The 57,671-nt window shown below is 45.1% G+C and carries 54 protein-coding genes and 1 pseudogene (1 of these 55 running past the window's edge); 22 read left to right on the top strand and 33 right to left on the bottom strand.

Annotated features, from left to right (window positions below; all coding sequences use genetic code 11):
* Positions 1-425, top strand: the final stretch of a protein-coding gene (gene lldD / locus AB4138_RS09135; RefSeq protein ID WP_372305732.1) for an FMN-dependent L-lactate dehydrogenase LldD. Its footprint begins 715 nt before the window's first position; the window shows 425 of its 1,140 coding nt (coding positions 716-1,140); its start codon lies beyond the left edge, outside the window; the stop codon is at positions 423-425.
* Between the two features lie 159 nt (positions 426-584).
* Complete coding sequence (locus tag AB4138_RS09130; protein WP_372305729.1) at positions 585-3,440, top strand: FAD-binding and (Fe-S)-binding domain-containing protein; 2,856 nt, start codon at positions 585-587, stop codon at positions 3,438-3,440.
* A 134-nt stretch (positions 3,441-3,574) separates the two neighbouring features.
* Here the strand turns inward: AB4138_RS09130 and AB4138_RS09125 are convergent, their stop codons facing one another.
* The 7 genes from AB4138_RS09125 to AB4138_RS09095 form a co-directional block, all read right to left on the bottom strand.
* The gene (locus tag AB4138_RS09125) at positions 3,575-3,817 is read right to left on the bottom strand and encodes a hypothetical protein (protein WP_102299817.1); all 243 of its coding nucleotides are present in this window, start codon (positions 3,815-3,817) and stop codon (positions 3,575-3,577) included.
* 152 nt (positions 3,818-3,969) lie between these two features.
* Positions 3,970-5,706 carry an ABC transporter permease subunit gene (locus AB4138_RS09120; protein WP_372305727.1) on the bottom strand — a complete coding sequence of 579 codons (1,737 nt, stop codon included), beginning with the start codon at positions 5,704-5,706 and terminating at the stop codon, positions 3,970-3,972.
* Between the two features lie 4 nt (positions 5,707-5,710).
* Entirely contained in the window at positions 5,711-7,240 is a 1,530-nt protein-coding gene (locus tag AB4138_RS09115; protein ID WP_372305724.1) for an ABC transporter substrate-binding protein, read from the bottom strand.
* Between the two features lie 48 nt (positions 7,241-7,288).
* The gene (locus tag AB4138_RS09110; RefSeq protein ID WP_017065049.1) at positions 7,289-8,140 is read right to left on the bottom strand and encodes an ABC transporter ATP-binding protein; all 852 of its coding nucleotides are present in this window, start codon (positions 8,138-8,140) and stop codon (positions 7,289-7,291) included.
* Entirely contained in the window at positions 8,137-8,895 is a 759-nt protein-coding gene (locus tag AB4138_RS09105) for an ATP-binding cassette domain-containing protein (protein WP_102321379.1), read from the bottom strand. Before AB4138_RS09105 ends, AB4138_RS09110 begins: the two co-directional genes overlap by 4 nt.
* 234 nt (positions 8,896-9,129) lie before the next feature.
* On the bottom strand, positions 9,130-10,467 hold the full coding sequence (locus AB4138_RS09100) for an MATE family efflux transporter (RefSeq protein WP_372305721.1): 1,338 nt from the start codon (positions 10,465-10,467) through the stop codon (positions 9,130-9,132).
* Positions 10,468-10,676: 209 nt separating this feature from the next.
* Positions 10,677-11,546, bottom strand: a complete 870-nt coding sequence (locus tag AB4138_RS09095) for a GyrI-like domain-containing protein (protein WP_017061552.1) — start codon at positions 11,544-11,546, stop codon at positions 10,677-10,679.
* Between the two features lie 115 nt (positions 11,547-11,661).
* Between AB4138_RS09095 and AB4138_RS09090 the strand changes: the two genes are divergently transcribed.
* The 4 genes from AB4138_RS09090 (at position 11,662) to AB4138_RS09075 (ending at position 15,194) form a co-directional block, all read left to right on the top strand.
* A complete protein-coding gene (locus AB4138_RS09090) occupies positions 11,662-12,810 on the top strand; it encodes a PLP-dependent aminotransferase family protein (RefSeq protein ID WP_017100901.1) in 1,149 nt (382 codons plus the stop codon).
* 314 nt (positions 12,811-13,124) lie between these two features.
* Positions 13,125-14,114 (top strand): rhodanese-related sulfurtransferase, encoded by a 990-nt coding sequence (locus AB4138_RS09085; protein ID WP_017065056.1) that lies wholly within the window; start codon positions 13,125-13,127, stop codon positions 14,112-14,114.
* Between the two features lie 201 nt (positions 14,115-14,315).
* Complete coding sequence (locus AB4138_RS09080; RefSeq protein WP_009846137.1) at positions 14,316-14,573, top strand: YdcH family protein; 258 nt, start codon at positions 14,316-14,318, stop codon at positions 14,571-14,573.
* A gap of 96 nt (positions 14,574-14,669) precedes the next feature.
* Positions 14,670-15,194, top strand: coding sequence for a GNAT family N-acetyltransferase (locus AB4138_RS09075; protein WP_372305718.1), 525 nt, complete (start codon positions 14,670-14,672; stop codon positions 15,192-15,194).
* Here AB4138_RS09075 and manA read toward each other — a convergent pair.
* The 6 genes from manA to AB4138_RS09045 all read right to left on the bottom strand — a co-directional run bounded on the left by manA (position 15,191) and on the right by AB4138_RS09045 (position 22,428).
* Positions 15,191-16,396 carry a mannose-6-phosphate isomerase, class I gene (manA, locus tag AB4138_RS09070; protein ID WP_372305716.1) on the bottom strand — a complete coding sequence of 402 codons (1,206 nt, stop codon included), beginning with the start codon at positions 16,394-16,396 and terminating at the stop codon, positions 15,191-15,193. The genes AB4138_RS09075 and manA overlap by 4 nt on opposite strands.
* Positions 16,397-16,687: 291 nt before the next feature.
* Entirely contained in the window at positions 16,688-18,028 is a 1,341-nt protein-coding gene (locus tag AB4138_RS09065) for an MFS transporter (protein ID WP_372305713.1), read from the bottom strand.
* Between the two features lie 8 nt (positions 18,029-18,036).
* The gene (gene uhpB, locus AB4138_RS09060) at positions 18,037-19,533 is read right to left on the bottom strand and encodes a signal transduction histidine-protein kinase/phosphatase UhpB (protein ID WP_017065060.1); all 1,497 of its coding nucleotides are present in this window, start codon (positions 19,531-19,533) and stop codon (positions 18,037-18,039) included.
* Entirely contained in the window at positions 19,533-20,141 is a 609-nt protein-coding gene (gene uhpA / locus AB4138_RS09055; RefSeq protein WP_017061545.1) for a transcriptional regulator UhpA, read from the bottom strand. Before uhpA ends, uhpB begins: the two co-directional genes overlap by 1 nt.
* 147 nt (positions 20,142-20,288) lie before the next feature.
* Positions 20,289-21,683, bottom strand: coding sequence for a hexose-6-phosphate:phosphate antiporter (gene uhpT, locus AB4138_RS09050; protein WP_017061544.1), 1,395 nt, complete (start codon positions 21,681-21,683; stop codon positions 20,289-20,291).
* Positions 21,684-22,089: 406 nt separating this feature from the next.
* Positions 22,090-22,428, bottom strand: coding sequence for a DUF1840 domain-containing protein (locus tag AB4138_RS09045; RefSeq protein ID WP_017069673.1), 339 nt, complete (start codon positions 22,426-22,428; stop codon positions 22,090-22,092).
* Between the two features lie 315 nt (positions 22,429-22,743).
* On the opposite strand from AB4138_RS09045, the gene AB4138_RS09040 reads away from it, so the two are divergent.
* Positions 22,744-23,934: a GGDEF domain-containing protein gene (locus AB4138_RS09040; RefSeq protein ID WP_372305770.1), complete on the top strand. Its 1,191-nt coding sequence runs from the start codon at positions 22,744-22,746 to the stop codon at positions 23,932-23,934.
* 25 nt (positions 23,935-23,959) lie between these two features.
* Here AB4138_RS09040 and AB4138_RS09035 read toward each other — a convergent pair whose 3' ends face one another.
* Positions 23,960-24,244, bottom strand: a complete 285-nt coding sequence (locus AB4138_RS09035; RefSeq protein ID WP_017061541.1) for a hypothetical protein — start codon at positions 24,242-24,244, stop codon at positions 23,960-23,962.
* Positions 24,245-24,401: 157 nt separating this feature from the next.
* On the opposite strand from AB4138_RS09035, the gene AB4138_RS09030 reads away from it, so the two are divergent.
* Positions 24,402-25,274, top strand: a complete 873-nt coding sequence (locus tag AB4138_RS09030) for a pirin family protein (protein ID WP_372305710.1) — start codon at positions 24,402-24,404, stop codon at positions 25,272-25,274.
* A 232-nt stretch (positions 25,275-25,506) separates the two neighbouring features.
* On the opposite strand, the gene AB4138_RS09025 is transcribed toward AB4138_RS09030, so the two are convergent.
* Positions 25,507-25,788, bottom strand: coding sequence for a pyrimidine/purine nucleoside phosphorylase (locus tag AB4138_RS09025; RefSeq protein WP_372126547.1), 282 nt, complete (start codon positions 25,786-25,788; stop codon positions 25,507-25,509).
* Between the two features lie 307 nt (positions 25,789-26,095).
* Here AB4138_RS09025 and AB4138_RS09020 point away from each other — a divergent pair, with 307 nt between their 5' ends.
* Positions 26,096-26,560 carry a DUF2850 domain-containing protein gene (locus tag AB4138_RS09020; protein ID WP_372131368.1) on the top strand — a complete coding sequence of 155 codons (465 nt, stop codon included), beginning with the start codon at positions 26,096-26,098 and terminating at the stop codon, positions 26,558-26,560.
* Positions 26,561-26,958: 398 nt separating this feature from the next.
* Positions 26,959-29,499, top strand: coding sequence for a glycosyl hydrolase family 18 protein (locus AB4138_RS09015; RefSeq protein WP_372305708.1), 2,541 nt, complete (start codon positions 26,959-26,961; stop codon positions 29,497-29,499).
* Positions 29,500-29,620: 121 nt separating this feature from the next.
* Here the strand turns inward: AB4138_RS09015 and AB4138_RS09010 are convergent, their stop codons facing one another.
* Together AB4138_RS09010 and AB4138_RS09005 are read right to left on the bottom strand one after the other, a co-directional pair.
* Positions 29,621-30,469 (bottom strand): alpha/beta hydrolase, encoded by an 849-nt coding sequence (locus tag AB4138_RS09010; RefSeq protein WP_136974025.1) that lies wholly within the window; start codon positions 30,467-30,469, stop codon positions 29,621-29,623.
* Between the two features lie 176 nt (positions 30,470-30,645).
* The gene (locus tag AB4138_RS09005) at positions 30,646-31,239 is read right to left on the bottom strand and encodes a TetR/AcrR family transcriptional regulator (protein ID WP_017072389.1); all 594 of its coding nucleotides are present in this window, start codon (positions 31,237-31,239) and stop codon (positions 30,646-30,648) included.
* 161 nt (positions 31,240-31,400) lie between these two features.
* Here AB4138_RS09005 and AB4138_RS09000 point away from each other — a divergent pair, with 161 nt between their 5' ends.
* Both AB4138_RS09000 and AB4138_RS08995 read left to right on the top strand, forming a co-directional pair.
* Positions 31,401-32,357, top strand: coding sequence for an AEC family transporter (locus AB4138_RS09000; protein ID WP_048610304.1), 957 nt, complete (start codon positions 31,401-31,403; stop codon positions 32,355-32,357).
* 122 nt (positions 32,358-32,479) lie between these two features.
* On the top strand, positions 32,480-33,520 hold the full coding sequence (locus AB4138_RS08995; protein WP_372305705.1) for an acyltransferase: 1,041 nt from the start codon (positions 32,480-32,482) through the stop codon (positions 33,518-33,520).
* 125 nt (positions 33,521-33,645) lie between these two features.
* On the opposite strand, the gene AB4138_RS08990 is transcribed toward AB4138_RS08995, so the two are convergent.
* Both AB4138_RS08990 and AB4138_RS08985 read right to left on the bottom strand, forming a co-directional pair.
* Complete coding sequence (locus AB4138_RS08990) at positions 33,646-34,524, bottom strand: 6-carboxytetrahydropterin synthase (RefSeq protein ID WP_104216219.1); 879 nt, start codon at positions 34,522-34,524, stop codon at positions 33,646-33,648.
* A 232-nt stretch (positions 34,525-34,756) separates the two neighbouring features.
* Positions 34,757-35,210: pseudogene (locus tag AB4138_RS08985) on the bottom strand (AraC family transcriptional regulator).
* A gap of 110 nt (positions 35,211-35,320) precedes the next feature.
* On the opposite strand from AB4138_RS08985, the gene AB4138_RS08980 reads away from it, so the two are divergent.
* Positions 35,321-35,797 (top strand): YHS domain-containing (seleno)protein, encoded by a 477-nt coding sequence (locus AB4138_RS08980; protein ID WP_017067245.1) that lies wholly within the window; start codon positions 35,321-35,323, stop codon positions 35,795-35,797.
* On the opposite strand, the gene AB4138_RS08975 is transcribed toward AB4138_RS08980, so the two are convergent.
* On the bottom strand, positions 35,794-35,916 hold the full coding sequence (locus AB4138_RS08975) for a hypothetical protein (protein ID WP_017061529.1): 123 nt from the start codon (positions 35,914-35,916) through the stop codon (positions 35,794-35,796). The two genes, AB4138_RS08980 and AB4138_RS08975, sit on opposite strands and share 4 nt — an antisense overlap.
* Before the next feature lie 49 nt (positions 35,917-35,965).
* Here AB4138_RS08975 and AB4138_RS08970 point away from each other — a divergent pair, with 49 nt between their 5' ends.
* Complete coding sequence (locus AB4138_RS08970) at positions 35,966-36,601, top strand: START domain-containing protein (RefSeq protein WP_372305702.1); 636 nt, start codon at positions 35,966-35,968, stop codon at positions 36,599-36,601.
* Between the two features lie 33 nt (positions 36,602-36,634).
* Here AB4138_RS08970 and AB4138_RS08965 read toward each other — a convergent pair whose 3' ends face one another.
* From AB4138_RS08965 to AB4138_RS08950, 4 genes are all read right to left on the bottom strand, one after another.
* Positions 36,635-37,165, bottom strand: a complete 531-nt coding sequence (locus tag AB4138_RS08965; protein WP_372057720.1) for a DNA mismatch repair protein — start codon at positions 37,163-37,165, stop codon at positions 36,635-36,637.
* Positions 37,166-37,173: 8 nt separating this feature from the next.
* The gene (locus AB4138_RS08960; RefSeq protein ID WP_017061526.1) at positions 37,174-37,560 is read right to left on the bottom strand and encodes an MAPEG family protein; all 387 of its coding nucleotides are present in this window, start codon (positions 37,558-37,560) and stop codon (positions 37,174-37,176) included.
* Positions 37,561-38,186: 626 nt separating this feature from the next.
* A complete protein-coding gene (locus tag AB4138_RS08955; protein WP_102393339.1) occupies positions 38,187-38,654 on the bottom strand; it encodes a YjiG family protein in 468 nt (155 codons plus the stop codon).
* The gene (locus tag AB4138_RS08950; RefSeq protein ID WP_017061525.1) at positions 38,654-39,391 is read right to left on the bottom strand and encodes a nucleoside recognition domain-containing protein; all 738 of its coding nucleotides are present in this window, start codon (positions 39,389-39,391) and stop codon (positions 38,654-38,656) included. The genes AB4138_RS08955 and AB4138_RS08950 overlap by 1 nt, the downstream gene beginning before the upstream one ends.
* Before the next feature lie 525 nt (positions 39,392-39,916).
* Between AB4138_RS08950 and AB4138_RS08945 the strand changes: the two genes are divergently transcribed.
* Positions 39,917-40,093 carry a hypothetical protein gene (locus AB4138_RS08945; protein WP_017061524.1) on the top strand — a complete coding sequence of 59 codons (177 nt, stop codon included), beginning with the start codon at positions 39,917-39,919 and terminating at the stop codon, positions 40,091-40,093.
* A 261-nt stretch (positions 40,094-40,354) separates the two neighbouring features.
* A complete protein-coding gene (gene nhaD / locus AB4138_RS08940) occupies positions 40,355-41,794 on the top strand; it encodes a sodium:proton antiporter NhaD (RefSeq protein ID WP_017061523.1) in 1,440 nt (479 codons plus the stop codon).
* 14 nt (positions 41,795-41,808) lie between these two features.
* On the opposite strand, the gene AB4138_RS08935 is transcribed toward nhaD, so the two are convergent.
* The 3 genes from AB4138_RS08935 to AB4138_RS08925 all read right to left on the bottom strand — a co-directional run bounded on the left by AB4138_RS08935 (position 41,809) and on the right by AB4138_RS08925 (position 44,251).
* Positions 41,809-42,195, bottom strand: coding sequence for a hypothetical protein (locus tag AB4138_RS08935; RefSeq protein WP_017061522.1), 387 nt, complete (start codon positions 42,193-42,195; stop codon positions 41,809-41,811).
* Positions 42,196-42,366: 171 nt separating this feature from the next.
* The gene (locus tag AB4138_RS08930; protein WP_017061521.1) at positions 42,367-42,849 is read right to left on the bottom strand and encodes a methylated-DNA--[protein]-cysteine S-methyltransferase; all 483 of its coding nucleotides are present in this window, start codon (positions 42,847-42,849) and stop codon (positions 42,367-42,369) included.
* Between the two features lie 25 nt (positions 42,850-42,874).
* Positions 42,875-44,251: an AlkA N-terminal domain-containing protein gene (locus AB4138_RS08925; RefSeq protein ID WP_017061520.1), complete on the bottom strand. Its 1,377-nt coding sequence runs from the start codon at positions 44,249-44,251 to the stop codon at positions 42,875-42,877.
* Positions 44,252-44,487: 236 nt separating this feature from the next.
* On the opposite strand from AB4138_RS08925, the gene AB4138_RS08920 reads away from it, so the two are divergent.
* On the top strand, positions 44,488-44,691 hold the full coding sequence (locus AB4138_RS08920) for a hypothetical protein (RefSeq protein ID WP_017061519.1): 204 nt from the start codon (positions 44,488-44,490) through the stop codon (positions 44,689-44,691).
* 183 nt (positions 44,692-44,874) lie between these two features.
* Here the strand turns inward: AB4138_RS08920 and AB4138_RS08915 are convergent, their stop codons facing one another.
* Positions 44,875-45,765 (bottom strand): LysR family transcriptional regulator, encoded by an 891-nt coding sequence (locus AB4138_RS08915; RefSeq protein WP_017061518.1) that lies wholly within the window; start codon positions 45,763-45,765, stop codon positions 44,875-44,877.
* A 154-nt stretch (positions 45,766-45,919) separates the two neighbouring features.
* On the opposite strand from AB4138_RS08915, the gene AB4138_RS08910 reads away from it, so the two are divergent.
* Both AB4138_RS08910 and nagB read left to right on the top strand, forming a co-directional pair.
* A complete protein-coding gene (locus AB4138_RS08910) occupies positions 45,920-46,273 on the top strand; it encodes a DUF413 domain-containing protein (protein WP_017061517.1) in 354 nt (117 codons plus the stop codon).
* A 606-nt stretch (positions 46,274-46,879) separates the two neighbouring features.
* Positions 46,880-47,680: a glucosamine-6-phosphate deaminase gene (gene nagB / locus AB4138_RS08905; protein ID WP_017057618.1), complete on the top strand. Its 801-nt coding sequence runs from the start codon at positions 46,880-46,882 to the stop codon at positions 47,678-47,680.
* Positions 47,681-47,941: 261 nt separating this feature from the next.
* Here the strand turns inward: nagB and AB4138_RS08900 are convergent, their stop codons facing one another.
* From AB4138_RS08900 to AB4138_RS08890, 3 genes are all read right to left on the bottom strand, one after another.
* The gene (locus AB4138_RS08900) at positions 47,942-48,478 is read right to left on the bottom strand and encodes an MltR family transcriptional regulator (RefSeq protein WP_198592367.1); all 537 of its coding nucleotides are present in this window, start codon (positions 48,476-48,478) and stop codon (positions 47,942-47,944) included.
* Between the two features lie 50 nt (positions 48,479-48,528).
* Positions 48,529-49,677 (bottom strand): mannitol-1-phosphate 5-dehydrogenase, encoded by a 1,149-nt coding sequence (locus AB4138_RS08895; protein WP_372305699.1) that lies wholly within the window; start codon positions 49,675-49,677, stop codon positions 48,529-48,531.
* Between the two features lie 183 nt (positions 49,678-49,860).
* A complete protein-coding gene (locus tag AB4138_RS08890) occupies positions 49,861-51,753 on the bottom strand; it encodes a PTS mannitol transporter subunit IICBA (RefSeq protein WP_136974018.1) in 1,893 nt (630 codons plus the stop codon).
* 570 nt (positions 51,754-52,323) lie between these two features.
* Between AB4138_RS08890 and AB4138_RS08885 the strand changes: the two genes are divergently transcribed.
* Both AB4138_RS08885 and AB4138_RS08880 read left to right on the top strand, forming a co-directional pair.
* The gene (locus AB4138_RS08885; protein ID WP_372154586.1) at positions 52,324-53,190 is read left to right on the top strand and encodes a glycerol kinase; all 867 of its coding nucleotides are present in this window, start codon (positions 52,324-52,326) and stop codon (positions 53,188-53,190) included.
* 291 nt (positions 53,191-53,481) lie between these two features.
* On the top strand, positions 53,482-54,138 hold the full coding sequence (locus AB4138_RS08880; protein WP_017061511.1) for an NAD(P)H-dependent oxidoreductase: 657 nt from the start codon (positions 53,482-53,484) through the stop codon (positions 54,136-54,138).
* A gap of 437 nt (positions 54,139-54,575) precedes the next feature.
* Here the strand turns inward: AB4138_RS08880 and gltS are convergent, their stop codons facing one another.
* Together gltS and AB4138_RS08870 are read right to left on the bottom strand one after the other, a co-directional pair.
* The gene (gene gltS, locus AB4138_RS08875; protein WP_017060972.1) at positions 54,576-55,802 is read right to left on the bottom strand and encodes a sodium/glutamate symporter; all 1,227 of its coding nucleotides are present in this window, start codon (positions 55,800-55,802) and stop codon (positions 54,576-54,578) included.
* 316 nt (positions 55,803-56,118) lie between these two features.
* Positions 56,119-56,475: a YibL family ribosome-associated protein gene (locus AB4138_RS08870; RefSeq protein WP_017060971.1), complete on the bottom strand. Its 357-nt coding sequence runs from the start codon at positions 56,473-56,475 to the stop codon at positions 56,119-56,121.
* A gap of 326 nt (positions 56,476-56,801) precedes the next feature.
* Between AB4138_RS08870 and AB4138_RS08865 the strand changes: the two genes are divergently transcribed.
* Positions 56,802-57,599: a DUF4344 domain-containing metallopeptidase gene (locus tag AB4138_RS08865; protein WP_104216092.1), complete on the top strand. Its 798-nt coding sequence runs from the start codon at positions 56,802-56,804 to the stop codon at positions 57,597-57,599.
* Positions 57,600-57,671 lie beyond the last annotated feature (72 nt).

The following is a 57,671-nucleotide window of genomic DNA, read 5'->3' as shown; positions in this document are numbered from 1 at the left end:
GGATCCGTGATTTCTGGGACGGCCCTATGGTCATCAAAGGCATTCTTGATGAAGAAGATGCAAAAGACGCCGTGAGATTTGGCGCAGACGGTATCGTCGTTTCAAACCACGGCGGTCGTCAGCTTGATGGTGTTCTATCAAGCGCTAAAGCATTACCTGCAATTGCAGATGCAGTAAAAGGCGACACTAAGATTCTGGTCGACTCTGGCATTCGTACTGGCTTAGATGTAGTGCGCATGATGGCGATGGGCGCAGATTGCACCTTACTTGGCCGCTCATTCGTCTACGCGTTAGCGGCTCAAGGACAAGCAGGCGTTGAGAACCTACTCGACATGTACGACAAAGAGATGCGCGTTGCGATGACTCTAACTGGCGCCAAGACAATCAAAGACTTAACCCGTGAATCTTTGGTGGGGCTAGATTAAGTCCGTTGATTCACTGTAATGCTTTGGTCTACTTAGACCGAAGTTCAATCGGTGTCACAGCAATTCCACTGCCGTTGTGACACCGTTTAAGCACTGGAAAATAAAATAAAAAAACAAAAAAGCAAATCAGTGCCAAATAAGAAGCACAAGGAAGCAAAGATGGAGACAAACACATCCCATGAGCGAGTAATCGACGCCAAAGCTTATCAGCAGCTTGAATCGATACTGGCTCAAAGAATAGAAACAGAACGCATTGTCACGCAAGAGGCAAAGCGCTTGGCTTACGGCACCGATGCGAGTTTCTATCGCTTGGTACCGAAAATGGTTCTAAGGCTGAAAAACTTAGATGAAGTGATATTCACCATTCAAAGCTGTCGCGAACTGGGCATTCATTTTACCTTTCGCGCTGCGGGTACCAGCCTATCAGGACAAGCGGTTTCAGACTCGGTACTCATCACTCTAACCGACGACTGGCGCGGCTATGAGATTGTCGATAACGGCAATCAGATCATTCTTCAGCCCGGTGTGATTGGTGCTGATGCCAACAAATACCTCGCCCCTTTCCAACGTAAAATCGGCCCAGATCCAGCTTCAATCAATACCTGTAAAATCGGTGGCATCGCGGCGAATAACGCCAGCGGCATGTGTTGTGGTACTGCGCAAAACTCCTATCGCACCGTTGAGAGCATGAAAATCGTATTGAGTGATGGCTCCCTGCTTGATACGGCTGACAACGCAAGTATTGAGGCATTCAAGGAATCACATAAAGACCTGTTTGAAGGCATTGTCGAATTACATCAACAGACAGCGTCAAACCAAGAACTTGCAGACAGAATCCGCCACAAGTACCGCCTCAAAAACACCACTGGCTACGCTCTGAATGCCTTGGTCGATTACCACGATCCAATTGAGATCATCAAACACCTGATGATTGGCTCAGAAGGCACGCTAGGCTTCATCGCAGAGATCACCTACAACACCGTTATCGAACACCCGAACAAAGCTTCGGCTCTGTTGGTGTTTGCTGACATCGAACAAGCAAGTAAAGCCGTTACTACGCTATCAAAAACACCAGTTGCTGCCGTTGAATTGATGGATGGCAGAGCACTGCGTTCAGTGGCTGATAAACCGGGTATGCCTGCGTTTATGCCAAACCTAGATTTAGAAGCGGCGGCTATTTTGGTGGAATCACACGCCAGCTCCCAGCAGGACTTAGATTTACAATGTAAATCAATTTTGGATGCATTGGCTGATTACACGATTGTTGAATCGGTCCCTTTTACGTCCGATCCAAAGACTGTTGCAACCCTGTGGGGCATTCGAAAAGGCATGTTCCCAGCAGTTGGGGCCGTTCGTGAAGTTGGCACAACCGTTATCATCGAAGACGTGGCTTTCCCTGTTGAAAACCTGGCTAACGGTATTCGAGAGCTGCAAGAGTTGTTCGATAAATACGACTACAGCGAAGCGATCATTTTCGGCCATGCACTCGAAGGCAACCTTCATTTTGTGTTTACCCAAGGCTTCGACAGCCAAGAAGAGATCGACCGTTACGGCGGTTTCATGGATGACGTTGCCGAGCTAGTTGCAGTGAAGTATCAAGGTTCACTGAAAGCGGAACACGGCACGGGCCGAAACATGGCACCTTATGTGGAATTGGAATGGGGCAAAGATGGCTATGCCTTGATGCAACAGATCAAAGCGCTGTTTGACCCAGAAAGGCTGCTTAACCCCGGCGTTATCATCAACGACAATCCAAACTCCCACATCACAGACCTGAAGCCGATGCCTGCTGCCGATGATCTAGTCGACCGCTGTATTGAGTGTGGCTTCTGTGAACCTGTTTGCCCTTCTCGCACACTGACCTTGTCACCTCGCCAACGTATTGTGTTGTACCGAGAACTGCAACGCCGCCGAGAAGCAGGTGAAGAGATAGAAGCCAGTGAACTAGAGAAAACCTTCGAATACCAAGGCATTGATACCTGCGCGGCAACAGGCCTGTGTGCTGAGCGCTGTCCGGTAGGCATTAATACGGGTGACTTAGTGAAGAAGCTTCGTGTTGCCAAGTATGAGAAGTTCACACCAATCGCTAAGTGGACAGCGGATCATTTCTCGACCACCACGAAGCTGACCAAAGCAGGCCTCAAAACCAATCAAGTAGCGAGTAAGGTCTTGGGGGCAAACACGGTCGGTAAGCTTACCAATGGCCTGCGCTCAGTGACCAAAGGCGCGACACCGATTTGGATGCCAGAGATGCCGCAATCCAACAGTCATACACTGACCTCCTCCCCAATGACCGCAGAAAACTCAAGCAATCATAAAAAGGTGGTTTACCTGCCTTCGTGTGCCAGTCGAACCATGGGACAGCAAAGTGATGCGGGCGATCAACGTCCTCTAACTGAAGTGACCATGTCTTTGCTTAACAAAGCCGGATTTGAGGTTATTCTTCCGAAGAAGCTAGACGACCAATGTTGTGGCATGCCTTACGACAGCAAAGGGATGACCGATTTAGCCCAATCTAAAGCGCAACAACTCGAAGAAGTGTTATGGCAAGCCAGTCGTCAGGGTGAATACCCGGTACTGATGGACACCAGTCCGTGCGCCAAACGCAGTATTGAGCAGTTCACCAAGCCATTAGAGGTGCTAGAGCCGACAGGGTTTGTGAATCAATACTTGCTAGAGCACCTGACGCTTGAGCCACTGAAAGAAACCGTAATACTGCATGTCACTTGTAGCTCTCGCCGAATGGGCTTAGAAAGTGCGATGCTAAACCTCGCTAAAGCCTGTACCGAAGAAGTGATTGTTCCAGAGCATATTCAATGTTGTGGCTGGGCGGGTGACAAAGGCTTCACTACGCCAGAACTAAATGAAGCGGCAGTCCACCCACTTAAAGAACAAGTACCGAGCAACTGTACTCGTGGTTTCAGTAACAGCCGAACCTGTGAGATCGGTTTGTCGCACCACAGTGGCATTCCGTATCAATCAATCTTGTACTTGGTGGACGAAGTGGCGCAGTAGCTTCACTCATACTGCGAGCAATGTGCTCTAGTTTAAAACGAAAAATGGCAGCCCAATCAGGCTGCCATTTCTTTATTCGGCTGAAATATATTATTGAAATAAATGCTATTAAGCGAGAGCTACAGAGCCTTATGTTATTGAGCTAAGCGCATCAACTCTTCTGGCGAGTAGTGTTCTGCCTCTGCACCTTTGGCGATTAGGTCAATCACTTGGAACTCGCTCATATCCCCAAACTCTTTGGTCAAGTAATCACGAAACGCTTTCTCATTCGGCCATTTGCCTCGCACGATATAGCCCTCTTCTTTGTCAAAATCTTCCGTTTCAAAGAATGAAAAGTCAGTCATACCAATATTGTGGCAATACAAAACGAGATACATGTTGAATCCTTTACACTTAACTAGGGCCTGTTTAACTTTCGAGCCGATCAAAAAGCGTCTCTAAAAAGCAGGGCTAAGGTTACAACATAAATGCTAAATCGAATACCCAATCGGATCGTCAATTTAGAAACCTCAGCGACCGGATCTTTACGTTAGTCATCAAACATCAAGTTAATGGCTGCACCCAACAAGATCAGCCCAACAATTGGCCCCATGACTGCTAATGGCGCGCGCTCAATGTATGGAAGGTTCTCTGCGATCATCAAACCCCATTCAGGTGTTGGTGGCTTTGCCCCTAATCCGATGAAGCTCAGCGAGGTCAGACTTAGAGTGATAACCGGTAGCCTCAACATCGCGTGTCTTAACAACGGTGGCAACACATACGGAAGCAAGTAGAAACGGAAGATTCTAAGCTTACTGGTGCCCCATAGTGGCGCGAGGTGTGTATAAGGTTGAGCGTTGGCTTCTACGATCAAGCTTGAGCAGTGTGCAGCTAGCGGCGCCCACGACACCAATACAATCGCGATTAATGCGCTGTTCGGATTCATCCCCGTTAAGCCTGCAACAAGCAAGCCTGCAATGATGTATGGGATACCCTTAGTGATCTCGATAAGGCCTTGGCTAAAGCGGGTGTTGAAACCCATGATGATGCCCGTCACCAAGCTCAAGAACGTTGCCAATATGCCGGCTTGGAAGGTCGCAATCATACCAGAACCAATTCTCGCCAGTAGGTCTCGACCAATGCCATCTGCGCCCAAAGGTGCTTGCCAACTCGGTGATGCCAAGCGTGCGAATTGGCTAGTGTATGGGTCTCGGAATGCAGCCCATACAACGATAGCAATTAGGAAAGAGAAGATCGCAAAAGCAGTGACACGCTTTGCGCGGTTCTGGGTAAAACGAAACGAAGAGTGGCTACTGATGAGCTTGCCGCTTTTCAGGCTGTGGCCAAGAATCAATTGCTGAACAAACAAGCTCATGCTGCTCACGGCAATTGAAAATAGCAGCAACACCAATAAGCCGCCTTGCAGCGTTGGTAAGTCTTGCGCCTTGGCTGCACCAAGAATCATGCGCCCGATACCAGGGATCGAGAAGATAAGCTCAACCGCGACTGCGCCACCAGTTAAGCCAATCACGATCATCGCGATTTGCGGGATCAGACTGCTCAGCGCTCTTTTCAGCGCAAAGCGAATAATTTGATTGGAATGAACGTTGGCACTGAGCCAAGTGATCACCCAAGGTTCATTGAGAACGCGTTGTAAACTGTCTCTGAGTAGACGACTAAACAGGCCACTGGCAGGCAATGCAAGCGCTAAACTCGGTAGCCAGATATCTTGCCAACCTTGCCAACCATACGGTGGTAGCCAACCTAACCAGATAGAGAACACCAATATTAATACCGAGGCCACCACATACTCTGGTAACGATATTAATACGGTGCTTAAACTGCTGTAACTCTGCCCTAGTTTGCCCTTCTTCCAACTGCGTAAGGTAGCAAGTAAGCCTGCACCACACAGTACGAAAGTCATCACAAGTGCGCTAGACATCAAGAACAGAGACGTAGATGCTGTTTTTTGAATGCTTAATGCAACCGAGGAACCATCAATCCATGATTCACCTAGATCACCTGAAAAAGCACTTCCTACCCAGTCGAGCAGGCGCTCAATAGCTGAACGGTCAAGCTGAAGATCAGCGCGTACCGCCGCTAAAGCTTCAGGCGTAAGCAGGTGTTGTTGCCCCGCCCTAGCCCGCAGAATAGATTGGCTTGGATCGATGCCTGCAATGTCAGGCATCAAACCAACAAGAATCACCACCACAATCAGTGAGGCGATTCTTGATAGCCAAGGCGTCAAGATAAATAGAGTTCGACGCAGAGTCTCAGCAGATAACATTTATTTAGTTAGCCTGTGTTGCCGGGTTAACTTGTGTCGTTTTTTTGACCTGTGTAGTTTGGTCAACCAAGCGACGTTCACTTGGGTCACGAACGACATTGCTTACACGCTCACTTTCACCTTGAATCACACGTTCGTGAAGCAGCGGGATAACCGCGAAATCGTTAAGGATTTTTTGTTCAGCTTCGATGATCGCTTGGTGACGCAGCGCACCTAGCGGTTGTAGGTCAGCGTGATTCAGTGCTTTATCTACCTCTTGAGAACAGAACTGGCCAAGGTTGAATGAACCCTTACAACCAAAGTCGCTCATCATGTAAGCCACTGGGTCACCCGAATCTAGAACCGTTGCACGAGAAAGGATAAACGCGTCAAACTTACCAGATAGCGCATCGTTCTCGATCTGAGCATATTCACGAATATCCAGCTCAACCTTGAAACCAGCCGCTTCAAGTTGTTGCTTCAGTAGCGCTGCCACTTCTGGAAGCTCTGCACGGTCGGTAAAGGTACCAATAACAATGCTTTCGCCGTTCGCTTTTAGCGTTTTGTCAACTGCCTGACCTTCAGGTCGAATTGGTTCAGCCCAAGCAAGTGCAGGACCTAATAGGCCTTGTGCGATGTCCGCGTGGTTTTCATAAACAGTATTCACGATCTGCTCACGGTCTACTGCAGCTGCCGCTACCTTACGCAGTTCAATATCGCTAAATACGCCTGACTTGTTGTTCAGGTAAAGCGTATTAGTACGAGGCATTGCCACTTCGTAAAGTAGGTTCGGATCAATGGTCGCGATTTGTGAAACGGGTACCGCTTCAACGACGTCAGCCGTGCCGGTTCTCAGTGCTGCAGCACGAGCAAAACCATTAGGAACGTATTCTGCAATTACAGATTCTACTTGCGCTTTTTCGCCCCAGTAGCCGTCAAAACGTTTCAGTTTCGCGCTGGTTGTGCCGTTGATTTCAGTCAGCTCAAACGGGCCAGTACCTGCGCCAATTGGACTAACACGACCATCTTCTTGATAAGCATTTGCTGCTAGGATCGCTAATTGAGGGCTTGATAAACGGCTTGGTAGAAGAGGGTCATCAAAGCTGGTTTTAATCTCTACACGGTAGTTGTCCATCGCTTTCACTTCTAGCTCTACGCCATCTAGGATGCGCGGCTTAGGTGCTGCTTCAAGCGCTTTTTGTAGAGAGTTCACTACAGAGTTTGCCGTTAATGTCGAACCGTCATGGAATTTAACGCCTTGGCGAATCGTGAACTGCCAAGTCAGAGGATCAAGATGTTTCCAATCCGTTGCTAGCATAGGTTCTGCTTCTGAGGTTGGGCTCAGGTTAACCAGAGTTTCTGCTGTGCTCCAACGAGATAACTTAAAAGCGTCATCAGAAAGTGGCGATAAACCCGTTCTTGGTGGTTGCATCATCGCAACTCGAATTTCAGATTTTACTGCGGCATCGCTAGACCCTGGTTGAGAGTCAAAACAGCCCGTCAAAGGCAGAGCCAACGCAAGCGTGCAAGCCAGTTTGATTGAATTAAAACGCATAATTATTTTTTCTCTGTAGCTGTATTTTTTTAATAAATAAGGTTGTGTTTAACAAGTAGATTTCGAAAGAGGCTGAGACTCGATCAGCATCTGAGTCGCAGGATGAGCAGGTTTACTCATCACTTGATCGGTCGGTCCGTGCTCCACCATTTCACCATGGTCGAGTACCAGTATTTCTTCACAAAGGGCTTTTGCGGCACCTAAATCGTGAGTAACCAAAATAAGGCGCATATCGCGCTTCTTTTTTAATGAATTAACCAAGTCCAACAACCTTTGGCGATTCACTGGGTCAAGGCTGGCAGTAGGTTCATCGGCCACCAGCACTGCGGGTCTAACGACAAGAGCCCGAGCAATAGCCACACGTTGAGCTTGACCTGTAGAAAGCTGATTAGGTTTCAGTAAGAGCAAACTGGCAGGCAATCCAACGTCTGAAAGCGCCTCTTCAATGATGGCTTCATGATTACCCGAAACATCTAAGTTACTTAGAGGTTCGGCTAAGATCTGTCGAACGGTATAGTAAGGGTTGAGGCTAGTGTGGGGCTCTTGAGGCACCAATTGAATCAAGCGACACACCGTTGCTTGCGCTTTGCTATCGCGAATTGGGAGCGAATAACCGAACAAGTTTATTTGACCAACGGTTGGCGCTTTAAGGCCAAATAGCAGTTCAATTAACGTTGATTTACCGGCACCAGAACGCCCAACAATTGCTAGGCTTTTGTCTTCAACATTAAGGTCTATGTTCTGTAGCGCTTTGAACGCTTTACCACCCAACCAACTTGGTACGGAGTAGTAGTGAACACTCACATTATCGAACTTAATCTCTATCGGTGTTTGTGTTTCTGAATCAGTCACTGGCATTAATGGCGAGGCTTCTGAGTTTAGTGATAAGGTCGAGCTCATTCGATTAAGTCTCTCAATGAACAGCAGAAAGCGTGAGAGCTCGACTCAAGTGCATGTTTCGGTGCACCGTAAGCCACCACACCACCATCATCGATGACTAACAGCTTGTCACACGCCAACGCGCTATGCAGGTCATGGGTGATGAGTAAACCACCAATTTGACGCTGTTTAACATTGTGTCGAATCAGCTTAAGTATCTCTTGCTCTGTCACCGGATCTAACGCACTGGTTGGTTCATCGGCGATGATAATATCGGCGTTACTCAGCAAGCCAATCGCAATACACACACGTTGGCGTTGCCCACCCGAAATTTGGCTCGGGTACAACGGCAAGATGGTTTCTGGATTAGGAAAACCAAGTTGATTCAGCAACTCGGTAATTTGAATTTTTTCTTTTGATTTAAGCTTAGTGCGAGTTCCCGTCAAGGCAAGGCAGAGTTGACCTTCTATTGAAACCAGAGGGTTCAAAGCTTGAAGCGCATCTTGGAAGATAACTGCGGGGCGCTGTGTGGCAGTTCTTTGCAACATAGGCAAACCACATACCGCTTCACCAGACAGAGAAATATGACCTTCAACCTCGACCGTTTCTGGCAGAAAACCCGCAATCGCACGTGAAAGCATCGACTTACCAATGCCTGACGGTCCCATGATCGCCAACAGCTCACCTCGATAAACATCGAAGTGGATATCTTGGAAAAGGGTTCTCGAAGAGGTTTTGATCGTTAGGTGGTCAACAGACAAAAGTGGGGTGTTCACGCAGATACTCACATATAGATGTTATAACATAACAACTCTATCATTTAGCCGACATGATGAAAAGAGAACATTGAACTGCATCGCACTTTATTTGCTGTTTGATTGACCAATTTTCATTAGGGCGTGTTGACCCTTCGAGGTGATTTTTACCGATACAAAAAAGCACTCACTAAATTTATCGTGTAAAAATAGTAAAGCGCTTTCATAAAATATTACAGGTGGTGATTAGGTTACTTAGTTAATGGCACCATGAGCGGTATCTTCGACTGGGTAACACTTCTGCTTAACTTGTGCGATGAACGGATACAGGAACGCAATACGCCCAAGATAGAACAGAGTAAACGCAAGCCACAAACCATGATTGCCCCAAATATCGATGGTGAATGCCTGTACCGCTAAGAATACCAACAAAGTCACGATGCTTGAGTCTCTAACCGGACGCGTGGTTCCCGTTCCGGTAAAGATGCCGTAAACCGTTAAGCCAAAGCCAGCCACTAGCGGGAACACAATCAGCCACGGGGCCATCTCTTGATACAAGGTAACCAGCGCTGGAATATCGGTAAACAAGAAAACAATCATGTCTTTGAATATCAGGGTTAAAAGCGTCAGCGCAGCAATGAAACCTGCCGTCCATTGGAAGTTAAGCCTTAATACTCGATCCAACATTGAAGGATTCTTCTGTCCCACCGCTTTACCCGCAAATACACTTGATGCGTTGGCAATGCCGTCAAACATGTAACTGACTATGAAAGTCACCTGCATCAAGATCGCGTTAGCCGCTAGAACATCGGTACCCAGTTTAGAGCCAGTACGCGCCATCATGTTGAAGAACGCCAAGATACAAATGGTGCGAAGCAATAGATCAGTATTCGAAGAGATGATTGTCGATAGGTCTTTCTTGGTCATCTTCGAGCCTTGCAGGAACTCAGAGACCGAGATATTGCTGGTCTTCATCACCAAGGTCACACCAATCGCAAAGGTGGTAACTTGTGCAATCAAACTTGCGTAAGCCACACCTGCGACACCCAAATCGAAATAAAGTACAAACACCGCATCCAAGACAATGTTCAACACATTACCAAACACTTGTGTATAAAGAACGTCTTTGGCTTTCGCCTGTCCCATTAACCAACCAATAATGGTGTAGTTAAGCAACACGAAAGGCGCGCCATAAACCAAAATACTGAAGTAGATATGCGCGTGCTCGGCTACATTGGCTTCAGGCTCTATCACCCACATTGCGCCTTGCCAGATGAGTGGTTGTATCAAGATAAAGATCAAACCCACTAAACCAGACAGCACAAACGGACGCATCAAGCTACCCGCCAAATCAGTGCGGTTTCCCTTACCCAGTGCCATCGCACTTTGGCCCGTGGTACTGACACGGAAAAAACCAAACAACCAATACATGGTGTTCATAATGATGGTGCCGATCGCTACGCCACCAATCAATTCAGCAATACCAAGTTGGCCAATAACAGCGGTATCCACAGCACCTAACAGAGGTTGTGTCACCGTTGAGATGATGAAAGGGAAAGCGATTTTCAGATAATCTTTGTGGGTAATGGTCATATTCTATCGAGTGATATTAAGAACTATTTGCAATTAGAACGAAATGCTATCGTTTAATCCGTACGTTGTCATCATTTACTTAGAGTAGATTATCAACAAAGCATCTTTATCTTAGGCCAACTGCATAAAATCGTTAGCTGCTATTGGTTGTGCTAATTTGTCTCAACAAAAGATCAAAGTCTGGTTCAACAAAACAGCACAACCATCGATTAGTAAAAGCTCACGGGAAGGTAGAAATCGAGTTCGAACACTTCATCGGTGTTGAGAAAATGATTCTGATGATAATGCACATACGCGGGAGTCGAGCGCTGTTTGAAACCAGATGTGGGTAGCCACTTTTCTAACACCATACTGATCTGTGGTAGCAGTTCTCCATAGCGGCCATTTAGTCGAAACACAGCGTGTAAGCCGCCCGGAATCACCATCTGATTAACTACGCTACGATACTTAATCGGCTCATCAATCGCGATACACGCGACATAACGACACTGATCCATTTCAACCCAAGCAGGATTTGAGTGATGCAAACCAAATTGGCTCGAAAAATCACGCTGTTCGGAATTCGCCCACGCTTTCAATATCAACCACGCATTGCGAATAGAGCGGTTATAACCCGTATGTCGAACATAGGCCGCCATGCGTTCAGGCACTTCAACGATCTTGGGTTCGGGCAATACTCGCTGCGCCACATTCAAATAGCCCGCCGCCACTTCGGGATCTTTCAAATAGGGTTTTTCTGCTACTTGTAAATCGTGTTTACGCCACTCGCCCGGAGACATATTAAAGGTAGCTTTAAATGCTCGACTAAACGAAGACACCGAGCTAAAGCCACATTTATGGGCGATCTCGACCACTGACGAGCTGGTATCAAACATCAATTGGTTGGCTGCATACTCCATTCGAGTGCGTCGGATATATTGATGCAACGACTCCCCGACCACGCTTTTAAAGGTGCGATGAAAGTGCTGTTCTGAATAGGCCGCTATCTCAGATAACTCTTTGGCAGACAAAGGCTGACTGATGTCTTGGTGAATATGGAACAGGACATCATTGATTCGCGATATGTGTTGACGTGACATCGTTTAAATAGCATAAATGGACATGTTTAAGAGCATAAACGGACACGCTAGTTTTTACAATTGCCGTGTAATATCAAGCGATAGAATAAAAACGATAAACGACGAGACACAACACATGGAAATCGCACAGTCATTACAACAGATTCAATCTTCATACATTCGGGAGATCCTCGCAGCCGCAAGTGATCCAAATGTCATCTCATTGGCCGGTGGTTTACCGGACGAGAAAACATTCCCTATCGATTTAATGAAGCCAACGCTAGAAAACCTAGCGAACATGCCTGAAGTTTTCCAATACGGTTCTACTGCCGGTTACGGCCCGTTGCTTGACCACCTAACACAAAGCTACCAATTGCCAGAATCACACACGGCAATGATTTGTACTGGCTCTCAGCAAGGTTTGGATTTGATTGCGCGTGCGTATGTCGACCCAGGTGATGTGGTTGTGATGGAAGCGCCAAGCTACTTAGGTGCGATGCAGGTGTTTGGCCTAGTTCAAGCAAACATTGCGACCGTGTCTCAAACTGAATTTGGCCCGAACCTAGATGAACTGGAAACGTGCTTTGCACAGCAATCACCGAAGATGTTCTATGCCGTGCCTGATTTCCACAACCCAACCGGCGTGTGCTGGGCAACAGAAACTCGTCAAAAAGTCGCTGAGCTGTGTATCAAATACAACGTGGCATTCATTGAAGATGCACCATATCGTGAGCTGCGTTTCACAGGTACAGAACTGCCGTTGGTTTCTTCGTTCTGCCCTGATAACTCTATCGTTCTTCGTTCATTCTCTAAGATTGCATCGCCAGGTCTACGTATTGGCGCGGTAACAGGTAAACGCAGCTACCTTGAACCACTGATCAAAGTGAAGCAAGGCGCTGACTTACACTCAAGTGTACCCATGCAAGCACTGCTTGTTGGTCTTCTAAAACATGAAGACTTTGGCGTACACATGGAGAACATTCGCACCCTGTACAAGTCTCGTTATGAAGTGCTGTTCTCAGAGCTAGAGAAACAACTGCCTGCAGATTGCGTGTTAAAAGCCGTCGATGGCGGGATGTTCATTTGGGTTGAGATCCCAGAGTGCGACACCTTCGAATTGGCTAAAACTCTATTATCGAATGGTGTGGCGGTTGTACCAAGCCCAGTATTTTATCCAAAGGCCGATGAAGCAAAAGCCGCACTGCGCTTAAACTTCACTAACGCCAACCCAGAAGAATTAACAGAAGCGGTGAAACGCTTAGCGGAAGTACTTAACCAAGCGTAATCGCTGATTAAGTCAGACAGATTCAATACCAAGGCCCTGATGTATTTTTACAGCAGGGCCTTTTTGGTTTGGGAATACGTGTTGTAATTCGAACCAGATAAAACGGTTTCATTGCATTTCTTAGTCCAAAAGCCACACTAATAACAATGCTAAATAGCCCTATTTTTGGTTGGTTTTTGTCCTTCCTTGGCTTGGTTATACTGCGGCGGATTTTAATAAGCCAATATGGGCAAACCTGAGTAAATCAAACTCAGTATGTATCATAAAAGGCAACCGCTCTGGATTTACGTTCCAGCTCGCAGAAAGGAAAAACCATGTCTCAATATGTTGTATGTGCTCTGTATAAATTCGTAGCACTTGATGATTACCAAGAAATTCGCCAGCCACTCACTGACGTGTTAGAAGCCAACCAAATCCGCGGTACTTTGTTACTTGCGAGTGAAGGTATCAACGGTACCGTTGCAGGTAAGCGCGAATCGATCGACGCCCTTCTTCAATGGTTCAAACAAGATTCTCGCTTGGCTGATGTTGTTTACAAAGAGTCGTTCAACGAAGAACAACCATTCAATCGCACCAAGGTTAAGCTTAAGAAAGAGATCGTAACCATGGGCGTTGAGGGCATCGACCCACGCCATGTTGTTGGCACTTACGTGAAACCAAACGAGTGGAACGCATTGATCTCTGATCCTGATGTGATTCTGGTTGATACTCGTAACGACTACGAAGTGGACATCGGCACCTTCAAAAATGCCGTAAACCCAAACACAGAAACCTTCCGTGAGTTCCCTCAGTACGTTGAAGACAACCTTGATCCTAAGAAACACAAGAAAGTCGCGATGTTCTGTACTGGCGGTATTCGTTGCGAAAAATCAACAGCCTACATGAAAGAGCAAGGCTTTGATGAGGTTTATCACCTTGAAGGCGGCATTCTTAAGTACCTAGAGGAAGTACCAGAAGAAGAGAGTATGTGGGAAGGCGACTGCTACGTATTTGATGGTCGAGTTGCAGTAAACCACCAGCTAGAAAAGAGCGGTTACGATGTGTGTAACGCGTGTCGCCTGCCAATCACTGACGAAGACAAAGCCTCTAAACACTTCGAGAAAGGCGTAAGCTGCCCTAAGTGTATTGATAAGCACAGCGACGAGCAGAAAGCCCGTTTCCGTGAACGTGAAAAGCAAGTTCAACTGTCGAATGCTCGTGGCGAAACCCACGTAGGCGGCGAAGCTGCTCACCTTATCGAGCAACGCAAAAAAGAGAAGCTTGCACACAAAGAGCAGCAACGCTCTGGTAAGAAAGCAAAGTAAACTTTCTGCTTTAAACTCTTATAGTTCTAAACATATAACTATAAATAGTTAGCTATATACATACAAAAGGGCGCAATTTCGAGGATAATCCCACGAGTTTGCGCCCTTTTTTGATCGCTTTACGGCTTTGTGTTTTGAACCACATTTCTTTCGAAAAATTACTTCTATACTGTTAATAATTCGACTAGAGAGGAAGTGCCAATGCTCAATGAAAACCATGCCTTTATCTTAGATTTCCCAGATCTTAAATTAGACATTGTTCAGCTCAACCACGACGACGAAAAATTCAAAGCAGACATGCAGAAATACCACCAACTCGACTACGACATCCGTCAGCTAGAAATCTCTGGCAGCCCTATCGATGACGACAGCATGCACAACCTCAAAGTAGAACGCATGGAGCTAAAAGACTCGCTACACAAACAGCTCACACGCCATCACGCGCTTAAGATCGTATAGAAAAATCAATCCAAGACTTTATTCTTAGCCATGCATCACGCATGGCTTTTTGGTTTCATCACTTCGCAAATCTAAGCTAATTCGGCTTCTTCAATTATGTTACTGTTTGCTTATTCAAAGGCGTTTGATAAGGAAGCGGTAAAAGTGGCAATGAAAGAAGAGAACATACAACTCCAACTCGCTTCAAATTCTGAATTCGATGAACTGTTTGCGTGTGTTAAACAAGGTATCTTCATACACGTAGATAGCGTTTTCGGCTGGGATGACGACTTTCAACGTCAACGACTTTTAAACGAATACCATCCATCTTGGTTTCATTGGGTATATCGCGAAAATAAAAGAGTGGGGCTCGCCTGCTTTAAACCTTATGACAACGCATACCATATTCATTTGCTGATCATTTTCCCCCAGTACCAAGGTCGTTCGCTTGGCAAGCAAGTCATGACTCTCATACATAAGAGAGCCATGGAAGAGCAACTTAGTCAAGTCACTCTATCGAGTTTTAAAAGTAATGCTCGTGCTATTAACTTTTATCAATCGCTTGGCTATCACGTTGTTGATGAAGGAGATGATGATTTTGTGGGGATGGAGCTCAATCTATACCACAAACACCATCTCTAATTAAACGCCCTAGCCACTCGGCCATTACTGCTCAATTCGTAATGACCAATATAAGCCGGGATAAATACCGATTGCCCTTTCGTAAGGGTTAAGTGCTCACCTCTTTGGCTCACTAGCGTTAAATCATCATCTATTGCCATCAAAATTTCAGCACCGCTTGTGATCACTTCTTCTTGCTTTGGGCGATGAAAAATATTGAAATCAAAGTCACTAACTGGGATATCATAGCGATCACATTGACCTAACTTTGAAGGTGCTAACAACAAGCGTTCGAACGGGATTGGTGTAAACTCTGTGCAGGCAACCAACTCAGCGACATCAATGTGTTTTGGCGTTAAGCCAGCTCGCAGCACATTGTCTGAATTGGCCATAATCTCGAGCCCAGTCCCCTTGATGTATGCGTGCGGAGTGTTTGCATTCAAATACATCGCTTCACCCGGCCGTAGTGTGATCAAGTTAAGCAGCAGAACGCAAAACAAACCGATATCATTCGGGTACTGGTGGCTAAGCTCAGTAACCAAAGCAAACTCAGATTGACCTTGGTGAGCGGCTGCGTAAGCCAGAAGTTGCTCTAATGCTCGGTGTTTACGTTGGTCGTCCAGAGTTAATAAATCACGGAAAAACGCCTCTAAACCTAGAGAATCAAGGTGGTTGCCAAACTCTTCAACTAAACCAGCCAGCTCGCTCGAATTCAACTTTCTGAACAACCCTAATATTTCATCGAATTCTCGAAAGCCATTCATTGCTTGATATTCAGTGATCGCGTAAACCAATTCAGGTTTGTGGTTAGAGTCTTTGTAATTACGATGTCCTGCAGTCAGAGGGATTCCTGCTTGCTCCTCTCTTGCAAAGCCAACCTCTGCTTGGCGCTTGTTTGGGTGAACCTGAACAGACAACGCTTTTTCTGCTGCCAAGATCTTAAACAAGAACGGCAGCTCACCAAACTCCTGCGCAATATCGCTTGATAGATAGACCGGTTTATTCTTGTTAATCAGCTCAGAGAGAGGCACCAAGTGCTGGTCAAGCTTAACCATTGAGCAACCTTTTGGATGCGCTCCCATCCAAACTTCCGCTTGCGGCTCTTGTGACTCATTCTGAAAGCCAAACAGTTCACGTATCGAAGAAATGCTCCCCCATGCATAATTTTGGATGGTGTTTTCCATTGGGAAAAATGAGTGTTCTGAGAGGTGGCTGAGTGACATGGCGTTTTCCGTAGTGAGCCCTTTGAACACAATTCAGAGAGCTGATTTCTAATAACGTAAATAATTAGAAAGACTACAGAGCTCGGCTAGAACCCACATGAGATGAGGTCTTAGACGCAATAGGAAAAATTCTTAGAAACAGGTGAGACCGATGAAAAGCGTGAAAATAGTCACATTTGAATATCACGAGTAGAAAGCGCTGAGAATAAGATAGCGGCTTGTATCGCACTGATTACAGCAGCGATACAAGCATCTGAATACAAACACTAGTGACTATCTTGTTATCGTTCCTTAAAAACCAGAGCGAGCTTCTGCACTTTTCTGAGGTGATTGAGCTTGTAGGAAAGGCAGTAACAGCAAGCCAATAACGGCCGCACAAGTAGAGATGGTAATGAAGAACCCACTCCAACCGTAAGTTTCTAGAACGAGCGCTAATGGGTAACCAGAGAGTGCAGCGCCCATGTAAGCAAACAAGCCAACAAAACCTGTCGCCGCCCCGGCAGAATCTTTATGTGAACATTCCGCCGCCGCCATACCAATAAGCATTTGAGGGCCAAAAACAAAAAAGCCAACGCAGAATAGCCCAGCCGCTTGAAACACAAAGTTGGTTAAAGGCATGAGCCATAAAGCCGAAACAGAAAGGAATATGCCAATCGCAAACAGGATGTTCATCGGGCCACGGTTACCACCAAACAACCTATCTGATCCCCATCCAGCCACAAGTGAGCCAACAAAGCCACCGATCTCAAACAGAGACAAGGCAGCGTTGGCGTTTATCAAACTGTAATCGTGTTCTTCGGTGAGGTATAAATTGCCCCAGTCGTTAACTGCCGTTCTTACGATGTAAACCAACACATAGCTAAAAGCGAGCAACCAAATGTACTTATTGCTGAACACATAGATTTTTAGGATTTCTCGATAGCTTAACCCTTGCCCATGGCTCTCTTGCGCTAATTCTAGATGGTCACTGCGCCACTTCCCTACCGTCGGAAGTCCCATGGTGGTGGGCTTGTCACGTAAGCGCCAGCAGACAATAAGACCGATAAAAACACCAATCACACCCGGCCAGATAAACCCAGCTCGCCAACTGAACTGCAGCGTTAGATAACCCACAAGAATAGGGATAAGCGCTCCACCAACGTTGTGCGCTGTATTCCAGATTGCCCAGCGAAAGCCTCTTTCGGAGCGAGAATACCAAGTCGTCAATAACTTGGAACACGATGGCCAGCCCCAACCTTGGAACCATGCATTCAGTACCCATAGCGAGATAAAAGCCGCTAACGAACTCGAAAAGCCAAACGCGATGTTTATCAGACCAGTCGCGATTAGGCCAAGCCCCATGAAGTAACGAGGGTTCGACCGATCCGATATCGTGCCTGAGATAAATTTCGATAAGCCATAAGAAAGATAAAAGAGCGTGCCAATTAAGCCGATATCGCCTTTGTCCAAACCTAGATCGGTGATCATTGCAGGCGCGGCGTAATTAAAGGTTTTACGAGTGAAGTAAAAACCCGCATAGCCGACATACATTCCTATCATGATGTGAAGGCGCCAATAGCGATAACTCTGATTGACCTCATCATCAGTTAGAGCATCACTCTCTGACGTTGTTGAGCGCAGAAATCCAAACATATTCGTTCTCACACTTTAGGTAATGTAACGCTGATATTGGTACCCGAAGATGAGCCATTAGCGTTGATTGTCATCTTGCCGCCGAGCGCCTGAACACGCTCTTGCATACCGCGAACACCCATTCCTTTGAGAAGATCTTGCGCTGTAAAACCAATGCCATTATCTGATATCTGAAGATAAGCCTGGTCACCTAAAAGCAGTTCAATTCTGATTTCGCTCGCGTTGGCGTATTTAGAGGCATTGTTTAGAGATTCTTGGCACAGCCTGAAGATAGTGACCTTAAGCGTGTCACTCAAACACGAGTAATCACCTTGCCAATTTAACTGAATATCAACGCCGTGATCCGAAAACTCCATCTCTCGAATAAGCTGTTCCACGGAATCTTTTAGGTCCAGATCGTCCAGCATCTTAGGTCTTAATTTTGTAAGTAGACGTTTGGTGGTGTCATAAACATTCAAAGATAATGATTCAATGGTACCCGCACAGCGAACGCTCATCTCAGCCGCGTCGACACGTTTAATAATGCTTGCCTGAGTACGAATTGCCGTGATGTTTTGGCCGATTTCATCATGCAGTTCACGCGCAATATCACGACGAACCGACTCTTCAGCGGTAACTAACTGACGTGAAAGGTTTTGATTTCTGGAGAGTTCACTTCGCAATTTGGAGTTGAGATCTTTCTGCTTTTGAACCGCTAAACCAAGCAGTATACCTGTGATGGTTTGAGCAGATAGAGACAAGAGTAAGTCGGTAATTTCGAGTTTGGATGTTCCGCTGTGGGCTGCAATCAACGCGACACTATTTAACATTGTTGCAAGCAGAGCACCTTGCCATCCATAACGAACGGCGAGCAAGATAATAGGGATCGCCATACAGAACGGGGCAAAGCGCCTTAGCTCATCAGGCAAACTGGTTTGTATCAAAATACTGGCGACCAACAACACGCTATATAAAGCAATATGACGGATTTTGAACTCAACGACATTATTGATTAAGTAAGAGCTCAATGGTGCCCACTTGTTTTGGAATAGATAGTTCCAGACCAGATAACACATCGGCACCAGCATCAGTCCGCCAGTAATACTCACCAACCACACCATGTAAACAGCAGAAACATGAGAACCCACCACGGCAACGTTAATAAATGCTGTGACCATGATTAAGCTCGCCATCACTAACAAGTGACGATTCTGGTCACCAGAATAATAACGCTTGGCAATTAGCGTGGCAGGAATACTCAATCCACTGGCGATGAGTATCGTCAGCCATTGGGGTTCATCAAGCAGCAGAGCTAAAGCGATCGCAAGTCCCCACTCTGCAATATAGATGGCAGGCCAATAGTGGGTACGAGTGTGCAGCGTCATTCCCAGTCGAAGTGAAAACGGGAAAAGCAGAATGGCTAACTCAGGGTCATTAATGAAATAGAAGGCAATAACCCATAAACAGAACCATGCACAGCCAGCCATAAAAACCCCACACAGGGAGGTGGCTAGGTAAGAACGCATTAGTACTGGTCTTGTGTAAACAGTTTCGCTAACTCGACATTATTCTTAACATTGAGTTTGTCCATGGCATTGGCACGGTGTACATGCACCGTTTTATGGCTAACCCCTAGCTCTACGGCAATAGATTTTACATCGAGCCCTGTCGCCAATAACTGACACACTTCGCTTTCTCTGCGGGTGAGCTGATTTAAAGAGGCTTTATTCTTCATGGGCGTCGCAAGCTTTATGGCGATATCGGGCGTGAGATAACAGCCACCATTTGCGCTCGTGTGTACGGCTTGGATTAACTCATCAGGGCTACAGCGCTTGCTGAGATAACCTTTGGCTCCTAACTCTAATGACTTCTCAACCATCGCCGGAGAGTCATGTACGCTCAGCATGATACTGGCAATGCCTGATGGAATCTCTTCCAATAAGCTCAGGCCACTTTCGTCTTGCATTGAGATATCTAAGATCACGACATCAGGGTGACAACTTGGCAATCCTAGGCGCGCTTCTGCCGCAGAGTTGAATTCCCCCACGACCGTAATATCAGCTTCAAGACTGAGTAATTGAGCAAAGCCAGATCGAACAATGACGTGGTCATCAACAAGCGCAACATTAATCATGATATTAACCAAAATTAAGAGTAAGAAAGAAAAATAGCCCCAACAGGAGCTATCTAAAATTAAGTTTATTAATAGAGATGATACTGAATCGAACTAACGATTGGTATGATCTCACGTGCTTTAAACCAATAAAGCACGTGAGACTCGCTACGCGTTTTGAGACGCTAAGTGTATTTTCTTAGCGTGGCGAATCTTCTTCTCTTCCGCAACCGCAACGAATAGCAGTAACACGATACAAATGGCAGCTGACGTATCAAGCGCTGCGAACGTGCCTTTCCAACCCGTTAAGCCAAAAATAGGTGTGCCGTCTGCAATCATACCTAGGCCAAGTTTGGCAAAGCTGTCACCAATTAAGTAAGCAAATGTACCTTTCACGCCATCCGCAACGCTGATTGCTTTCTTAGGCACGAAACCTACTGCAGCAACACCAATCAGCAACTGAGGACCAAATACTAGGAAACCAAGCACAAACAATGATGCTAGGTACATGAACTCACTGGTTGCATGCTGGTAGAACTCTAGCGAAACGATAATCAGGCCAAGCGATACACAAGCAACCAAAGCACGGCGTCCGTTCGCAAGGTCTGACAGATAACCCCACATTAACGTACCGACCAGTGCACCAACCTCAAACAGAGTGAAGCCTGAAATCGCGGTTTCTTTTGATAGACCTAGCTCTTGATACGCATAAACGGTAGACCATTGATCGATACCGATACGAACAATGTATAAGAAGATATTCGCGAAGCAGAGCAACCAGATCACTTTGTTTTTCAGGATGTATTCAACAAAGATCTCTTTCTTAGTCATTTGATTTTCTTCAGCAGCCGTATCTTCTTCGCTGACTTCTTCATCAAACAACTCTTCAACCGTACCTAGACCATAGGCTTCTGGAGAGTCATTACCAAAGCGCATACCAATAAAGCCAACCACAATCGCAATGATTGATGGGAACACGAACATACCGATCACGTTGCCATCAAAAAGGTAGTTAGCACCGAACAGAGCAACACCAGCGGCACCTGCGCCACCCACGTTGTGCGACATATTCCAAAGGCCTAAATAAGAACCACGCTTGTTACGAGGCGTCCATTTAGTGATGGTCGAGTAGCTTGAAGGACCGCCGGTACTTTGGAAGAAACCACTCAACGCATAGAAGGCAACCATCAAGAATAAGCTCGCGCTGCCGCCGCCCATACTGAAGCTGAAGCCCAACATGGCAATACCAGAAAGGACAAGCATGAATGGCAGGAACTGCTTGGTGTTTTTACCATCGGCATAATAGGAAACGACGGTTTTACCGATACCGTAAGTGATAGAGAAACCCAGACCGATAAGACCTAGATCCGTCATCGATAATCCATAAGTAGAAATCATGTCGTTTTGCGCGACATTGAAGTTCTTACGGATCAAATACATGGTTAGATAACCAATGAACACGACGAGGTAAGATTGTAGGAATGGTTTAAACCACATTTTTCTTCTAGTTTCGACCGGAAGATCCAGCGTCGGTTTTCGAACCTGATCTAGGAACTTTAACATTGTGAACTCTCTTATTTTTTGTGAGGTCTGCACGGCATAATTGCGGCCATACATTGTTTGTTAGTTGACCGTGAAATAATAAGGAGTCTAAAAATCGACCGCATGAGAGAGGGTCTTAGAATAACTAGGAAAAATTCTTAGTTCAGAATTGGGAGTCAAGAAAGCGTGAACAGCATCACTTTGTTTACGGTCTGTTATGGATTGATATTACGATAACAAAAGTCACTCATTTCAGGGCTGACGAACCTTGTAAATAAACAGAAACGAGTGGATTACTTCACTAAAAAAACACCAGTATCGGTTCATCACCATAAAACTCCATGGTCATGGTGTGTCCGATACTGGTTCAGCATTCATTCTGATTAAAATAGATTCAATAGGCTTGTTACGTTTCGCGTGAATCGTACTACAGTCGCTTGCCGCTACCGTCTTCCCACATTACTTCACATTCATCTTTGATGGCAGCTTTTAATAATTCAACCAGTGGGAACGCTCGACTACCGATATTAACAGGCGCTTCAACCACCTCTTCTTCATTGTCGTCATCAGTATTTTCATGCTCTACGGACTTGCTCTGCTCTGCTGCAATAGCAGCACGTAGATTCTCCAGAGCTTGAGGAACCTCTGAAGCATCCATAGCACCTGGGATGGAGCCGCTATGCCCAAGCATCTTGATGAACTGGAGGCCGACTTCACCAAACATCGTGACACTAGCATGAGCTTTACAACTAAAGGTAATTAACATAATGAGCCTTTCTTAATTTTGGTCGTTTACAAACTATGTGGAGTAACTCTCTGGAAAGCAAGTAGATAAAGATCAAACAACGGTTACAAGTTTGATGCTTAAATCTAATCTTCTAGAGATGACCAGCACCATCGGTGATATACATCACTATTTGGAATTGATTGAACAGCCTTTCATATGAAACCTTGATAGTAGTCACACTAAATAGACATCTAAGCCTCTGCATAGCTTGTTATTTAATCTACTATTAACACCATTATCAAAAACTTTGGCACAGATCACATGAAAAGGCTCGTCGGCAGGCACCTAGAAGAAATGGCGGACATACGATCCACCCGCAAGCAAAAAATTGTCCACTCCTTTTCACTGACTGCCGCTGCGTTATTCATTTTCTATACTTGGGCTTACTTCGAAGGCGAGCATTACACGCTGTCAATATTCGAATTGTGCTTCGCCATCATTGCCATTTCTAACGCTTTATATGTAAGAAAAGTCATCAATCCTGAGTATTCCGAATTGATTCTGAGTGGTGTTCTTCTAGTTCAGGGCGTCATCCTATTCTTGTACAGTCACGCCATCCCAGATCGCATCCTCTGGCTCTACCCAATTCTGGCCGCGGTCATTTTCATTAATGATTTCAGAATTGGCATAATCTTCAGCACCTCGTTTTGCCTGTTCATCAGCACCTTGATTACAGCAATGCCCAACAATTTTTCTTTACCATTTAACAGCACACACAGATTTTTCCTTAGCTTATTTACCATGAGCTTGGTGTGCCACACATCCGCCTATTACTACACAAAAGCCGTCAGTTATATTCAACGCCTGTATAAAGAAGGCATTGAAGATCTCGCTTACAGAGATCAGTTAACCGGCTTGGCAAACCGTTGGAGCTTTGAACGCTGGGCGACAGAAAAACTAGCCACCGTGGATAGTGAGCGATCACTTACGGCATTGGTCTTTTTGGATATAGATGACTTTAAAGGCATTAACGACAGCTACGGGCACGATGTGGGAGACAGTGTCTTACAGCATTTTGCCAATCGCTTGAGCAACAACATTCGAACCAGAGACAGAAAAAGCCATGAATACGATTATTCCATCGCGCGCTTTGCTGGAGACGAGTTTGTTCTGATGCTCTACGATGTGCCAACTCGTAAAGATCTAGACGGCATTCTAGATAGGATCTGCGGGCTGTTCGAAAGCGGCGGCCAAACAAACGAGAGAATCAAGGAATTGACGTTAAGTGTTGGGGTTGCTTTGTATCCGCAAGATGCCCAAGAATTACATGAGCTGACGAGATGTGCTGATAAAGCGATGTATGTTGCCAAGCATTCAGGAAAAAACCGATATGCTTATTATCACGACAACCCAGTATCGACCCTGATAGAAGAACTACCAACGAGCCTTGTTAGCTCAGCACCGGATTCATCTGAACTTGAAGATTGCTTTGAAGCGAAGATCGAATGGAACAATGTTACGCTATTAAAAACGCGCCAACGCTAGCCATTCCTATAACGGAGCGGCGCTGCTAACCTGCAAGGTACATAAGCCAAAGACTCACTAACCCGATCATAATAATCCATATGACTTGACGTGTTCGGTTTGGGTTATTCCCTTTAGGTCGCCTCACCACGGTTTTAAAAGCGGCTTGCTTAGCTGACTGAATAAACGGCGCTTCTATCTCACGTTTTTTCACGCGGCGTTTAACTGCGCTGTTTGCAACCTCTGTAAAGCGCTGGCTTTGCTCCGTTGTAAAGTCGTTATCAAAACCTATCCGACCATGCCTTTCGCCATGTTTTTGCTGAACTGCCATAGCGGCCTCCTTGGCGATATACTCTCTATTGATTATAGACATAATTTCATATTGTTACCTGTTCAAGATTTTCGAATAAGTCACTCAACGCTGTGCCATCTTCTTTTTAAATCAAATTACATAAACTACAGCTATTCAAGTTTATGAGGGTTTCAAAATGACGAATGTAAGAGCAGTAGATCATGTGATTACAGCACATGCCACCTCAGATGGTGATGGCGTCAAAATCCAACGACTCGCAGGTTTTAATAACGCACGTTTCTCTCCATTTTTAATGATTGATGAACTGAAGTCGGATGAAAGCAAAGACTATGTTGGCGGCTTTCCTCCACATCCTCACCGTGGGATAGAAACGCTCACTTACATGCTCCAAGGTCACTTCCAACACAAAGACCATATGGGGAATGTTGGAGAGCTACGCAGCGGTGGCGCTCAATGGATGGCCGCAGGCCGTGGTGTCATTCACAGCGAAATGCCAATGATGGAAGAAGGTGCGCTGCATGGTTTTCAGATTTGGATAAACCAACCTGCGACACACAAAATGCAGCCAGCTCAGTATCACGATTTCCAAAGTGAAAGCATCGCGGAGCATCAAAGTGAAAAAAGTGGTTTGTTAAGAGTGATTGCCGGAGGGTTTGAACTGCACAACCAAACTGACAAGGATTCAGAGGCTTTACGAGCGCAGGGTCCATTACAGAAAACAGGTGTGCCATTAAGCGTTGCGGATTGGCGCTCTCATTCTGGGCAAAAAGTCACGTTAGGGACTAATGTTAATCACAATGCCATGACTTATGTGTACCGAGGCAGTATTAAGATCGGCGACAAAGTCATCAACCAAAGTCAACTTGCCCTGCTCACCAAAGCTGAATTGTTGTCTTTAAAAAGCCTAGAAGATTCAGGTGTACTGATTTTTTCTGGTCAGCCGATTAATGAGCCGGTTGTGCATTATGGCCCGTTTGTCATGAACTCGATGGAAGAGATTGAACAGACAATTCAAGACTACAACAACGGTGTGTTTGAGACTTACTGATGTCTTGGCTTTGAGCTTTGAAGATTGAAGATTGAAGATTGAAGATTGAAGATTGAAGATTGAAGAGATTTTGCAACGAACAACGATTTAGTCATCCATTTGATGACTACAAAAACAAGTGACACTATCCACTGCCGGTTACTATCACTTATTTAACCACGCTCCTAGAGCGTGGTTTTTTTCTATTCAATCAGAGACAAACGATGCCCTGATTGAACAAATTTAGATCTGATTACAAATACTCACATAGGTAAGCTGTCGCTTCTTTTACCTGTAGGTCGAATGAAGAGTCACCCGCAACGTCAAAAGACTCACCAGATTGGTATGTCGTCCAGTCATCATCGCCAACACGCTTTACAATCAAAGCACCTTTAACAACGGTCATCTTTTCTGGAGCCGCAGTACCGAACGTATACTCACCAACCGCCATTACACCAACACTCACATCAGCACCAGACTGGTTAAACGCTAACGACTTAACGCCACCTTCAAAGTATGTGTTTTCTTTAATCATTGTACTTCCTTGTTATCTTCAAATTGCAATTATTGAGCTCACCGAGTAAGCCTATGCGTAAATTTAGGTGATAATTGTTTTAACCAATTCGAGACTTTCCTACAAGAAATAAATACGCATAGCTTAAGCATTTCTGGAATTCGCTTTCATTGATAACGTAAATACTGAGGAGCAAGGCTAATAACCATTAACACAACCACATTTATTAAAAAATTCGATCCTGCTTCTAACTCTTAGAACAATTTTTGCAAACTAAGGCTTTAGTTAATAGAATCTAAAACAATATCAGTCGAAAAATGAAGAGATAATGGCAAAAAAGCCGACTAAAAGCAGAGATCTATTTGCCAACTCGTTACTCTACGGCTTCCTATTAGCTGGCTTTATGGTTGCCCTCACCGCCGGCTATTTTGCTTACCAAGCCCACCAGCAATCTGTCAGCCCAAGCAACGTCTATGGCACATGGATAGAGATTGCGGCGCCACCTTACAACACCGACATCCTGACACTTTCAGAAAACGGTGTGATGATGAATCATCGTCTTATCACTACCTCATTCGATTTTGACGGGAAGATCGTCACGATCAACACTGGCTCTGGAACCACCGTTTACACCATCAGTGGTACTTACGATTCGCCTCGCTTAAAGCGATTAGAGCCAAGCGTACCATCTCAGCAATTTATTAAAGAAGGCTACGAAGATACTGCGACTGGTGATACCCATAGTGTCATGCAACAACGACGCACTTCCTTAGCTGAGCAATTCAAAAGATAACCCTCTTATCCATACTGCCATAAGCATTCGTCTTCAAGTTTACCCGTCGATCGACCCCGCTCGCTCAACATACTTCACTTTGTGATTCAGCTTCAATCCACAGTATTTTCTTATAGTTTGTCGCACCTTTTCATAACTTCATGTCGTGAATTTTCACTTGTGAGATTTTCCTACTGAAGGATGTTTTATTTTATAAAACATGGACTCAGCCTCTCATTCATTAAGCAACAGAATTGTAACAAGATACAATTTTTTAGTTGTCCATCGAAAACGGATTTATTTTCAGTTATGAAATTAAAACTCTCTCGAATACTGACTGGGAAGCTCCTTCAAAACTGATTGGAGCCGTTTATGGGGCCATTGGGTTCTCGTAATCTTCAAGGAATGAGAGAAATAGTATGATTCGTATAAATACCTGTGCTGCAAGCATTGCTCTAGCGCTATCTGGTACAGCATTAGCTGCTCCAACAGCACCTAGCATCGACATGTACGGTTCCAACAACCTGCAATTTTCTAAAATTGAACTCGCGATGGAAACCACCTCTGGCTACAACCAGATGGTTAAATATCACGACAAAGCAAAAGTCGACGTTAAGTTCAACCAATGGAGCGGAACGTCAGGAAACACGTACAACATCTACTTTGATGGCGTTAAAGTAGCCACTGGCCCAATCACTGGCAGCCAAACCACGGCTTCATTCGAATATGGCCAAGGCGGCTTATTCGAAATGGAAATAGAAGCGTGTGACGAAACAGGTTGTAGCAAAAGCGCACCCGCTAAAATCACGATTGCCGATACAGATGGCGCACACTTAGCGCCACTTGCGATGAATGTGGATCCGAACAACAAGTCATACAACACAGATCCAAATACGGTAGTCGGTACTTACTTTGTTGAGTGGGGTATTTATGGTCGTGACTACACGGTAGATAACCTACCTGCTGATAACTTGACCCACATCCTTTACGGCTTCATCCCAATTTGTGGTCCTAACGAATCAGTAAAATCGGTAGGTGGAAACAGCTACAACGCCCTCATGACAGCTTGTCATGGTGTTAATGATTACGAAGTAGTGATTCACGACCCATGGGCCGCTTTCCAGAAGAGTTTCCCTCAAGCGGGCCACGAATACAGCTCACCGATCAAGGGTAACTACGCAATGATGATGGCGCTCAAACAGCGTAACCCTGATTTGAAGATCATCCCATCGATTGGTGGTTGGACGCTGTCTGACCCATTCTTTGATTTCACAACTAAAGCCAACCGTGACACCTTTGTAGCGTCTGTTAAGAAATTCCTTAACACATGGAAATTCTACGACGGTGTGGATATCGATTGGGAATTCCCTGGTGGTGGCGGTGCTGCTCCAGACCTTGGTGATCCTGTAAATGACGGCCCAGCTTACATTGCACTGATGGCAGAACTTCGCGTAATGCTAGATGAGCTAGAAGCGGAAAACGGTCGTACTTACGAGCTCACTTCTGCGATCGGTGTTGGTCACGATAAGATTGAAGACGTGAACTACGGCGATGCTATCCAATACATGGATTACATCTTCGCAATGACTTACGACTTCTACGGCGGTTGGAACAACGTGTTAGGTCACCAAACAGCACTAAACTGCGGTAACTTCATGCGTCCTGGTCAATGTGATGGCACAGGCCTTGATGAAAATGGCGAACAGTACACAGGCCCAGCTTACACCACAGACAACGGCATCCAATTGCTACTTGAACAAGGCGTTCCAGCGAACAAACTTGTGGTTGGTACAGCGATGTACGGTCGTGGCTGGGAAGGCGTATTACCATCATCACTCACCGATCCTAGCGACCCTATGACAGGGGTGGGTAACGGCAAACTGAAAGGTAGCTCTGCGCAAGGCGTATGGGAAGATGGCGTTATTGATTACAAAGGCATTAAAGCAAACATGCTTGGAGCGAATAACCAAGGCATCAACGGCTTCGAATATGGCTACGACGAATTGGCAGAAGCGCCTTACGTTTGGAACCGCACTTCAGGTCAGCTGATCACATTTGATGATGACCGCTCGGTAAAAGCAAAAGGCGCGTACGTTCGTAGCCTTGGCCTTGCGGGTCTATTCTCTTGGGAAATTGATGCAGATAACGGCGACATCCTGAATGCAATGCATGAAGGCCTAGCGGGCGGTACAACTGATCCTGTCAACCGCAAACCAACGGCAGCTGCAGGTACAGACCAATCGGTTGAAGGCCCAGCTTCTGTTTCTCTAGATGGCAGCGCTTCAAAAGACAGCGACGGTACAATCGCGAGCTACGCTTGGTCTCAAGTCGGCGGTACAGCAGTAACACTGGCGAACGCTAATGCTGCGGTTGCGAGCTTCGATGTTGTTGAAGTCGCTCAGCAAGAAACACTAACCTTCAGCCTAACGGTAACGGACAACGAAGGCGCTACTGCAACTGACACCGTTGTTGTAACGGTAACTCCTAAAGACACAGGCCCAGTCAATACAGCACCAGTTGCTGTGGTTACGGCTCCGGCTGAAGTGAATGCAGGTGATGTAGTCGTGGTTGATGCTTCGGCTTCAAGCGATTCAGACCAAGACACATTGACCTTCACGTGGGATGTACCTGCTGGTATCGATGCAACGGTTCAAGGTGCTTCAGTGAGCTTTGTCGCGGCGGAATACACGCAAGATACAACGCTGAACTTCTCTGTAACGGTCAGCGATGGCACTGATACATCGGTTGCGGCTACTTCAGTGAAAGTTCTAAAGAAAACCACAGGCGGCGGTACGTGTACTAACGCTTGGGATTCAGGCGCGGTTTACACTGGTGGCGACCAAGTGACTCAAGGCGGTAAGGTTTGGGAAGCGAAATGGTGGACAACCGGTGAAGATCCAACAACGACAGGCCAATGGGGCGTGTGGAAAGAGATCGGCCCAGCAAGCTGTGCTAACTAAAAATAGGATTGAGATAAACACCAACTAAGCACCTAAAAGCAAGGCCAACCAGATAATGTCTGGTTGGCCTTTTTAGTGTTTGTTTTCTTAACCTGCGTTCTACTGGCTTGATTAGTTAAAGTTAACCAATCAAGTTATCAAAGCTCTCAAATACTTGTGGGCACTTCATTACTCGCCCGTGGCCCTGTCCTTGAGTCGCAATTAAAGTAACGCGACCCATTTCATTAGCAGCACGCTGAGACACATCAAACTTAGTAAACTTGTCTTGCTCATCATGAACGATGATCGTTTGAGACTCACGAAGCGCTAGCTTTCCATAGGGATCAACAGACTGAATTGGATAGTTAAACTGCTCTTCTACTTCTCCGACTACCGCTTCAAACAGTTTCATTGAGTAACCAGAACGTGTGACGCTGCCAAATAGGTTTTCTAGATAATCCAGTACAGGTGCAATCAGCAATAGTGGCTTGTTTTCCAATTTAACGTGCTTACATTCCAACGCAGAAGCCGTACCCATGCTGTGGCCGACCAAACCAGCTACCTCACCTACCGAATCTAGAATCGCTTCAAGACCGTTCACAAACGCAGGAATATGACCATGTACACCATCGCTGCCACCATGAGCAGGATGATCGTAAGCCAGAGCCGTAAAACCTTTAGCAGCAATATGTTCCATCAGAGGGAAAAACTGACTCGCAGTGCCAGACCAACCATGAGTCAGCACCCAAACAGGTCCGGTACCTAAAGAATAGGTTTTTATAACGCCATCACGACCTTTGATTTCACTCTTGATAAGCCCTTGGGGATCGGCATTTTTTTGCTCGGTACGCATTGGCGTGAGCAGCAGCTTACGTGCGGTTTTCTTCGCATGACTCGGCGCTAGAATGTAATGCAGGTTGGTTGTTGCGCCAATTAAGCTGCGCTTGAAGCTGAATTTGTTCGATGTATTAAAGTAGATTTTGTCACTCATGACCGTTCCTTGTATCGCCATCATCATTGGCGGATCGAGCTCGGCCCTAAAAATCGAACGACCGTGCTATTTGTTAGTGTAAAAAATGGCGATAGCGCTTTTTATGGCTGCTTGCCGCCACTTCTCTTAAAATTTCTTATAAGCCTTAGTTAAACAAAACTCAGATGCTTTGCGAGCTAAACCTCTTTCCAGCTAGCGATTAAGCGCTGTACACCACTCCAAAAGTGGGTGTGGCTCGCTTGTTGGCCTCGTAACGAGTAGAACAAGTTGGCACTCAAGTAGAGGCCGTATAACTCAAAGGTTGCCTGTTTAGGATCTAAATCGGCTCTGAACTGTTTGCTCTCAACCGCTTTTGCTACCTGAATCGTCAAGTAGTCAATCCACACTGAAATGGTTTTCTGCAGTGCTTTCTGAATCACAGACGTTTCACTGCCCGCATCTTTCCATGCATCAATAAACATGCAACTGCCTTGGAATGAATGGTTCCAGCCCAACCAATTGTCGAGCAGCTGTTTCAATTTCGCTTCAATATCACCATCTCCCAGCTCTCTTGCGGGAATGATGACTCTTTCGGTGAATATGGCGTTGGAATACTCGAGTACAGAGAGTTGCAGGTTTTCTTTAGAGTTGAAGTGTGCAAACAAGCCACTCTTAGACATGCCACACTGTTTGGCTAATTCGCCAATCGTCAAACTCTCAAGCCCGTTTTCACTCGCAAGTGCGAATGCATGACTCAAAATATACTCTTTGGTTATCTTTCCTTTACTCATTATTCACCAAGGATAAATCTGATACGTTATTTTTAGCACGTTCGTTCTTTTTTTAAAAGATTTTTACTTATCTATTGGGATTCAATTTCTCTTCTCAAAGAATTGTGGAAAAATGCGACAGTATTCAAAGGAAATTGAAATCGACTAACAAAGGAAAAACAATGAACACACTTTGGGAACAGTTTGCGTTTTCGGCGTCAGTAACAGGCCCTATCTGTTTAATGCTGTTTCTTGGTGTGATGCTCAAACGAATCGGCTTAATCAATGACAATTTCATTGATGTCGCATCTAAGGTGGTATTTCAAGTCACCCTGCCCGCGATGCTATTTCTGAGTATTGTTCAATCGAATCACAACTTTTCAGCCAGTAGCGCGTTAGTTGCGTTTGGCGTCATCGCTAACTTTGTCTTTTTCTTGTTCACGATTTTCTCAACCAAATTAGTATTTAAAGGTTCGAAAGATCAAGGTGTGATTGTCCAAGGTGGATTCCGCGCCAATACCGCGATCATCGGCCTCGCCTATGTGGCTAATATCTATGGCAACCAAGGCGTGGCATTGGCGGCTATCTATGTCGCATCTCTAACCGTGTTGTATAACATTCAAGCCGTGATTGCACTGACACCCAAAGGCGAAGACACTGGTGCGAAAGCGATTAAAGTGATCGCTAAGTCGATTACCAAGAACCCATTGATCATCGCTATTTTCTTAGCGGTCGTCTTCTATGCGCTTTCGATTCCTATCCCAAAAATGGTCACTGATGCTGGTCAGTACTTTGCCAACATGACGTTACCTTTGGCACTGCTGTGTACCGGTGGGTCGCTGGACATCAGCTCGCTCAAACAAGAAAAGTTATCGACGTGGTTCGCCTCTAGCTACAAGTTAATTGCCTCACCGTTACTGATTACACTGGCGGCTGGGTACTTAGGATTTGAAGGGCTCGATCTCGGGCTTATCTTCTTGATGAGCGCAGCACCAACAGCAGCGGCAAGCTACGTTATGGCTCGTGCGATGGGAGGAAACTCAACACTGGCGGCTAACATCATCGCGCTTACTACTGTTGTTTCTCTTATCACTTGTACTCTCGGTATTTTTGTACTTACTGCAATGGATTTAATATAGCTGCGACAGGCTTCAAATAATCAATACAAGCCTTAAAACAAAGGTCGCAACCCTTGATTTAGCGCTAACTGATTCAATAAAAAGGCTGTTAGATTCTACGAAAATTTTCTTAGAGATCTGATATGTCTTCCGTTCAACATACGCCTTCACAACACATCGCCAGTATTGAGTTGGGTCGAGTGATTGCTATCTTGGCGATCATTGGCTTACATGGCCAAGTGGCACTTACTTATTGGCAAATCGATGAAGTGCCTTGGATCGGTTATGTACTCAACCAAACCGCTCGTTTTGCGGTACCTCTGTTTTTCCTAATTTCCGGTTATCTTATTCAGCCCAAGCTGACTGCCTCCCCGTGGCAAACCGTCATTAATTACTCTAAACCACTGCTTAAGGTTTGGTTAGCATGGAGCATCATTTGCTTAGTGATGCCATTCAACCTCGCGAAGGTAGAAGAGTTTGGTTACCTAGGTGAGCGCCAAGGCTATTGGGGCTTTTTAATGAACACGCCACTTAACTCTTTCTTAGAGGGTGGATTGGTTCATTTATGGTTTATTCCCGCTCTCGTATGTGCAGTTTTGATCATTGCTTTGATAGTCGAAATGAAACTCGACAAACTGCTATTACCAGCGGCCATTGTACTTTACGTTTATGGTGTTTTAGCGGGCAGCTACGCAACGCTAACCGGGTTAGAAGCACCTTTCTTCACGCGTAATGGCCCGTTCTTTAGCACGTTAATGGTGACCTTAGGTTTCCTTATTCGTCAGAATCAATGGAAGGTGTCATCAACTAAAGCGTTGGGGTTATTAGCGTTAGGCATGTTGATTCATTTTGCTGAGGCATCATGGCTCACCACGTTCGACGTCGGATTCAACATGAATGATTTCTTGTTTGGTACGGCACTATGGGGAATGGGCGTATTTATGTGGCTTTTGGCTAATCCAAACATCGGCGACTATGCGTGGGTTCGCGCGATCTCGAATCGTATGTTAGGCATCTACGTTTGCCATTTGCTGATCATTATCGTGCTGTTCAATGTCTGTGGAGTCTTAGGCATTACGGAATTGACAAAAGACGTTACGGTATTTTTTGGCACCGTATTGTTGAGCTTCGGGTTGGTTGTTGGAATCGAAAAAACACCACTGCGACGCGTGCTGCTTCGTTAGTGTTTGTGCCTAACATCATCAGCTAAATCAGTTTTAAAGAGTCACAAAAAGTAAAGGCAAGATAACGGATTATCTTGCCTTTATTTCATCATGTCAGTAATGAGACTGTGTCACTCGCTGGAGTGTTATCGGAACGCCATTGCGCCCTTGCCAACACCTTCATAAGCGACGATTTGTAGTGATTGGTTCTCTGCTAGGCTAGGTTCAACTTGATCCGCGATATAGCCAGCAAGTAATTCCACCGTGGTATCTGTCGGTAAAATTTCCGTCTCACTCTTAGCAATCGCTAGCTCAAATTCGCCTTGTGGCGCGGTGTAGCGGAAGCCATAGTGACTTTCATCATTAACACTGTTCGCGTTTTCACTCAGGTTAAGTGATGAAACTGAAACTTGGTCTTCTTTAGAACCTAAATAAATGTCTTCCCAACGCTGAGCAAATGCTTGTTCACGTTGCCCGTCACGCTGACCATCGACCACGATTTCTACTGGAGAACGGTGACCATGCGCGATGCGCTGGCAGTTACCATCATGCTTTTTCAAACCGTGAGTATAGTGGTAGAACGCACCATTAATGTTTTCATGGCGAAGGGTAATCTCTAACCCTGTGACGTTACTTGGTAGGTTATCGCGAAGAATATTGTAAACGTGTGCGGTCACACTCTCGATGGTGATCGCTTCTGCATCAATGAGGCAATATGCTTCATCAGGGCAATGTAGATGAAGACTCTTGTCACCACGCAACACATCAACCTTAGAGTAGCCCGCTTTGCTCGCTTGAAGAACAATTGCAGCGCTCTGCATTGGCAGCAGCAAACGATGATCAACATGCTCATCGACAAGCTGTTTGATCTGCTTTTTGACCTTGCTAAAATCCAGCACCATGCTCATTTCATTAAGTTCACCAGACATGGTGACATCTAAAATCCAACTATCTCCTACGACCCCTCTGTGTTCACAGATGTATGAAGAATCGATAACGGTAAGGTCTCTTACAAATAGGTTCAAGTTGAACTCCTTAATACTTTAATGAGATACGGGAGGCTGAATAATGTTCAGCAGGCACTTCGTCTCATTGGTGTCTAGATAAAATAGGACGGGCAGGATGTTACAACGAGCTTATAAAGTCCACCTTTTTACACCCTCTTCCGATAAAAGAACAAACTACATACAATTTCCGCTAAAACATAGACCAGCCAGATACGAATAGCCATAAATCGGGTGGGGATTGCCTGCCGTTTCACGACGCATTTTGCTTTAGCCATAAACGTGGCGACATTCCCGCGACATGCTGAAAAGCACGCGAGAATCCAGAATAACTGTTGTACCCCACTTCGTCCGCCACCCAATTGATGGCTTGTTTTGTAACAGCAAAGACTGAGCCACAGACACACGCCACTTTTGGACATAATCACCCGGAGTTTCGCCCACCTCGCGCTTGAATGCTTCAATAAACTGAGTGCGAGACATCGCGGCCAGTGACGCCATTTCGGCAAATAAACAATGCAAGGCTGCGACAAATGCCTGTGTTCCGTGTGAGCGCTAGACAAGCTCAACTCCCCCGCGCTCAATACATGAAGGTGGCCCTCTTTACCTTGTTGCGCGTTAAATGACGATACTCCACACAGGTTTCCAGAATAGAAAACGCCAGTGCGTATCGAGAAGTGTTCCATTAGTTGTGAAAGCAGATCCATGCATCCTCCGAACGATTCGCTTAGTTTTTAGTTCTTTTGTCCCTCTATAGACCGGACGAGTGGGCTAAATTATTTCAAACAAGATAACCAACACTGACAAGGAACTTGATATGTCACACATGAAATCGACCAGTCAAAAAATCACTCTAATGGCCGCGTTACTAGGCACCAGCTTTTCGTTAATGGCAGCAGACCTTGATATGAGTGTCGACAGCAATAACCTCGCAATTAAAGGCTATGATCCTGTCGCTTACTTTGCCAATGAAGGTCCAGTAAAAGGCACATCTGAGTTCACAGCGACCTATAAGAATGCGATCTATAACTTTGCGAGCAGTGAAAACAGAGATGAATTTCGAGCCAATCCAGAAGCCTATGCCCCTCAATATGGCGGTTACTGCGCGTTTGGAGTAGCCATGGGTAAGAAGTTTGAAACCGACCCTCTCGCTTGGAAGGTGGAAGATGGAAAGTTGTATCTGAACTTAGACAAATCGGTTCAGAAACGCTGGCTGGAGAATACACAAGAGTTCATCCAAGACGCCAACAGCAACTGGACAACCATCAAAACCGTAGAAGCCTATAAGCTCTAGCCTACAGCGCTTATCCATTGCCCAAGAATAAAACGGAAGCGACCGAACGCTTCCGTTTTCATTGGGATTTTCCCCAAAGAGGCCAACCCAAAGCGATTGGCAACACCTACTAAGTCCATTTCTATTCTATACTCCTAGCAGATAAGCTTTTCTTTTTATGGAAGAATAATGACATTACCTAAGGTTTTGGTACTCGGCCTCTGCGCCCTATCGACACTGACTTATGCCAACCCATGGCAGTTCGTCAAAAGTGAAGATGGCATCATGATTGATAAAAGGCCACACAGCGAAGGCTTGGTCGAAATACGAGCACAGATGCAAACGCCCACCACTTACTCCGGTTTTTTACTGTTATTGGAAGACAGCGAGAACGTGCCAAACTGGATAGACAATGTGTCGCAAAGCCGTGTCTTGATGCAGATATCTGAGGCAGAAAACATCGTCTATACCCAATTCAAAGCGCCTTGGCCTGCTAGAGATCGCGATATGGTGACCTACTCAAAGTACAGCATCGAGGGTGGGCAGTTTGTCTTGTCGATAAAGGATGCGTCTAACTATTTGGCGAAAGAATCGGGGTATATTCGAATTTACGATGTGGACGCACTTTGGACGCTGCAACCGCTCACTAATGGCAATACTTACATCACCTACACCGCATATGCGAACGCAGGTGGCATCTTGCCCAATTGGTTGATGAATAAGTTATCGATAGGCAGTGCGCTGAGCACGTTTAAGGGGCTGAAAGAACAGCTACCAAAATACCAAGGCCAGCAGCACCCCAACCTGCCAAGTGAGTCTCGTTAGCGGTACAAGTAAATAGGTAAATAAGGTTAAAGACTAAGGTCTTCTTGCTAGGTCGCGAGCTAAGATAAGCGCTAAACCAAACACCTGAAGAAACAGGGCGATGTTCTTATAGAAAGCCATTTTCTCATCAAGCTTTTGGATCAACTCAACCAAAGTTAGATTATCCAAATAGTAGTCATCAATTCGTGATCGTTGCGATTCTTGGGCATTGTTTATCAGCATCATAAGCTTAGGTAAATTAGCCAACGAGATGGCCGGCACCTCGTCACTCACCCAACTCCGAAGTTGTCCGCGAAGCGCTTCATCAAGAACTGTGGCAGGTTGAGCGATTTCTGGGGATAGCTTATCAAGGTGAATCAGAATCGCTTCACGCTTACGCTCTAAGGTTTCGATCGTATTCCAGGACAGTTGTATAGAGTACACATTACCGTATTTACGATCGTTGTATTCCGATTTCTCCGCTTCAATTTTGTCCAACACCAAGCTCGACATGACAATCGCCATGATGTTGAGTATCAAGCCTGCGAGGACAATCGCCCAAGCAGGAGGAAGACGCAACGCCATAATGCTCCCTAGAACATTTTATCAAAAGGTAGGTAAGCTAAGTTTAGGACAATCAAAGAGATCATGCAGATAAGCGTTAACACCATACCCACTTTTCGACCTTTGAAGTTCTTCGCTAAGATCCCTTTCGCATGAATCACACGCCCCAGAATAAACGCCACACCAATGACATGAATCAGCCACACACCGGCGCCATTCATCTCTAACAATCCCATCAAAATAACGGTGATTGGGATGTAATCCATAGCATTACTTTGTGCCGAACGTGCTATCTGTAACGACTCGACACCGCCATCAGCATGAGCAACAAGATTGATTCGCCTTTGCTTGATCACCTCTATTGCTAACCAAATCATTACGATCGTCAGCAAGGCTGCGTAAAGTGCTGTAACCATCATATTTCCCTATTATTTTGTGTTTACTCAGTGTTCTTTGTTATCTGTTCGACAACACCCGCCGAGATAAAATGAAAATCGCACCCGAGTACTTGTAAGAGATCTCTCACACCGAACGTAAGAGATCACAATCAAGCTTCGCAGAAAATTCCTAAAATACAAACCCAAGCCCTTGTTTTGTATGAATCCACGCATATTTCTTTCGATCAGTGGGTACATTTATTTCTTAGGGTGGATTGTGAGCAAAGCCTCTGCAGTGTTTAATACACATGTCGACAGGGAGTTGGCAGGAACAGGAAAAAGCCTAACGGATTAGGTATCTTCAGGATGAAGATTTGATGGCTTAGGATGAGTTATCAGCAAGGAAGTTATGCTCTAGGATAGAGTCGCTTATCAGGATGATGAGTTTGCAAGGACACCGCTAGGACGGCGATGAATTGGATAGGTTAAAGGATTTAGCCACGTCAAGGAACGATGCAGGGAGCACCAGTTACCTATTGAAAGATAAGTAACGCGCAGTAGCAGGATGGCTACGAAAAGAATAGACCCCGTTTGGTGAAAGCCAAACGGGGTTTCCTTTTTTGTAACGTCTGAAAGCTGTTCGCAGCTAACCGTTCAAAGTCACGTTACAAAATAATGTTCATCAAGAACATTGCACCTAACGCATTCAATACCGAAATCGCGATCATCACCGGGATGTAGCGACCTTCAGTACCAATTGGTCCCATAATACGGCCCATGTATTGCACCTGAGAGCCCATCAAGTAGATAGCTGGCGCCAAGATAGCTATATGGTTGCCGTTCAGAATACCTTGGTCAAACAGCGTGATAACCACGCCCACCGCGCCACCCATCGACATCCACGCACCGATCAATACCGCTGCCGCTTCGCCAGGTAAACCAAATACCGCCATAATTGGAGCAAATACACTGCCCATCAAATCCAGCGCACCCGTTATCTGCAATGCCTTGATGATCACAAACGCCATCAGAACATTCGGTACCGTAGAGGTAGTCGCAATAACCCAGCCTTTCTTAGCACCTTCAACGAAAATATCAGTAACCATTGGTTTCTTTGCTTTAACTTCGCTCATTATGCTACTTCCTCTTCCAGTTTTTGTTCTTTGTCTGATTTTGGTTTGTCTTCTTTGCCTTCAGTAATGTTGAGGTAAATACGGAACAGATTCGCGCCGACAAACTTAAAGATAAACATCACAGCGACAGCCAAACCAATTGACGATGTCACCGCTAAAGAGCCGTCCATCGCGGTTAGAGTGAACAGCACCGCACCTGAAGAGAAAAAGTTAACGATCGCCGCACCCGCCGTAAACTGGAACATGGTGAACACATCGGTTTCACGCTTAGTCAGATGTCCTTCGTCTTTCAGCTGACGTGTCATCGCTGCGCCAGCATCGGTACTTTGCAAAGAAGCGATCAGTGCCAAGCCTGAGTTACCCGGAATACCCATCAGAGGGCGAAGCAGAGGTGTCAGTAGTTTACGAGCCGCATCCAGTGCACCGTAGTGCTCAAGTACGTTGATCATACCCAGTGCAAACATCACGGTCGGAATAAGTGTCAAAGCAAAAATGAAACCGTCGCGAGCACCACTACCGCCTTTACCACGCAGTGACGTCGTTGCCGCTTGAATACCATCGGCCGTTTCACTCACATCGTAAGCGACCTTACCGAATGAACCGTTGAGCGTTGTAAAATCGAACACTCCATACCATTCATTGGACTGCATTAAGCCTGAAAAGAACACCATCGCGAACGCGAGTGCGATATAGCTGCCGATCGTGACTTTACGATCGGTTTTGGTTGGATTAGTCACAAGGACCTCTATACATCTCGCTTATATGGAACAGAACACGTATAGATAGTGCAAACTAATGAGCGAAAGGTTAATGACCAAAATCAAATAGCGTATCGGTTTAAATAAAAGAAGCACAGCAACATATAAAACTGTGATTTGGATTTAAAAGCAGGACCATACGCTAAATAAATTAGAATATTTCACATACAAAACTAAAAAATCTTGCTTCAACAGCGCAACCAAAAACGCACACAATCGCCACACAAATCTGGCTTCTAGTGAGAAGTTTTTACCTAGTGCGATCTCTGATAATGCTGTAAGAGATCTCTTACATTGTTTTTCTAGTCAATTTTAATTCGATTATAATACAGAGACTTAAAAAGTGATTTTGCTTCCAGAACGCAACCGTTTTCCCTTAGTTGATTGAGTTTTGAGCCAAGCGCAAACAGTGAGCCATTTTATAAAGAATTTGAGCTTAATTCGAAATTTCAGCCCTCAGAGGTGCTATAGACTTCGCGCAGCCAATATAGAAGGAGAACGGTGATGACTATGGAAATGAGAACGCTTAAATATCAAGTAATGGGCAAAGGCATGTGGATCACTGCAACAGTATCTCGCGTAGTAGCGGACAAACTTGCGCTTGAATACCAATCCTATGGCTGGCCTGTTGAAGTATGTGCAGCAGAACAAACACTGACGTTTGATCTCAATGCTGCATAATGTTGGCAATTTCGAATAAGCTCTATCGGCACTGAGTCCGGTAGGGCTTTTTCTTTGGTCTTTAGTCTTTAGTCTTTAGTCTTTAACTTAAGTGTGGAAGACAGTAATTTTGAGTATGTAAGACCGTATTTCGTTCACATCACAGTCTATTCCTTTCATTATAATCTATTGAATTATTAAGATATCTATCACACTGCACATGGTTATTTAGGTCTACTCTTTTACCCGTGTTAATAACTTATTAACTTCGGAGCGTAATCCATGTTAGGTATCCAGCTTTCTGCTGTTCTCTCTTTGTTACTCTTTTCTTCGGTAGCAGGTGCTGCCACTTCTCAGTTGGGAGAACCACTCAAGCTCACCAACTCATTCGCTGGCTACCTATCCCTGACCATTTTCGTTGTCGCCTACATCGTGGTGATGATGGAAGAGTACCTAAAGCTCCGAAAATCTAAGCCAGTGTTACTTGCAGCAGGACTGATCTGGATAATCATTGGTTTTATCTACCAAGAACACAACCTTGTTGAAGTCGCTAAGCAAGCACTCGAACACAACTTACTGGAATACGCTGAGCTGTTACTTTTCCTACTCGTCGCCATGACCTACATCAGCGCCATGGAAGAGAGAAGACTGTTTGATGCGCTGCAAGCGTGGATGGTGGGCAAAGGCTTTAATTTCCGCTCTCTGTTCTGGCTAACCGGTATTCTGGCCTTCTTTATCTCACCGATCGCCGACAACCTCACCACTGCTCTATTGATGTGCGCCGTGGTTCTGAAAGTCGCAGGATCTAACCCTAAATTCGTTAACCTAGCCTGTGTGAATATCGTGATAGCCGCTAACGCTGGCGGCGCGTTCAGCCCATTCGGTGACATCACAACGTTGATGGTGTGGCAGGCTGGTTATGTGAGCTTCAGTGAATTCATTCCCTTATTTATTCCTTCAGTGATGAATTACCTCGTCCCTGCAATGATCATGTCTTACTTTGTTCCCACAACCCAACCCGACACGGTGCATCAGCACGTTGAATTAAAACGCGGTGCAAGACGCATCGTGTTGTTGTTCATCATGACCATCGGCACTGCGGTTGCTTTCCATGCCGTACTCCACTTCCCTCCAGTAATGGGCATGATGATGGGGCTGGCGTATCTACAGTTCTTTGGTTATTTCTTGCGTAAGACCTTACCAAATTCACTGGCGAAGAAAAAAGCGGTGGCGATTGCCAACAATGATGGGGGGGCATTGAAGCGACTCGGTTCAGTCGTGCCCTTTGATGTATTTCGAAGAGTGTCCCATGCCGAATGGGACACTCTGCTGTTCTTCTACGGCGTGGTAATGTGTGTCGGTGGCTTGAGTCTACTGGGATACTTGGAGCTTGCCTCTGGCGTGATGTATAGCCAATGGGATCCAATTTGGGCCAACATCATGGTGGGGATCTTATCTGCGATTGTCGATAACATTCCGGTGATGTTTGCCGTGCTATCGATGGAACCTCAAATGTCGATGGGTAACTGGCTACTGATCACCTTAACCGCAGGCGTTGGCGGCAGCTTGTTATCTATTGGTAGTGCGGCAGGTGTGGCGTTAATGGGCGCGGCGCATGGCAAATACACCTTCTTTGGCCACTTGAAATGGATGCCAGTGATCATGATTGGCTATGCCGTCAGTATCGCTGCACACCTATGGCTTAATGGCGATCTTTTCTAATTCGGAGATCTTTTCTAGTTCGAACTGTCTTTCACAGGCTTATCTACAAGTGTCCAGACGTTACTCAATTGTATCGCTGGACATTGGTTGCAAGTTAGCATCTCGCCCTTCTGTTGAATGCGCATCACTAGTCTAGAGTCAGTTCGGCTGCTTCCAGAATTGAATTCAATGGTGATCAAGTCATCATCAACACGATAGGTTCGAGTCACGGAATTATCCGTTGTTTGATAAGTCACTTGCCCGGATTCAAAAAGTAGATAACTGTCATTATCTGCGTTCTCATACATACCTTTGAACAGAGCAAGCTGTGGAACCTCGAAAGGTCGGCTGGTATCAGTTAAACAACCTGTCAGCAATAATGCAGAGCTGCAGCCAGATATTAGTAAGGGGAATCTATTCATTTGGGCATCCTTGCCTAGAGAACATAGTCAAAGAATATGCAACCAAATCGATATTTCCCAGAAAGCGTTGATTTTAATTCAAAGTCATATTTTAAGAACCACTCGCCTTCACCATTAAGTAGTACGAGATATTCAGCCAGCATCTCGACAGGCTCATGGCTAAATCGCTTGCTAGTCTTGCTCTCTTCCCTCTATCACCAATAAGTGCTGTTTACGTTCTACGCCACCTGCATAACCCGTCAGTTTGCCGTTTTTACCAATCACACGGTGACACGGCACAATCACTGAAACCGGATTTTTGCCATTCGCCAAACCCACAGCACGAACGGCTTTCGGATTGCCTATCGCATCGGCCAGTTGTGCATAGCTCCAAGTCTCTCCATAAGGAATGGTCGTCAGCGCCTGCCAAACCGACTGCTGAAATGGCGTGCCCTTGGCTGCAATCGGCACAGAAAACTGAATAGCTTCGCCCGAGAAATAGCGATTAAGCTGCTCGATAGCCAATGCAAAGATCGGAAAGCTATCATCTTGAACACCCAACGGTTCCGGCTTGGTGGTATGTGTCTCGAACCAAAGGCCGAGCAAGCCTTCATCGTTCGCCTGTAACGTCACGGTTCCCAATGGGCTCTCATAGTAAGTAAAACGGTTGTCCATGATATCTCCTAGCTTAGTATTCCGATCAAGACTGATTCCAACAGTGGAACGTGGCGTAACTACCCCAAGGCGAAACACTCTCCGTGTTGATGGCGGGGCGATGCTCAATAAACTTCTTCACCACCAAGTCACCAACCAACAGATGATTAGGTTCGCTTAACCCGCGAAGCAGTGCATATTGAATAGTCCAAGGCCCAATCCCTTTTAGCTCAATCCATTTGGAAGGATGCTCAGCTTCATTGTCGACCATGTATTCGGCAAAACGCTTTAGGGTCTCTTTGCGGCTTCCCGGCATTCTCAAGAAGCTAACATCAGCGTCCGCTATCTGTTTTGGTGTTGGGAAGCTGGCTTTCTCATGTTCATCAGAAAGCTCTTTGACCAATAAGTTAAGCTGACCAATCGCCGCGGTTACCGAAACTTGCTGTCCTAGAATCGCTCTCACGCCTGCCTCCCAAGCACTCCACACGCCAGGAATACGGATACCACTCTTAGCCACCAAGTTAGGATCGATAGTCGTAAAGAACGTCTCAACCTTGGCAATATCGACATCAAGATCAAACATACGGCGGATATTCGCAATCAAGCTTCTTAATTGGCTTATATCATCCAACTCGAATTCAATATCCAAGCGGTTATCTTTGGCTAAAGTCGCCTTGAACCAACCCTTTGACCCGTTCACATTTACCGTGCGCTTATAATAATCTTCGCCAACGCCTTCTAAGCCCTCAATCATTCTTCGTCGATAAAACCTCAACAAGTGGTTCCAATCTAAGGGTCCATGAAAACCAAGCTGAATATGATTACTCTGAGTGTCACTTGGCTTCGCTCGCCTAATTTGGCTTGGCGAAAGCTGCAGCTCTTTTTGAAAGGCATCATTAAAACGGCGCGTACTATTGAAGCCACTAGCAAAGCCGACATCAGTAATGCTCATGCTACTGGTGTGCAGCAACTGCTTGGCAAACATCAATTGACTGTACAGACTATATTGCTTGGGTGACACGCCGATGTAATTGTCGAATAAGGTTCGTAAATAACGATCTGAAATACCTAACCGCGTTGCAAGGTCGACGATAGATCCTGAATTCAGAGCGCCATTATCAATCAACTGCATCGCACGTAAGAAAGTGGTTTCGACGCCCTTCCAAGCCGGCGAAAAAGGTGCGCTGTCTGGTCGACAACGTAAACAAGGACGATATCCCGCTTTCAATGCTTGAGCTTGATGGGAAAAATATTCGACGTTTTCTTCTTTGGGTGGTGTGGCTGGGCAAATCGGGCGACAAAAAATTCCTGTCGTTTTCACCGCTGTAAAAAACATCCCATCAAAGCGAGCATCTCGTGCATATCGAGCCAAATGGCACTGCTCACTGGTTAAGCTGCTGTTGTGATTGATCTTTTTCGACATGCCGTACTCTTCCCACTTACCATAGCGTTTGATCCGATACCTAAAAGTTTACCGTGAACCACCATTGTCGCTAGCCACTTTCGGAAGCGAAGGTCAGATAAATCACAAAAAAGGGTTTTAATTTTATTCAATTCGACTAAATTTAACCTAGAGAGGACATTCTTCTCACAACGTCAACGATCGGTACTTAGCACGCCAAGATGCAGAGACCTATCGAATATAAAAAGGAAAAGGCTATGGTTCTACACACATGTCGTATTGTTTTATCAAATCAACAGGTTCTCACCAGTCAATCAGTCGAGCAGTCTCTAAGCTTTCTTGAAGACAAAGCGGACAACGGGATTTCTATGATCGAGATTGACGCAACGGATGGCAATCAAATCCATTCGTACATGTCACACTCTCTTGAAGAGTCTATTGAGAATCTAATGAACCTATAGGGCTTTTAATAAAGGCTACACATACCAGGCTTAAACGATATTTATGGAATTAGAAACGATCTCTAGTTCCGAAAAGAAGTACATTTCTGGTTTAAAACAAAAATGGCTCCCAACTATACAATTAGTTGGGAGCCATTTTTTATTGAATCTAATCAGCAAAGCCACTGCTTACCGCGAATGCCGTTACTCAGGTGCTTGTTCAGCGGCTTGCTGCAATGTGTAAGCCGTCGATGGGTCAATCTCATTAACCAACTTCTCAACCTGCATGATCGCATCAACCGAGGTACTGCTTTTACGGTAGCTCAGATAAATTGGGAGATACCAGTCTTCAACCCCTTTCACCTTGTGCAGCTGACCCGAATCGATAAAAGGTTCGACTAGAGACACCGGAAGATACGCACTGCCGCCTTTCTCTAAAATGAAATCGAGGGCGATACGGGCTGTAGAGGTACGTAGGTACGGTGCTGGCACTTTAGGGTGACGTTCTGCGTGTTCAGAACCAAAGCGCGTTCCCCAATCCACATAAACATACTTATGTTGAAATACAGATTCCAGATCATCTTGCTGCGTTGATACCAACACCAAAACCAAGTCAGCGACTTTTTTACAGTTCAGCTCTTCTGCTTTGATCTGATCGAACGCGAAAGCCATATCTAAGGTTCGTTCTAACAAATTACGGTTCAGTTGCTCGCGCCCCATCACCTCTGCCATAAAGCCGTAACCACCAAAAGAGTCGGTTACCACACTTAAACAGTTTTGCAGATACGCATCCCAAATATTCGGCGTGCCGCCCAGCGTTAACTGCAAGGCTTTACCACTCTCTAACGACAGCTCAAATTTGGCTTGTTGTAGGGTGGACACCATCACTTCGGCATAACCAATCAAACGTTCACCGGAAGATGTGAGTTTGATGTTATTGCGGTCACGAATGAAGAGCTGAGTATCAAAATAGCCTTCAAGCTGTTTGATCCGCGCACTCACCGCCGCTTGTGTTAAATACAAGTTTTCAGCTGCACGCCCAAAATGGCGCACCCTTGCAACCTCAAGAAAGGTTCTAAATACTTTCACATCCATCAAATACATCTCTGTAATAAATCTGCTAACTAGCCGATCTAGGATTGTTTATCGTAAAGGCAAAAACATTTTGTTTCCTATTTTAGCCTTTTAACAATATTTTCGCGTGAGCAATAAACACTAATTTCTATCTAACCACATTACTGAGGCTGATATGTCTGAGACCGAATTCCGACACGGAAAAAAACGTTTTTATGACACCATTAAATTCCCGAGAGGGTTCGCTAAGTCGGGTGATTTTACTCTTTCAGAAGAGGAAATCCTAACCTTGTTTGGTGACACTATGCTTGCACTTGAAACTGGTGAACTAGCACCAATCAATGCAGAAGAAAAACACTTCATTAAAGTGTTGTCTCACCCTCATAAGGCAAAGTCCAAGTTAGAGCGTGTTTGGTTGAAGTACATTCAACTGGCTCGTGGACGCCGTCGCTTTCACACCCTAAACGGCTGCAAACGCGGCGACGTATCTAGGGAAGAATACGAAAGTGAGTTAGTGTTAGAAGATTAGTAAAATCGCTCAAAGTGATACCTCATCACTTTGGGCTTTTTTTTGCCTTCAAACACACATCTTCTTTGTAATTGGTAAGTTTAGCCAACCTATCCATTTTTACCAATATTTATATACAATTCATAGCGATAGCGTGACTAAAACACAGCTCTCTTTCAATCTTATGGGTATTCATCCCACTGAGATTCATCGTTCTTCATCCTGCCCCTGTCTTTTATCACGATAGCGCTCCATTGCCATCATTATTTTTCTAGTTTCAACTATACGCTCAACGCTTGTTTATACTCGAAACACGTTAATGCACCAAAATTCGTCAATGGTTCGAGCGATGCCATTATTGCAATAATCGTATCAAGGCATAGAAACACACCAACCCTTTCAGGTGCTGAATTAGATCAACATTGCTGTATATGACAAACGTATTAATCTTGTTTAACGCCACCAAATATCCATACAATAATTGTGCAATTTTGAGAGTTCCAGTCACAGTTACGACGAAAAAAGCAAAAACTTGACCTAAAACAATAGCGGAACTGGATAACTTATTTTATAATGCGAATTAATGTTTCAGAACACTATAAAATTTTATTTCTAGGGGCAAAATCAATGAGACTTATTCCATTAAGCAACAAAGCTAAAGTAGGTAAATGGGCTGCTCGTCATATCGCAGATTCAATCAACAAGTTCGCTCCAACGGCTGAGCGTCCATTTGTACTAGGTCTTCCTACTGGTAGCACACCTCTAACTACTTACGCTGAGCTAATTGAACTTTACAAAGCTGGCGAAGTTAGCTTCAAGCACGTTGTAACATTCAACATGGATGAGTACGTTGGCATCGACCCTAACCACCCAGAGTCTTACCGCACATTCATGCACGAGAACTTCTTCAACCACGTTGATATCCAAGCAGAAAACATCAACCTGCTAGACGGCAAAGCTGAAGATATCGATGCTCACTGTGCAGCATACGAAGAGAAAATCCGTTCATACGGCAAAATCAACCTGTTCATGGGCGGCGTAGGCATCGACGGTCACATCGCATTCAACGAACCAGGTTCTTCTCTATCTTCACGCACTCGTATCAAAACGTTGACTGAAGACACTCGTATCGCGAACTCTCGTTTCTTCGATGGCGACATCAACCAAGTTCCTAAATACGCACTAACTATCGGTGTTGCGACTCTTCTAGATGCAGAAGAAGTGATGATCCTTTCTCTAGGCCACAACAAAGCTCAAGCGCTTCAAATGGCTATCGAAGGTTCTGTAAACCACATGTGGACTGTTACAGCTCTACAGATGCACCGTAAAGCTATCATCGTTGCTGATGAGCCAGCTCAACAAGAGCTAAAAGTTAAGACTCTACGCTACTTCCAAGAGCTAGAAGCTGAGAACATCCAAGACCTATAATTCCTATAGTCTTGAATAGCAGGGCGTTTTTATAAAGAGAGCGTCTTGAATAGAAAAAGCCACTGAATGTGGCTTTTTTTGTGCCTGCTGCTTTTGTATTTAATGGGAAGATATTTCGGATATTTTTTAGAAGCACAAAAACAACAAAGCGATTTCTCCAACGAGAGAAACCGCCATCATTTTAATCTTTGTATTGAAACGAACGAACAGCTACAAGTTATGTAGGATGTGAAACAAGATAAGCAGAGCTGCAAACTAGAGCTAAGAGCTCAGCGCGTTATCTCGGCATAGGGTAGTGATAATGTCAGTGATAGCTAATACGATCGTCGACTTCACCTTTTGATTATGTCGCCCCAAGAACATTTCAAGCATTGGGCCAGACATCGTTTCCACCATCTCCGCGTCATATTCGATAGGCATAATACGCTGAATCGCGTGCACCTTGTTGAGCTCAAATATCACATCAACTTCTGTAAAGCTGGTGTCTTCACCCTGTATTTTCGCCCACTCTTTCAAGGTAACGAAAACCTCTAGATCGTCGTAGAGTTCTTTACTGATCACGCCAAGTCCGAGTAGCAACTTAGCACGAATCATGATCTCGCCTAACGGCCCACCACTGTTGAGAAGTGGCTCGACAACGAACTTAATTGCAGTGTCGTCTTTCTTAAAGATGTTTTTTAATACGGCATCTACCGTGTCGTCCAATGCATCATAAGCAGCCATTAGGCAGGCGCTAGCACTCTCAGCTTCCGAAAGGGCTTCGAGTAATTCAGTTTCATGGCTTGTTTGTATTGGCATAACGGCTCGACAATAAGAAAGTGCCACTGGTGTGGCACTTTGATGGTTTATCATTTCAATGCTAGATAAGCTTCTTCCGCTAGTTTAACAACTTCTGAGTCACTATTCAGCTCAGAATAATGCGCTAATGTCTCAGCAAAGCCTTTTTCTGCGAACATTGCTTGAAGTTCAACCGCTTGTGGGTCGTCTTCGTTCTTGTAATGGAACGCAGCAGCGATTGCTTTTACTAGGTGAGCATTCGGTAGGCCGTACTCTAATGTACCGTTTAGAGGCTTAACTAGGCGGTCTTGCGGGCTCAGTTTACGAATTGGCTGACGACCAACGCGGTCTACTTCATCACGTAGGAACGGGTTAGCAAAACGACCTAGAATCTTTTGGATGTAAGCAGCGTGTGCTTCTGGATCAAAGCCGTAACGCTTAATCAGAACCGCACCACTCTCTTCCATCGTCGCTGTTACTTCAGCGCGGATTACGTCATCTTCGATAGAGTCTTTAATAGTCTCATGACCTGCAAGCACACCAAGGTATGCCGTTACCAAGTGACCTGTGTTTAGCGTGAACAGTTTACGCTCAACGAAAGCCATTAGGTTATCAGTGCATTCCATTCCTGGGATGTTTGGAATCTCACCTTTGAATTGTGTTTGATCTACGATCCACTCGCTGAACGTTTCAACCGTTACCGCTAGAGGATCTGTTTCGCCCGCTTCTGCCGGTGGAACAATACGGTCAACCGCAGAATCAACAAAGCCAATGTGCTCTTCAGTGAACGCTTTCATTTCATCAGAAAGGTGCTCTAACACGGCTGCTTTTAATTGGCTAGTACCGCGAACCATGTTCTCTGCCGCGATGATGTTCATTGGTGCAGTGTTGTTTGCTGCTGCACGCTTTTCAATGCCTTGAGCGATAGACTTAGAGATGATTTTAAGAACCGTAGGGCCCACTGCAGTCGTCACAAGATCAGACTCAGCAATGCAATCTACTATTGCGCTTGTCGCTGAGTTTACTGCTGTCACGTTCTTAACAACTTCGACAACACACTCTTCGCCAACAATCTTAACTGGGTATTCTTGGCGTTCAATTAACGCATTTACAACCGTTTCATTTACGTCAGCAAACGTAACCTTCATACCAGCATCAGAAAGAAGCTTACCAATGAAACCACGACCGATATTACCTGCACCAAAATGTAACGCTTTCATAATTTTGACCTTATAAATATTTGAATCTAGATAGCTAACTGCTCAACAACATGCCTTGACGATGTGCCCTAGGCATTAAGCAGTAAGCTATTCAGACTGAATCTTGTTAGAAAGATTAAGACCGAAAATGAGGCCAGTAGGGGGATACCGGCCTCCTTCACTCAGGAGCTTGACTAGAGCTTTTTAGTTTCCGTTGAGAATACGTAGAACATCAGCAGGGTTTGTTGTGTTCTGTAGGCATTCCACAGCTTCTTCATCATCGAGTGAATTGGTAATAGCCATCAGCACCATGTTGTGCTCATCGCCTTGTGCGGCAATACCGATAACCATCTTCGCGATATCATCTTCATCTTCGCCCCACTGAATACCTTCAGGGTACTGACAGAAAACGATGCCGGTTTTTTGTACGTACTGTTTCGCTTCGATTGTGCCGTGTGGTACTGCGATAGACTCACCTAGGTAAGTAGACACAAGCTCTTCACGAGCAAACATGCCATCTACGTATTCTGGTGATACGTTGCCAAGTTTTACTAATTGTTCGCCAGCAAACTTGATTGCGTCTTCTTTTTGAGTCGCTTTAAGGCCAAGGAAGATGCTGTCGTCAGTGAGTGCAAGCTTGTTGCCTTCTTGCGCTGGAGCTGCTGCAGGAGCCGGAGCTTCTACTTTCGCTTCACCACTTTGAGCATCGACAAGCTCGGCAACTAGTTGGTCGTATACGCCGCCGTCTAGGAAGTTGCTTAGAGACATATGCATCGCACCTGGCACAGTGCTACGAGCACGGTCTGTTAGGTCTTTATGCGTAATAACGATTTGCGAATCAGCCGGTAGGTTGTTGATTGCGTAGTTGGTTACTTCAATGTCTAGGCCAGCTGTTGCTACTTTCTTACGTAGTAGACCTGCACCCATTGCACTTGAACCCATACCCGCATCACACGCTACATAAACTGCTTTTACATCCGCTAGGTTTACGTTTGCTTCTGCTGCTGCACCTTTAGAAGACGCTTTCATGTCTTTCATTTGTGCAGAAGCTTTCTCTAGTGAATCTTCCTCATCATCTTGCGCTGATGTTTTAAGAAGGATTGACGCTACAACAAACGATACTGCCGTTGCTGCGATAACAGATAGAATCACGCCGATGTAAGAGCCTTTTGGCGTCATCAGTAAGACTGCGAAGATAGAACCTGGAGATGCTGGAGAGATAAGGCCAGAATCGAACATTACGTTAGTGAATACACCCGCCATACCACCTGCGATTACCGCAAGAATTAGACGTGGGTTCATTAGAACGTAAGGGAAGTAAATTTCGTGGATACCCCCTAGGAAGTGGATGATAGATGCACCAGCAGCAGATTGCTTCGCGCTACCTTTACCAAACACCATGTAAGCAAGTAGAAGACCAAAACCAGGACCTGGGTTTGCTTCGATTAAGAAGAAGATTGAACGACCAATCTCTTCAGATTGCTGGATACCTAGTGGAGAGAAGATACCGTGGTTGATTGCGTTATTTAGGAATAGAATTTTCGCAGGTTCAACAAAAATAGATGCTAGAGGTAATGCACCCGCTTCTACCATTGCGTTTACGCCAGCAGCAAGTCCGCCAGATAGAATCTTAACCGCAGGACCAATCACGATGAACGCGATGATCGCACAGATCATGCCGATGATACCCGCAGAGAAGTTATTCACTAGCATTTCGAAACCACTCTTCACTTTACCGTGAACAGCTTCATCGAATTTTTTAATTGCGATACCACCTAGTGGACCCACAATCATTGCACCCATGAACATTGGGATATCAGTACCAACGATAACACCCATTGTCGTGATGGCACCTACTACCGCACCGCGGTCACCACCAACCATTTTACCACCGGTGTAACCAATCAATAGTGGCAATAGGTATGTAATCATAGGGCCAACCATTGATGCTAACGTTTCGTTAGGCCACCAACCGGTTGGGATGAATAGTGCAGTAATGAAACCCCACGCAATAAATGCGCCGATGTTTGGCATTACCATATTGGATAAGAAACGACCAAAGTTTTGAACCTTAATCTTTGCTTCTGGTGATAACATAGGTAGAACCCCGTAATGTATTGGTTGGTCAAATGACCGAAAGTGTGTACTCAAAAGTCGATTAAAATGTATCACAACATTTCTAAAATGCACCTTAGCCCAACTTTCGTGACAACCATCACACACGAAAAACACTTTAGGGTTAACAAGAGCACCTTAGATCACAAAAATACCATGAATTAAAATTACAAAGCCAAATTAATGAGAATAAATATCATTAACGCAAGATCTAGATCACGCTTTATCTTGTAATACTTAAAAATAAATAGTGATCAAAATCACACTTAATAAAATATAGCATCTAAGATCTATATAAACCGTATAAAAGAACATCGTGTCACGTATAGAAAATATGCACCCAGATGAGCAGAATCGCTAATCATGTAATTTAATTACAGAAAGAACCACATTTCCCACAAAATCAAAATCAGACATGACTTTCTACTAAAAACATAGACCAGTGAGCAGCAGTTGGCATTAGTAGATGTGATATGGTACTCGCCTGTGCTATCACATCATGTATCTCACCAAAACCCATCAGCGGATCACTCTGCTATTTGAGAAAAGACTATGTCAGACAAAATTTCCACATCCGCACTCGCTAAACAAAAAGGCATAGAAGCTAAAACTTTATTTAGCGATCTAAAAACAGCGGGTTATATCGTGCGCTCACAAGAGCGCTGGGTTCTTACAGAACGAGGAGAAAGCTTTGGTGGGGAATATGTCGAACATAAGAAGTTCGGTGTCTTTATTGTCTGGCCAGAGAAACTTCTTATCGATTTGGATTCATTCTCAGGAAAAACACTCACCGCCACCCAGCTTGGCAGTGCCTTTCAACTCAGCGCAAAGAAAATCAACTTACTGCTCAACGAGCTTGGTTGGATAACAAAAGAAGAAGACGGTTGGCATGTCACCTCTACAGGCTTAAAAGCCGGAGGTGAACAAAGAGAAGACAAAGCGACTCAAAACTTATTCGTGGTATGGCACGACTCATTGGTTCGCAATAAACGTTTAAAGCAGTCTGTTGTTGAATTCCTAGGGCATGATGCTGAAAGCCACTCGACCGATGTGTCATTCTCCAGTTTTCGTCAGAAATTTGAGGCGAAGCACCGAAGCTTAGACGGGCATTATGTTCGATCAAAGGGAGAGCTGATCATTGATAACTGGCTTTATATGGCAGGAGTGGTCCATGCGTACGAGCGTCCGCTTCCGATATCAAAAGAAGTGATCAGCGATTTTTATCTACCAAGTGGCAAAGTATACATCCAGTTCTGGGGAACTGATTCTGCGCCAATCGCCGAAAATAAACGTGAAGCTACGAGAAAAATCTATGAAGAGCATGGTTTTGGTTTAATCGAAATCACACCAGAAGATATCCCCAACCTAGACAGCGTACTTCCGCCATTATTGCGCCAATATGGTATCAAAGCGTACTAAGCTACTGAATCTAGAGATTCCACCTCCATTAAGATCACACTTATTGAATCATTATGGACATTATTAACCATAGTGATTTGATATGTTCGCTATTTTTCCCGAGTCATTCTTCTATTATCTTACACCCATCGACTTGAGCTACCGCAGATACTCGATTTATTGGGGCATGTTCGATAACTATTTAGACGTTCAATCTATTGAGATTCGTTTAAATTGGTTATCCGTTTATTGTTGACGTAACTGAACATAAAACCCTACAACATTTATTATTGATAGATATTAGGATTCAACATGACTCATCCAATCATTACTGATCTAAACACTCGTTACACAGCTAAAAAATACGATGCAGAAAAACGCATCTCTGCGGAAGACATGGAAGTAATCAAAGAAGCACTTCGCTTGTCAGCTTCTTCTATCAACTCTCAGCCTTGGAAATTCATCATCATTGAGAGTGACGCAGCAAAACAACGCTTCCACAATACTTTCGAAAACATGTTCCAGTTTAACCAACCACATGCGAAAGAAGCGTCACACACGATCCTGTTTGCTCACGATCCTAAGTACACTAAAGAGAAATTCGCGAAGCGTGCTGATACAGAAGTAAGCTCTGGTCACTTACCAGCTGAAATGTACGAGCAATTCTTAGGTGCTTACGCATTCGCAGAAATGAACACAGACGAAACAGGTTTCAACGGTAACTGGACTAAGTCTCAAGTTTACATCGCACTAGGTAACACACTGCACACACTAGCTCGTCTAGGTATCGCTTCAACACCTATGGAAGGTGTAGATGCAGCTATGATCAGCGAAGAGTTTGCTGACGAACTAGAAGGTCACGTTGTTGATGTAGCGCTAGCTATCGGCTACCACAAAGACGGCGAAGACTACAACTACGGCAAACCAAAAGCGCGCCTAGCTCTTGATGAAGTCGTTACAACACTTTAGGGCGTGTTGACCTTTCGTGGTTAAATTTTGTTCGGATGGGGACGCCTAGTCAAAAGCGTTTTAATCGCGGCGAGGGAGAAGTAGCCAAGTCATTCTAAGCAAACCTCCCTCAACAAAGAGTAAAACGCTTTTTGCGGTGGCGCCCAGCCCGAACCCTTCGGGCAGCGTTTGCTGGTCATTTCTACTGCGTTATCGGCTTCTCATGTAGGCTAGCTACACATCGATGCCTCTGCCTTGTATAAATACCCAGCAACTCACTGCAAAAATCAGCTCGAAAGATCAACACGCCCTAGTTATTGATGTGACAGAGCCCTAACCGCAGGGGTATCAGGCAAGAAAACCTCGATAAACAAGAACAAAAAAAGCCAGTCAACAGACTGGCTTTCTTGTATTCATCTTAGTGCGATAAGCACATTGCGTTTAAGTAAAGGCGAACATTAACCGATAAACGAGATGTAACCCTGAAGGATAATCAGGTTAACGATATCGATAAAGAAGGCACCAACAATTGGCACCACCATGAACGCCTGTGGTGAAGGACCAAAACGGTTCACCAAAGAGCCCATGTTCATTACCGCTGTTGGTGTTGCACCTAGGCCGAAACCACAGTGACCACCTGCCATAACCGCTGCGTCGTAGTTAGAACCCATTACTTTGAACGTCACAAAGTAAGAGAAGATACCTAACACAACCGCCTGAACCGCCAGGATAACCAAGAACGGAATCGCAAGGTCAAATATGTTCCAAAGCTTAAGGCTCATTAGCGCCATTGCTAGGAACAGTGACAATGACACCGTACCAAGAATATCGACCGTTTCGCTGTCAGTCTTATGCAGCTTAGTCACTTCAAACACGTTAGTGATGAACACACCGATAAACAACGCGTAAACGAAGTCAGGAATCATCAACCAAGAAATTTCAAAAGTCGCCACCCACTGCTCTAGGTACTTCGCACCCGTGATACAGATAAGAAGGATGAACAACACTTCAATCACCTTCTTCGCCGTCACTTTGTCTTCTTCATACTCGTTGTAAGTAACAAGTTCAGGGAAGCGTTCATGTGTTTGCGTGCCAGTGCCGTACTCAGATTCAAGCTGGTTTTTATCAATCAGCTTTTGCGCCACTGGGCTACCGATAATACCACCGATGATCAAACCAAAGGTCGCTGAAGCCATCGCGATTTCTAGCGTATTTGCAATGCCAAACGTGTCTGCAAAAGTTTGAGACCAAGCCGCGCCTGTGCCGTGACCGCCCGAAAGGGTGATAGAGCCAGCAATCAAACCCATCAAGGGTTCAAGGCCTAGTGCCGTAGCTAAGGTTACGCCTACACCGTTTTGGATAATGATGTAAACCGACGCTACCCCTAAGAATAGGAATACCTTAGCACCACCTTTTATCAGCTGCGTGTAGTTCGCCGCAAGACCGACCGTTGCAAAGAACATCAACATAAACGTGTTCTGCAGGGGCAAGGAAAACTCAAGATCAAGGCCGTTAAAGTGCAGGGCTGTAATAGCAAAAGCGACAATCAAGCCGCCGACAATGGGCTCTGGAATGTTGTACTTTTTGAGAATCGGAAGCTTTGCATTGACGAAATGACCTAGAAACAAAACACTAATCGCGATTAGGAAGGATTCTAGTGGTCCAATTGAAATTAATTGATTCATATAACCTCTATTTTTTTACGTTCTCATCTTCCCTAATGAGTCTAGTTTTATCTGTAATTATTTGTGCTGCTCTACCTATATTTATACAAACTGGAGAGAAAGTGTGGATTCGAAAAGCGAACACATTACTGCGATCGCTTAGTACCATGTTAGTAGCACGTTAACTTTTATAGGAGATAAAAGGATTTGTGACAACAATCACCTCCTAAAAGTTGAAAACGGCGTGAGTATCTATGCCGCTGACTCTGCTTTCTTAATACCTAAAAAAGCAAAAAGGAGCTATTTCTAGCTCCTCTTTCATCACCATCGCTGGTAATTAGAATTTTTTCGGTGCGTAACCAGTCATAACCTCAATGCGAAGTTCTTTACCGATCTTCGTCATTGGGTGAACAATTACGAGTCCTTTAACAGACTTTTTAAGTTTACCCATATCCGCTTGCTCAGCCTTAGTGATCTCACGGCTAAATGGCATATCAACCAGAGACTTACGCTCTTGGTTCACATCATAGCTTTCTTTGTGTTTAAGCTGGGCAATTTTCTTAGTTAGCTTCTTAATCTCTTCCTCGAACTGACGAACAACAGGACGATCATTACGAGTTTTAGCAGCATCTAACTTGTGGCGACACTTGTCTAGACGGTTGTTAATTTGTTGAAGTTCGTTTTTAACACTCATAATAATTTCCTAAGATTAAACAAGCCAATTCGGATTGGGGCGCGGAGTATAGCACAAGGGTTGTGTTGAACCGAAATTTATCTGTTAATTACCAATAGAAACGAATCACATCGACACCGCTCATTCAGCTTACTTATTCTTTGTGGCGAATCTCTAAGCGGATTATTCATTGATATGATAGCGCCTACTTCAAAAATTGCAGTCCTCGATGCATCAAAATTCCGTCTAAACTTATACTCTAACGAAATAACTAAATCAGGGTACACAGCTTGGAGTTGTTACCCCCAGCACGACTCTGAATCGCAACGTAATCACAAGGATAGCCGATGACATTATTGAAACGAACATTGACCTGCAGCCTAGCCCTGAGTGCAATGTTTGCCACAACTTATGCATCTAGTGAACAAGCCACCCAAAGTAACCTAATCGTCGAGTACTCTACACCGCAAAATACCGAAGAAGAGCAGCTCAAACGAGAGATTCAAAGCAGTGGCGTTAATGACACCGTGGTCGACCTATCAAACCAACTCTTCATGTTTGAGAAGCCATTAACCATTCAATATGGCGGGGAAAAAGGACCACTCTACGATCCACAAACCCATCAAGTACTGATCCCTTACAGTTTTTACGCTGAGTCACTCAATTACTTTGAGAAGAACCAATACGAAAAAGAGTATGGGAAATCTGCGCAAACCGGCGCTATTGATACCTTGCTGCACACCCTGCTACACGAGACTGGGCATGCGTATATCGAAGATCAGAACATTGCCATATTGGGTAAAGAAGAAGATGCGGTTGATAACCTAGCAACCGTGCTACTGCTTAACTACGTAGAGCATGGGGCCGACGCTGCTATCAGCGCTGCAGACATGTTCGCTTTCGAGTCAGAAGACCGCCCAGAGTATTACGACTTGGGGGAATACATCGACGAGCACAGTTTCGATCTGCAGCGTTACTTCTCCACGTTATGCTTGGTGTATGGCAGCGATCCCGATGCCTATAAGAACTTGCTCGATGAAGTGGAAAACGACTATTTGAAAGACAGAAAAGAGTTCTGCGTTGAGCACTTTGACGTGATCGATGAAAATTGGCATCAGTATTTAAAAAAGAGTGACGATGCTTAGATGCTTAAAGGTTAGTGTCGAGAACTAGGAAAACGGCTTTGGCATCAAATTCGGTTCATCGCGGATTAGCGG

Source organism: Vibrio sp. 10N.286.52.C3 (assembly GCF_041468865.1).
Lineage (GTDB): Bacteria > Pseudomonadota > Gammaproteobacteria > Enterobacterales > Vibrionaceae > Vibrio > Vibrio crassostreae_C.
Note: the sequence above shows the minus strand (reverse complement) of the source record. Positions and strands in the feature narration are given on the sequence as shown.

Excerpts from the sequence above, each read along its gene's own strand:
- AB4138_RS09130 (WP_372305729.1), top strand. The coding sequence starts at position 585 with ATGGAGACAAACACATCCCATGAGCGAGTAATCGACGCCAAAGCTTAT.
- AB4138_RS09125 (WP_102299817.1), bottom strand. The coding sequence starts at position 3,817 with ATGTATCTCGTTTTGTATTGCCACAATATTGGTATGACTGACTTTTCA.
- AB4138_RS09120 (WP_372305727.1), bottom strand. The coding sequence starts at position 5,706 with ATGTTATCTGCTGAGACTCTGCGTCGAACTCTATTTATCTTGACGCCT.
- AB4138_RS09115 (WP_372305724.1), bottom strand. The coding sequence starts at position 7,240 with ATGCGTTTTAATTCAATCAAACTGGCTTGCACGCTTGCGTTGGCTCTG.
- AB4138_RS09110 (WP_017065049.1), bottom strand. The coding sequence starts at position 8,140 with ATGAGCTCGACCTTATCACTAAACTCAGAAGCCTCGCCATTAATGCCA.
- AB4138_RS09100 (WP_372305721.1), bottom strand. The coding sequence starts at position 10,467 with ATGACCATTACCCACAAAGATTATCTGAAAATCGCTTTCCCTTTCATC.
- AB4138_RS09095 (WP_017061552.1), bottom strand. The coding sequence starts at position 11,546 with ATGTCACGTCAACACATATCGCGAATCAATGATGTCCTGTTCCATATT.
- AB4138_RS09090 (WP_017100901.1), top strand. The coding sequence starts at position 11,662 with ATGGAAATCGCACAGTCATTACAACAGATTCAATCTTCATACATTCGG.
- AB4138_RS09085 (WP_017065056.1), top strand. The coding sequence starts at position 13,125 with ATGTCTCAATATGTTGTATGTGCTCTGTATAAATTCGTAGCACTTGAT.
- AB4138_RS09080 (WP_009846137.1), top strand. The coding sequence starts at position 14,316 with ATGCTCAATGAAAACCATGCCTTTATCTTAGATTTCCCAGATCTTAAA.
- AB4138_RS09075 (WP_372305718.1), top strand. The coding sequence starts at position 14,670 with ATGTTACTGTTTGCTTATTCAAAGGCGTTTGATAAGGAAGCGGTAAAA.
- manA (WP_372305716.1), bottom strand. The coding sequence starts at position 16,396 with ATGTCACTCAGCCACCTCTCAGAACACTCATTTTTCCCAATGGAAAAC.
- AB4138_RS09065 (WP_372305713.1), bottom strand. The coding sequence starts at position 18,028 with ATGTTTGGATTTCTGCGCTCAACAACGTCAGAGAGTGATGCTCTAACT.
- uhpB (WP_017065060.1), bottom strand. The coding sequence starts at position 19,533 with ATGCGTTCTTACCTAGCCACCTCCCTGTGTGGGGTTTTTATGGCTGGC.
- uhpA (WP_017061545.1), bottom strand. The coding sequence starts at position 20,141 with ATGATTAATGTTGCGCTTGTTGATGACCACGTCATTGTTCGATCTGGC.
- uhpT (WP_017061544.1), bottom strand. The coding sequence starts at position 21,683 with ATGTTAAAGTTCCTAGATCAGGTTCGAAAACCGACGCTGGATCTTCCG.
- AB4138_RS09045 (WP_017069673.1), bottom strand. The coding sequence starts at position 22,428 with ATGTTAATTACCTTTAGTTGTAAAGCTCATGCTAGTGTCACGATGTTT.
- AB4138_RS09040 (WP_372305770.1), top strand. The coding sequence starts at position 22,744 with ATGGCGGACATACGATCCACCCGCAAGCAAAAAATTGTCCACTCCTTT.
- AB4138_RS09035 (WP_017061541.1), bottom strand. The coding sequence starts at position 24,244 with ATGGCAGTTCAGCAAAAACATGGCGAAAGGCATGGTCGGATAGGTTTT.
- AB4138_RS09030 (WP_372305710.1), top strand. The coding sequence starts at position 24,402 with ATGACGAATGTAAGAGCAGTAGATCATGTGATTACAGCACATGCCACC.
- AB4138_RS09025 (WP_372126547.1), bottom strand. The coding sequence starts at position 25,788 with ATGATTAAAGAAAACACATACTTTGAAGGTGGCGTTAAGTCGTTAGCG.
- AB4138_RS09020 (WP_372131368.1), top strand. The coding sequence starts at position 26,096 with ATGGCAAAAAAGCCGACTAAAAGCAGAGATCTATTTGCCAACTCGTTA.
- AB4138_RS09015 (WP_372305708.1), top strand. The coding sequence starts at position 26,959 with ATGATTCGTATAAATACCTGTGCTGCAAGCATTGCTCTAGCGCTATCT.
- AB4138_RS09010 (WP_136974025.1), bottom strand. The coding sequence starts at position 30,469 with ATGAGTGACAAAATCTACTTTAATACATCGAACAAATTCAGCTTCAAG.
- AB4138_RS09005 (WP_017072389.1), bottom strand. The coding sequence starts at position 31,239 with ATGAGTAAAGGAAAGATAACCAAAGAGTATATTTTGAGTCATGCATTC.
- AB4138_RS09000 (WP_048610304.1), top strand. The coding sequence starts at position 31,401 with ATGAACACACTTTGGGAACAGTTTGCGTTTTCGGCGTCAGTAACAGGC.
- AB4138_RS08995 (WP_372305705.1), top strand. The coding sequence starts at position 32,480 with ATGTCTTCCGTTCAACATACGCCTTCACAACACATCGCCAGTATTGAG.
- AB4138_RS08980 (WP_017067245.1), top strand. The coding sequence starts at position 35,321 with ATGTCACACATGAAATCGACCAGTCAAAAAATCACTCTAATGGCCGCG.
- AB4138_RS08975 (WP_017061529.1), bottom strand. The coding sequence starts at position 35,916 with ATGGACTTAGTAGGTGTTGCCAATCGCTTTGGGTTGGCCTCTTTGGGG.
- AB4138_RS08970 (WP_372305702.1), top strand. The coding sequence starts at position 35,966 with ATGACATTACCTAAGGTTTTGGTACTCGGCCTCTGCGCCCTATCGACA.
- AB4138_RS08965 (WP_372057720.1), bottom strand. The coding sequence starts at position 37,165 with ATGGCGTTGCGTCTTCCTCCTGCTTGGGCGATTGTCCTCGCAGGCTTG.
- AB4138_RS08960 (WP_017061526.1), bottom strand. The coding sequence starts at position 37,560 with ATGGTTACAGCACTTTACGCAGCCTTGCTGACGATCGTAATGATTTGG.
- AB4138_RS08955 (WP_102393339.1), bottom strand. The coding sequence starts at position 38,654 with ATGAGCGAAGTTAAAGCAAAGAAACCAATGGTTACTGATATTTTCGTT.
- AB4138_RS08945 (WP_017061524.1), top strand. The coding sequence starts at position 39,917 with ATGACTATGGAAATGAGAACGCTTAAATATCAAGTAATGGGCAAAGGC.
- nhaD (WP_017061523.1), top strand. The coding sequence starts at position 40,355 with ATGTTAGGTATCCAGCTTTCTGCTGTTCTCTCTTTGTTACTCTTTTCT.
- AB4138_RS08935 (WP_017061522.1), bottom strand. The coding sequence starts at position 42,195 with ATGAATAGATTCCCCTTACTAATATCTGGCTGCAGCTCTGCATTATTG.
- AB4138_RS08930 (WP_017061521.1), bottom strand. The coding sequence starts at position 42,849 with ATGGACAACCGTTTTACTTACTATGAGAGCCCATTGGGAACCGTGACG.
- AB4138_RS08925 (WP_017061520.1), bottom strand. The coding sequence starts at position 44,251 with ATGTCGAAAAAGATCAATCACAACAGCAGCTTAACCAGTGAGCAGTGC.
- AB4138_RS08920 (WP_017061519.1), top strand. The coding sequence starts at position 44,488 with ATGGTTCTACACACATGTCGTATTGTTTTATCAAATCAACAGGTTCTC.
- AB4138_RS08915 (WP_017061518.1), bottom strand. The coding sequence starts at position 45,765 with ATGGATGTGAAAGTATTTAGAACCTTTCTTGAGGTTGCAAGGGTGCGC.
- AB4138_RS08910 (WP_017061517.1), top strand. The coding sequence starts at position 45,920 with ATGTCTGAGACCGAATTCCGACACGGAAAAAAACGTTTTTATGACACC.
- nagB (WP_017057618.1), top strand. The coding sequence starts at position 46,880 with ATGAGACTTATTCCATTAAGCAACAAAGCTAAAGTAGGTAAATGGGCT.
- AB4138_RS08900 (WP_198592367.1), bottom strand. The coding sequence starts at position 48,478 with ATGCCAATACAAACAAGCCATGAAACTGAATTACTCGAAGCCCTTTCG.
- AB4138_RS08895 (WP_372305699.1), bottom strand. The coding sequence starts at position 49,677 with ATGAAAGCGTTACATTTTGGTGCAGGTAATATCGGTCGTGGTTTCATT.
- AB4138_RS08890 (WP_136974018.1), bottom strand. The coding sequence starts at position 51,753 with ATGTTATCACCAGAAGCAAAGATTAAGGTTCAAAACTTTGGTCGTTTC.
- AB4138_RS08885 (WP_372154586.1), top strand. The coding sequence starts at position 52,324 with ATGTCAGACAAAATTTCCACATCCGCACTCGCTAAACAAAAAGGCATA.
- AB4138_RS08880 (WP_017061511.1), top strand. The coding sequence starts at position 53,482 with ATGACTCATCCAATCATTACTGATCTAAACACTCGTTACACAGCTAAA.
- gltS (WP_017060972.1), bottom strand. The coding sequence starts at position 55,802 with ATGAATCAATTAATTTCAATTGGACCACTAGAATCCTTCCTAATCGCG.
- AB4138_RS08870 (WP_017060971.1), bottom strand. The coding sequence starts at position 56,475 with ATGAGTGTTAAAAACGAACTTCAACAAATTAACAACCGTCTAGACAAG.
- AB4138_RS08865 (WP_104216092.1), top strand. The coding sequence starts at position 56,802 with ATGACATTATTGAAACGAACATTGACCTGCAGCCTAGCCCTGAGTGCA.